Consider the following 57,671-nt stretch of genomic DNA (forward strand, 5'->3'; position numbering starts at 1 on the left):
TCCGGCCTACGGTTGGGCATCATTTGAGTCACTGTAGGTCAGATAAGATGCGCAAGCATCGCATCCGACATTATTGCGGCGCTGGAGTTTGGCAGCAGTGCCGGATGCGGCGCGAGCGCTTTGTCCGGCCTACGTTTTAATGCCAGCAAAAATGGTGAATCACCTGGGTGATCAACTCGCGGGTGGGTTTAATAAACCGTGTCTCCAGATATTCATCAGGCTGATGGGCTTGATTGATTGAACCTGGTCCTAACACCAGCGTCGGGCATAGCGTCTGAATAAACGGTGCTTCGGTACAGTAGTTCACCACTTCGGTCTGTGCGCCGAGCAATTTCTCAACCACTTCAACCAGTTGATGATTCGGCGGGCACTCATAACCAGGGATCGGCGGATGCAGCTCTTCGACCGTCAGACGACCCGGCCAGCGTTCGCTTACCGGTGCCAGCGCGTCGTTGAGCAAGCCGTTAAGTTCATTGAGCGTCATGCCTGGCAGCGGACGAATATCCATATGCAACTCACAGCAGGCGCAAATTCGGTTAGATGCGTCACCGCCGTGAATATGCCCGAGGTTGAGCGTGGGATACGGTACGGTAAACGCTTCATAGTGATAGCGTTCTTTAAGGTCGTCACGTAATTGTAAAATATGGCCGATGGCGTCATGCATCAGCTCGATGGCATTCACCCCGCGTGCCGGATCGCTGGAGTGCCCCGACTGACCCATAATGCGAATGGCGTTAGAAATATGGCCTTTATGTGCGCGTACCGGTTGCAGTGACGTCGGTTCGCCAATGATGGCGCAATCCGGGCGCAGGGCGGTGGTTTCGGCAAAATAACGCGCTCCGGCCATACTGGTTTCTTCATCGGCAGTCGCCAGAATGTAGAGCGGCTTTGCAAGCTTCGTGACGTCGACATCGCGTAGTGCATCAAGGATAAACGCAAAGAAGCCTTTCATGTCGGCGGTGCCCAGACCATAGAGCTTGCCGTCATGCTCAGTCAGCGTAAACGGATCGCGCGTCCAGCGCCCGTCATCAAACGGCACGGTATCGGTATGCCCCGCCAGCAACAAGCCGCCAGCGCCGTGTCCGCAACTTGCCAGCATATTAAATTTGTTGCGTGTTCCCGGCACGGGCTGCACTTCCACATTGAAGCCCAAATCTTTGAACCAACCCGCCAGCAGAGTGATTAAATCTGCATTGCTTTGATCGAGCGCTTCTTCCGTGGCGCTTATTGAAGGTGTGGCAATCAGAGCACGGTAGATCTCGATAAATGGCGGTAATTTGTTTTTCATTGTTGACACACCTCTGGTCATGATAGTATCAATATTCATGCATTAATTGTGAATAAAAATACAATAACGTTGAGCGTAATAAAACCCACCAGCCGTAAGGTGAATGTTTTACGTTTAGCCAGGCAAACAGACATAAGAAGGTGAATAGCCCCGATGTTGAATACGCTGATTGTGGGTGCCAGTGGTTACGCTGGCGCAGAGCTAGTGACCTATGTAAATCGCCATCCGCATATGAACATAACCGCTTTGACTGTTTCAGCGCAAAGCAATGATGCGGGAAAGTTAATCTCCGATTTGCATCCGCAGCTCAAAGGCATCGTTGATCTGCCGCTGCAGCCGATGTCGGATATCAGCGAGTTTAGCCCAGGGGTGGATGTGGTGTTTCTCGCCACTGCCCATGAAGTTAGCCACGATTTAGCACCGCAGTTTCTTGATGCAGGCTGTGTGGTATTCGACCTTTCCGGCGCATTCCGCGTTAACGACGCCGCCTTCTATGAAAAATATTACGGCTTTACCCATCAATACCCGGAACTGCTGGAGCAAGCCGCTTATGGTCTGGCGGAGTGGTGCGGCAATAAATTAAAAGAAGCGAATTTGATTGCGGTGCCGGGGTGTTACCCGACGGCAGCGCAGTTGGCGCTTAAACCGTTGATTGATGCCGATCTTCTAGATCTCAATCAGTGGCCGGTCATCAACGCCACCAGCGGTGTAAGCGGTGCAGGACGTAAGGCAGCGATTTCTAACAGCTTTTGTGAAGTCAGCCTGCAACCATACGGTGTCTTTACCCATCGCCATCAACCGGAGATCGCTACACACCTTGGTGCTGACGTGATCTTCACCCCGCATCTGGGCAATTTCCCGCGCGGCATTCTGGAAACGATTACCTGCCGTCTGAAACCGGGCGTGACCCAGGCGCAAGTAGCACAAGTGTTGCAACAGGCATATGCGCATAAACCGCTGGTACGGTTGTATGACAAAGGCGTTCCGGCGCTGAAAAACGTTGTCGGGCTACCGTTCTGCGATATCGGTTTTGCCGTTCAGGGCGAGCATCTGATTGTGGTGGCGACCGAAGACAACTTATTGAAAGGTGCGGCGGCACAGGCAATCCAGTGTGCCAATATTCGTTTCGGCTATGCGGAAACGCAGTCTCTTATTTAAGGGTGCAATGATGAATCCATTAATTATCAAACTGGGCGGCGTATTGCTGGATAGTGAAGAGGCGCTGGAACGGCTGTTTAGCGCACTGGTGAATTATCGCGAGTCTCATCAGCGTCCGTTGGTGATTGTTCACGGCGGCGGCTGCGTGGTGGATGAGTTGATGAAAGGGTTGAATCTGCCGGTGAAAAAGAAAAACGGCCTGCGCGTGACGCCTGCGGATCAGATAGACATTATCACTGGCGCACTGGCGGGAACGGCAAATAAAACCCTGCTGGCGTGGGCGAAGAAACATCAGATTGCTGCTGTGGGGCTGTTTCTCGGTGATGGCGACAGCGTCAAAGTGACCCAGCTCGATGAAGAGTTGGGCCATGTTGGACTGGCGCAGCCAGGTTCGCCTAAGCTTATCAACACGTTGCTGGAAAACGGTTATTTGCCGGTGGTCAGCTCTATTGGTGTGACGGACGAAGGGCAACTGATGAACGTCAATGCTGACCAGGCCGCGACGGCACTGGCGGCAACGCTGGGTGCGGATCTGATTTTGCTTTCTGATGTCAGTGGCATCCTCGACGGTAAAGGGCAACGAATTGCTGAGATGACCGCGGCGAAAGCAGAACAACTGATTGAGCAGGGCATTATTACTGACGGCATGATTGTGAAAGTGAATGCGGCGCTGGACGCTGCACGCACGCTGGGCCGCCCGGTGGACATCGCCTCCTGGCGTCATGCGGAACAGCTTCCGGCACTGTTTAACGGTATGCCGATGGGGACGCGGATTTTAGCTTAATTTTTGTTGGCCGGAGGCACAGCTTCCGGCATTGAATTTCAAAATAAGGAAACAGAGTTATGGCACTTTGGGGCGGGCGTTTTACTCAGGCAGCAGATCAACGGTTCAAACAATTTAATGACTCATTGCGCTTTGATTACCGTCTGGCGGAGCAGGATATTGTCGGCTCTGTAGCCTGGTCCAAAGCCCTGGTAACGGTAGGTGTGTTGACCGCAGAAGAGCAGGTGCAACTAGAAGAGGCGCTGAACGTGCTGCTGGAAGACGTTCGCGCCAGGCCACAACAAATCCTCGAAAGCGACGCCGAAGATATCCATAGCTGGGTGGAAGGTAAACTGATCGACAAAGTGGGTCAGTTAGGCAAAAAACTGCATACCGGGCGTAGCCGTAATGACCAGGTAGCTACTGACCTGAAATTGTGGTGCAAAGAGATGGTCAGCGAGTTGCTGGCGGCTAACCGCCAGTTGCAATCGGCGTTGGTGGAAACGGCGCAAAATAATCAGGACGCAGTGATGCCGGGTTATACCCACCTGCAACGCGCTCAACCGGTGACGTTCGCTCACTGGTGCCTGGCCTATGTTGAGATGCTGGCGCGTGATGAAAGCCGTTTGCAGGACGCGCTTAAGCGTCTGGATGTCAGCCCGTTAGGTTGTGGTGCGCTGGCGGGAACGGCCTATGACATTGACCGTGAACAACTGGCTGGCTGGCTGGGTTTTGCCTCGGCAACGCGTAACAGCCTGGACAGCGTTTCTGACCGTGATCACGTACTGGAACTGCTTTCTGCCGCCGCCATCGGCATGGTGCATCTGTCGCGTTTTGCCGAAGATCTCATTTTCTTTAACACCGGCGAAGCGGGTTTTGTCGAACTGTCTGATCGCGTGACTTCCGGTTCATCCTTAATGCCGCAGAAGAAAAACCCGGATGCGCTGGAGCTGATTCGTGGGAAATGTGGTCGTGTCCAGGGCGCATTAACCGGCATGATGATGACTCTGAAAGGGTTGCCGCTGGCCTATAACAAAGACATGCAGGAAGACAAAGAGGGCTTGTTCGACGCACTCGACACCTGGCTGGATTGCCTGCATATGGCGGCGCTGGTGCTGGATGGGATTCAGGTGAAACGCCCGCGTTGTCAGGAAGCGGCGCAACAGGGTTACGCTAACGCCACTGAACTGGCGGATTATCTGGTGGCAAAAGGCGTACCGTTCCGCGAGGCGCACCATATTGTGGGTGAAGCGGTGGTGGAAGCCATTCGTCAAGGCAAACCACTGGAAGAACTGCCGCTGGCTGAGTTGCAGAAATTCAGCAAGGTGATTGGAGAAGATGTGTATCCGATTCTGTCGTTGCAATCGTGCCTCGACAAACGTGCGGCAAAAGGCGGCGTCTCACCGCAGCAGGTGGCGCAGGCGATTGCTTTTGCAAAGGCGCGGTTGGTGTAACTTGTTTATATCGCTCCCCTGAAAACGGGGAGTTTGCCTTATCATGCCTACGTAGTGTTGCGCTTTGTAAGCCAGATAAGGCGTTTACGCCGCATCTGGCAGGAATTTATCATCATCCTGATGCCCCTGAGTTTTACGTCCAGCCACAGCCATTCTTCGTCACATTCCTTTTAATTCTTGCGTCTTCTTTACGTTTACTTTTCCTATAAAAATCATTTTCAAATACATCAAACAATACATATTTTAATTAATTGAATATAATTAATTTCTATTGCTGTGTTCATTTTTAAGATTAATGGAATTTGTTATGTGATTATTTAACGTGTTGTTTTAACGATGATGGTTAATATTGTAGACAATATTTGAGGATATTTCTGTTCCTCGGCGGAAAATTTTATTTTTAATGTGATCACGGTTGAATAATCACTTTTTCTTCCTTGTATGGTAGTAGGCATAAAATTAAGTTTAAAACGTCTATTTAAAACACAGGAGAGTGCAATAATGAAAATTATTGCTGCGGACGTTTTTGTCACTTGCCCCGGGCGTAATTTCGTTACGCTTAAAATAACCACTGAAAGCGGACTTTGTGGGCTGGGAGATGCCACATTAAATGGTCGTGAATTGTCGGTCGCTTCCTATCTGAAAGATCATCTTTGTCCACAATTAATAGGTCGCGATGCCAGCCGTATCGAAGATATCTGGCAATTCTTTTATAAAGGTGCTTACTGGCGGCGTGGCCCCGTCACGATGTCGGCAATCTCTGCCATTGATATGGCGTTATGGGATATCAAAGCTAAAGCAGCCAATATGCCGCTGTATCAACTGCTGGGTGGCGCTTCTCGCGAGGGCGTGATGGTCTATTGCCACACCACCGGGCGTACAATTGATGAAGTCCTTGAAGACTATGCAAAACACCAGCAAATGGGCTTTAAGGCGATTCGGGTGCAGTGCGGCGTGCCGGGTATGCAAACTACCTATGGCCTGGCGAAGGGAAAAGGGCTGGCTTACGAACCGGCAACCAAAGGCCAGTGGCCGGAAGAACAATTGTGGTCTTCAGAAAAGTATCTCGATTTTACGCCGAAGCTCTTTGAGGCCGTGCGCAACAAGTTCGGTTTTAATGAACATCTGTTGCATGACATGCACCATCGCCTTACCCCTATTGAAGCGGCGCGCTTTGGTAAGAGCATTGAAGATTACCGCCTGTTCTGGATGGAAGACCCGACACCTGCCGAGAATCAGGAGTGTTTCCGTTTGATTCGCCAGCATACCGTGACACCAATTGCGGTCGGAGAAGTCTTTAATAGTATCTGGGATTGTAAGCAGTTAATCGAAGAGCAGTTAATTGACTATATCCGCACGACGATTACCCATACTGGTGGAATTACCGGGATGCGACGGATTGCCGATTTTGCATCGCTTTATCAGGTGCGTACCGGTTCGCATGGCCCTTCTGATTTATCGCCCATTTGCCATGCGGCAGCGCTGCATTTTGATCTCTGGGTGCCTAACTTCGGTGTTCAGGAGTACATGGGTTATTCCGAACAAATGCTTGAGGTCTTCCCGCATAGCTGGCGCTTCGACGCGGGTTATATGCACCCAGGCGATGAACCAGGGCTGGGTATCTCCTTTGATGAGAAGCTGGCGGCGAAATATCCGTATGATCCGGCGTATCTCCCCGTTGCGCGTCTGGAAGACGGTACATTGTGGAATTGGTAGTGATTTAAGCGAAACCGTATATCTGTCGCTTAATTTATTTATTGAGTAATCAAATCTATTCAATTTTCTCAAGGAGTATAAAAATGGATGTTGATTTGCCAGGTAGTGTTGCGGGTAATAAACCGCAACGGATTCGCCGTATTCAGACGGTGGCGCTGGTTTTATTATTTATGGCGGGAATCGTTAATTTTCTCGATCGCTCATCATTGAGCGTGGCAGGCGAGGCGATTCGTGGCGAGTTAGGATTATCAGCCACAGAGTTTGGCGTTTTACTTTCTGCATTTTCTCTGTCTTATGGTTTTTCACAACTGCCTTCCGGTATTTTGTTAGATCGTTTTGGTCCACGAATTGTGTTAGGCGCAGGATTAATATTCTGGTCATTAATGCAGGCATTAACAGGAATGGTTAATTCCTTTAGCCACTTTATTATTATGCGTATTGGACTGGGTATTGGTGAAGCGCCGTTTATGCCTGCGGGGGTGAAATCTATCACCGACTGGTATGCGCAAAAAGAACGCGGCACGGCGCTGGGGATCCTTAACTCATCTACCGTTATCGGTCAGGCCATCGCGCCCCCTGTTCTTGTATTGATGCAACTGGCGTGGGGCTGGAGGACGATGTTTGTCATCATCGGCCTGGCGGGGATTCTGGTTGGGATTTGCTGGTACGCATGGTATCGCAACCGGGCGCAGTTTGTCCTGACCGATGAAGAACGAGCGTATCTCTCTGCACCGGTTAAGCCGCGTCCACAATTGCAATTTAGCGAGTGGCTGGCGCTGTTTAAACATCGGACAACCTGGGGGATGATTTTAGGTTTCGCTGGTGTCAACTATACCGGTTGGCTCTACATTGCGTGGTTACCCGGTTATTTGCAGGCTGCGCAAGGTTTCAGTCTGGCAAAAACCGGCTGGGTGGCGGCGATTCCTTTCCTTGCGGCGGCAGTCGGGATGTGGATCAACGGTATTGTTGTCGATAGACTGGCGAAAAAAGGCTACGACCTGGCGAAGACGCGTAAAACGGCCATTGTTTGCGGTTTGATGATGTCGGCATTAGGGACGTTGCTGGTGGTGCAATCTTCCTCGCCTGCGCAGGCGGTGGCGTTTATCTCAATGGCGCTGTTCTGCGTGCATTTCGCGGGAACATCGGCATGGGGACTGGTGCAGGTGATGGTGTCAGAAACAAAAGTGGCTTCCATCGCTGGTATTCAAAACTTTGGCAGTTTTGTCTTTGCTTCCTTTGCCCCGATCGTGACCGGCTGGGTAGTGGATACTACGCACTCGTTTAATCTGGCGCTGGTTATTGCGGCCTGCGTGACCTTCATCGGCGCGCTGTGTTACTTCTTTATCGTCAAAGATCGCATTGAATAAATATTGGGTCTGGCTCTCTTGTGGGAGCCGGGCGAAATAAAAAAAAGCGGATCCTGGAGATCCGCAAAAGTTCACGTTGGCTTTAGTTATTCGAGTTGAGAAACTCTCGAAACGGGCAGTGACTTCAAGGGTTAAAGAGGTGCCGCTCCGTTTCTGTGAGCAATTATCAGTCAGAATGCTTGATAGGGATAATCGTTCGTTGCTATGCTACCTATCGCCATGAACTATCGTGGCGATGGAGGATGGATAATGAATATTCGTGATCTTGAGTACCTGGTGGCATTGGCCGAACACCGCCATTTTCGCCGTGCGGCAGATTCCTGCCACGTCAGCCAGCCAACCCTGAGTGGGCAAATTCGTAAGCTGGAAGATGAGCTGGGCGTGATGTTGCTGGAGCGGACCAGCCGTAAAGTGTTATTCACCCAGGCGGGAATGCTGCTGGTGGATCAGGCGCGTACCGTGCTGCGTGAGGTGAAAGTCCTTAAAGAGATGGCAAGCCAGCAGGGCGAGACCATGTCCGGGCCGCTGCACATTGGTTTGATTCCAACGGTCGGGCCTTACCTGCTACCGCATATTATCCCGATGCTGCACCAGGCTTTTCCGAAGCTGGAAATGTATCTGCATGAAGCCCAGACCCATCAATTACTGGCGCAACTGGACAGCGGCAAACTCGACTGTGTGATCCTCGCACTGGTGAAGGAGAGCGAAGCATTCATTGAAGTGCCGTTGTTTGATGAGCCAATGCTGTTGGCAATCTATGAAGATCACCCGTGGGCTGATCGTGAATGTGTACCGATGGCCGATCTGGCCGGGGAAAAACTGCTGATGCTGGAAGATGGTCACTGTCTGCGCGATCAGGCAATGGGCTTCTGCTTTGAAGCGGGGGCGGATGAAGATACACACTTCCGCGCGACCAGTCTGGAGACGCTGCGTAACATGGTGGCGGCTGGTAGCGGTATCACTTTACTGCCTGCGCTGGCCGTGCCGCCGGAGCGTAAACGTGATGGCGTTGTTTATCTGCCGTGCATTAAGCCAGAACCACGCCGCACTGTTGGCCTGGTTTACCGTCCGGGTTCGCCGCTGCGCAGTCGCTATGAGCAACTGGCAGAGGCCATCCGTGCAAGAATGGATGGCCATTTCGGTAAAACGTTAAAACAGGCGATTTAAGCCGTTTAGCGCCGCGACCCGATAGGCTTCCGCCATAGTCGGGTAGTTAAAGGTGGTGTTGACGAAGTACTCAATCGTGTTGCCGCCACCTTTCTGTTCCATAATCGCCTGACCGATATGAATAATTTCGGCAGCGCGCTCACCAAAGCAGTGAATTCCCAGAATCTCTTTTGTTTCCCGATGGAACAAAATTTTCAACGTGCCCACGTTCATCCCGACAATTTGCGCACGAGCCAGATGTTTAAACTGGGCGCGGCCCACTTCATACGGCACTTTCATCGCGGTCAGTTGCTGTTCCGTTTTACCGACCGAGCTGATTTCCGGAATGGTGTAGATGCCGGTAGGGATATCTTCAATCAGATGCGCGGTGGCTTCGCCTTTCACCAGCGCCTGTGCGGCAATGCGTCCCTGGTCGTAGGCCGCCGACGCCAGGCTTGGATAACCAATCACGTCGCCCACCGCGTAAACGTGCGGCTGCGCGGTCTGGTACATGCTGTTGACCTTTAGCTGACCGCGGCTGTCAGTTTCCAGTCCAATGTTCTGTAACGCCAGTGAATCGGTATTACCGGTGCGACCGTTGGCATAGAGCAGGCAGTCTGCTTTCAGCTTTTTGCCTGACTTCAGGTGCATGATCACGCCGTCGTCACAGCCTTCGATCTTCTCGTACTCTTCGTTGTGACGGATCACCACGCCACTGTTCCAGAAGTGATAGGAGAGAGAATCTGACATCTCCTGATCCAGAAATGCCAGCAGGCGATCACGGGTGTTGATCAGATCGACTTTCACATCCATTCCACGGAAGATCGACGCATATTCGCAGCCGATCACCCCGGCACCGTAGATAAGTACATGGCGCGGTTCGTGATGCATGCTAAGAATCGAGTCGCTGTCGTAAATGCGCGGATGGGTAAAATCGACGTCTGCCGGATGATAAGGGCGAGAACCGCAGGCAATGACATATTTTTCTGCGGTCAGCGTTTCGACCGTGCCGTCAGGGCAATCCAGCGCCAACGTGTGCTCGTCAACAAAGCGAGCGTTCCCCTGCAATATTTCGCAGTGATTACGTTCGTAAAATCCCTGACGCATGCGCGTTTGTTGATTAATCACATTATCGGCATGGTTGAGGATATCGGCAAAAGAAGAGCGGAGCAGCCGTGAATGATCGCTATAAAGAGGGTTTTGATTAAATTCTATAATGCGGCTGACAGCGTGACGGAGGGCTTTCGACGGAATGGTGCCCCAGTGGGTGCAACCGCCGCCAACATTTTGATAACGCTCGATAACTGCGACGCGCGCACCTTGCTTAACCAGACCCATTGCAGCGCCTTCGCCGCCGGGGCCGGAACCTATTACTATGGCATCGTAATCGTAGGAATGTGACATGGTAGGGCTTACCTGTTCTTATACATAAAAGCAACAGAATGGTAACATTTTATCGCGGGTAAGCCAATTGATCCCCGTCATTTATCTGGTTATATCGTGAGCGGCCTTTGCTTTGTCTGCTCCTTCCCTGTCTCATTAATTCGCAATTAAACGCTTTTTCTTATGGCAGATAGTTTTATCTTGCTGAAAAGTGCCTTTTTGTTATTGTCTCCGTGAAATCATTTTATAAAACAAATAGATAAATATTTCATATTGATTGGTTATTTGTATTTATACCATCAATGCAATCCGTTAATTAGCCTGTTTATCAGTGAATAAAGGAATAGCCGATGATCGAACACTCTATTCGTGGGTTTGAGGAAGAACTGCGCGAGATCCGCCATCAGATCCATGAAAATCCGGAGCTGGGGTTAAAGGAGTTTAAAACCAGTGCGCTGGTGGCGGAAAAGTTACGCCTGTGGGGTTATGAAGTTGAACAAGGGCTGGCGACGACGGGCGTGGTCGCTACCTTAAAAGTCGGTGACGGAGAGAAAAGTATTGGCTTGCGTGCCGATATGGATGCGCTGCCAATTTATGAAAATAGCGGTAAGTCCTGGGCCAGTAAACATCCCGGTTTAATGCATGCCTGCGGGCATGACGGACATACCACAATATTGCTGGGTGCCGCGCGCTATCTTGCTGAAACCCGCCGCTTTAACGGCACGTTGCGCCTTATCTTCCAGCCAGCGGAAGAAATGATTAACGGCGGCGAGATCATGGTTAAAGAAGGACTTTTTGACCGTTTCCCCTGCGATGTCATTTTCGGCATGCATAACATGCCCGGTCTGCCAGTGGGTAAGTTTTATTTCCAGCCCGGAGCGCTGATGGCGTCAATGGATCAATTCTATATTACGGTTCGTGGTTGTGGCGGACACGGTGCGATCCCTCACAAAGCGATTGATCCGGTGCTGGTTGCCGCACATATCACCACCGCATTACAAAGCATTGTGTCGCGCAATGTCGATCCGCTGGAAGCCGCAGTCATTACCGTCGGCAGTATTGTTGCGGGTGAGGCCGCTAACGTCATTCCTGATAGTGCTGAGATGAAAATTAGCGTCCGCTCTCTTAGCCGTGAAACCCGGCAACTTCTGTTGGCCCGTATTCCCGCTCTGGCACAAGCCCAGGCTATCAGCTTTGGTGCTACGGCTGATGTGACGCATGTTAACGGTACTCCGGTGTTGGTCAACGATGAAGAGATGGCGCGCTTTGCCTGGCAGGTGGCGTGTAAAACGTTTGGTGAAGATCGGGCCGGGTTTGGCATCAAGCCTCTGATGGGCAGTGAAGATTTCTCTTTCATGCTGGAAGCCCAGCCGAAAGGTGCTTTTTTGCTGTTCGGTAATGGCGATGTCGGGGAAGGGGCATGCATGGTGCATAACCCAGGTTACGACTTCAACGATGCAAGTCTGGTTCCGGCAAGCAGCTACTGGGGCGCACTGGTGGAAGCCTGGCTGCAATAAATAAAACAACACACAACATCACTATCTGGCAAGGAACATGGAATGACGGCGATCGTAAATGAAACAGTGGACGTAAGGAAAAAGCCCAGCGGCAAACGGGTGATTTTTGCCTCGGCGTTTGGCAATGCGCTCGAATTTTTTGATTTTGGCGTTTACAACTTTTTTGTGGTCTATATCAGCACGCTTTTCTTTCCACCCAGTGCCGATCACAATGTCGCGCTGTTACTGGCATTTGCAACGTTTGGCGTGAGCTTTTTTATGCGCCCGCTTGGTGGGATTATCGTTGGTGCCTGGGCCGATCGTTTCGGGCGTAAACCGGCGATGGTGTTTACCATTGCCCTGATGAGTCTCGGTACGCTGATGATCGGCATTGCGCCAACATATGCGACGGCGGGATATTGGGGAACAGCGACGCTGGTGCTGGCGCGCCTGATTCAGGGCGTTGCGGCAGGCGGTGAAGTCGGTGCCTCAATGTCTTTGCTGGTTGAGTCAGCTCCGGCAAATCGTCGCGGCTTTTACAGTAGCTGGTCGCTGGCGACCCAGGGGCTGGCAACGACCTTTGGTGGTGTCGTCGCTTTGGGTTTGAGCGCATGGCTGCCGTTCGCCACAGGTTCAGAAACCGTAATGGCGGAGTGGGGCTGGCGTGTACCGTTTTTTATTGGTGTGCTGTTAGCGCCCATCGGTTGCTGGCTGCGCCTGAGTCTGGAAAACGATGTGCCTGAACCTGTGCACCATAAAAAAGCCGCAGCCACCGAAAGCGCGTTTTCTCTGCTCTTGCAACATAAAGCAACCATCGTTAATGGTGTTTTACTCGCTATTGGTAGTACGGTTGCAACCTATATCTCCCTCTTTTACTACGGCACCTGGGCTGCGAAGTATCTGGCGATGCCTCAACACTATTCTCATGCAGCGATGTTACTGGCGGGCGTTATTACGTTTGTGGGGGCGTTGTTGGTGGGGATGCTGTGTGATTCGGTCGGGCGTAAAAAGCTGATTTTAATCTCCCGGGTGATGGTGTTGATCTGTAGCTGGCCATCGTTCTGGCTGTTGGTGAATTATCCCAGTCCCGGCATGTTGCTGACGGTGGTTTTCGTGATGGTCAGCTTCACCACGCTTGGCGGTGTACCGGTAATGTTGCTGATTTCCGAACTGTTACCGAAACGGATTCGGGCATTGGGCTTCGCACTGGTTTATAGCATTGGCGTAGCAATCTTCGGCGGGTTTGCGCAATACTTTGCCACGCAATCCATTGTGTTACTGGATAGCCTGACGGCGCCAGCGTGGTATCTGGGCGGAGGTACGTTGTTGTCGATGCTGGCGTTGTTGTTTGTGAAAGAACCGGCTAAAGAGTTGCAGTAAATGTGTTTTATTGCGTTACCGTTCATTCACAACACTGGAGCAATCCAGTATGTTCATTCTCTGGTATAGTGCCAACAGTACTTTTGGCAAGGATTTAGACATCGTGATGGGCGTAAGAGCGCAACAAAAAGAAAAAACCCGCCGTTCTCTGGTGGAAGCCGCATTTAGCCAATTAAGTGCTGAACGTAGCTTCGCCAGCCTGAGTTTGCGTGAAGTGGCGCGTGAAGCGGGCATTGCTCCCACCTCTTTTTATCGGCATTTCCGCGACGTAGACGAACTTGGTCTGACCATGGTTGATGAGAGCGGTTTAATGCTGCGCCAACTCATGCGCCAGGCGCGTCAGCGTATTGCTAAAGGCGGGAGTGTGATCCGCACCTCGGTCTCCACATTTATGGAGTTCATCGGTAATAATCCGAACGCCTTCCGGTTATTATTGCGGGAACGCTCCGGCACCTCCGCTGCGTTCCGTGCCGCTGTTGCGCGTGAAATTCAGCACTTCATTGCGGAACTTGCGGACTATCTGGAACTCGAAAACCATATGCCTCGTGCGTTTACTGAAGCGCAAGCCGAAGCAATGGTGACGATTGTCTTCAGTGCGGGTGCCGAGGCGTTGGATGTCGGCGTCGAACAACGTCGGCAATTAGAAGAGCGACTGGTACTGCAACTGCGAATGATTTCGAAAGGGGCTTATTACTGGTATCGCCGTGAACAAGAAAAAACCGCAATTATTCCGGGAAATGTGAAGGACGAGTAATGAAACAAGCAAATCAAGATAGAGGTACGCTGCTGCTGGCGCTGGTTGCAGGCTTATCGATCAATGGTACTTTTGCGGCGCTGTTTAGCTCCATTGTGCCATTTTCTGTATTCCCGATTATTTCCCTGGTGCTGACGGTCTACTGCCTGCATCAACGTTATCTTAATCGCACTATGCCGGTAGGTTTGCCGGGTCTGGCTGCTGCCTGTTTTATTCTCGGTGTTCTGCTGTACAGCACGGTGGTTCGTGCGGAATATCCGGATATCGGTTCTAACTTCTTCCCGGCCGTGCTGTCCGTCATTATGGTGTTCTGGATTGGCGCGAAGATGCGTAACCGTAAGCAGGAAATTGCTGAGTAATCAGTATCATGCTGGATGCTGGCGCATCCAGCATGGGTTTTACTTAGCGGTTAGTAATACGCCGCACTCCATATGGTGCGTGTAGGGGAACTGATCAAACAGAGCCAGACGTTTAACCTTGTGCGTCTGGCTTAATGTTTCCAGATTCTTACATAACGTTTCCGGGTTGCAGGAGATATACAAAATACGCGGATACGCCTGCACCATTTTCTCGGTTTCACTGTCCAGACCGCTGCGCGGTGGGTCGACAAAAATGGTTTCGCACTGATAACTCTTCAGGTCGATACCTTGCAGACGGTTAAACTCACGCACGCCATTCATCGCTTGAGTAAACTCTTCCGCCGCCATACGAATAATTTGTACGTTATCTATATGGTTAGCAGCAATATTGTATTGCGCGGCAGCGACCGACGGCTTGGCGATTTCGGTGGCTAATACTCGATCAAAATTGCGCGCCAGAGCTAATGAAAAATTACCGTTGCCGCAGTACAACTCCAGTAAATCGCCTTTTGAGCCTTTGGTAACATCCAGCGCCCATTCCAGCATCTGAATATTCATCGCCGCGTTTGGCTGGGTGAAGCTGTTTTCTACCTGACGGTAGATCATCTCTTTCCCTGCGACCGGCAGACGCTCATCAATGTAATCCTGATCCAGCTCGATTTTTGTTTTCGTTGCCCGACCAATCAAATGCACATTCAGATTCTGCGCTCGCAGTGCATCGCGCAGGGCTTCTGCCTGCTGACGCCACTCGTCATCCAGTTTTTTATGGTACAGCAGAGAAACGACGGCCTGATTGCTCAATGTGGTGAGGTAATCAATCTGGAACAGCTTGTGGCGCAGAACGGGATTATTACGCACACCCGCAATCATCGCCGTCATCAACTGGTTGATCAGTTCACTGGCGGCGGGGAAGCTATCTACGCGGATGCGGCTTTTGGTCTGTTGATCGAAAATGATGTGGTACAGGTCATCGCCATCGTGCCAGATGCGGAATTCTGCTCGCATCCGATAATGACTGACCGGCGAGCGAAACACTTCCGGAACCAGGTCAGAAAACGGCGCCATCATACTTTGTAAACGTACCACTTTTTCGGCTAACTGCGCTTCATACTGTTCTGTTGGAAGGTGTTCGGGGGTCATGATGTATCCTGAAAATGAAATGTACGCGGCGATTGTAGGGATTGCTCATCAGATGTCCAGATCTTGATGAATTCCTATTTATGCGCGACGTCTGGACAGCAACTTGTTACAACCTGTAGCATCCACTCGCCGGTCCTGTGAGTTAATAGGGAATCCAGTGCGAATCTGGAGCTGACGCGCAGCGGTAAGGAAAGGTGCGATGATTGCGTAATGCGGACACTGCCATCCGGTGGGAAGTCATCATCTCTTTGTATCCTCAGATACCCCTCCAAGCCCGAAGACCTGCCGGCCAACGTCGCATCTGGTTCTCATCATCGCGTAATATTGATGAAACCTGCGGCATCCTTCTTCTATTGTGGATGCTTTACAATGATTAAAAAAGCTTCGCTGCTGACGGCGTGTTCCGTCACAGCCTTTTCCGCTTGGGCACAGGACACCAGCCCGGATACTCTCGTTGTTACTGCTAACCGTTTTGAACAGCCTCGCAGCACTGTGCTTGCTCCAACTACCGTTGTGACACGTCAGGATATTGACCGCTGGCAGTCGGCCTCGGTGAACGATGTTCTACGTCGTCTGCCGGGCGTGGATATCACCCAGAATGGCGGTTCAGGTCAGCTCTCTTCTATTTTTATTCGTGGTACAAACGCCAGCCATGTATTGGTGTTAATTGATGGCGTACGCCTGAATTTGGCGGGGGTCAGTGGTTCTGCCGACCTTAGCCAATTCCCTATTGCGCTTGTCCAGCGAGTTGAATATATCCGTGGACCGCGATCTGCCGTTTATGGTTCTGATGCAATAGGCGGAGTGGTGAATATCATCACCACGCGGGATGAATCCGGCACGGAAATTTCAGCGGGATGGGGAAGTAATGGTTATCAGAACTACGATGTTTCTACGCAGCAACAACTGGGGGATAAAACACGGGTAACTCTGTTGGCCGATTATGCCCATACCCATGGATTTGATGTTGTCGCCTATGGCAATACCGGAATGCAAGCACAACCAGATAACGATGGTTTTTTAAGTAAAACACTTTATGGTGCGCTGGAGCATAATTTTACTGACACCTGGAGCGGCTTTGTGCGCGGCTATGGCTATGATAATCGTACCAATTATGACGCGTATTATTCTCCCGGCTCACCGTTACTCGATACCCGTAAACTCTATAGCCAAAGTTGGGACACCGGGCTGCGCTATAACGGCGAGTTGATTAAATCACAACTGATTACCAGTTACAGCCACAGCAAAGATTACAACTACGATCCGCATTATGGTCGTTATGATTCGTCCGCGACGCTCGATGAGATGAAGCAGTACACCGTCCAGTGGGCAAACAACGTCACCGTTGGTCACGGTAATATCGGCGCGGGTGTTGACTGGCAGAAGCAAACTACGACGCCAGGCACTGGATATGTTGCAGATGGGTATGATCAACGTAATACGGGGATCTATCTGACCGGGGTACAACAAGTTGGCGATTTTACGTTTGAAGGTGCTGCACGCAGCGATGATAACTCACAGTTTGGTCGTCATGGCACCTGGCAAACCAGTGCTGGTTGGGAGTTCATTGAAGGCTATCGCTTTATCGCTTCTTATGGCACGTCGTACAAGGCACCTAATCTTGGGCAACTGTACGGTTTCTACGGTAATCCGGATCTGAACCCCGAGAAAAGCAAACAGTGGGAAGGTGCGTTTGAGGGTTTAACCGCCGGGGTGAACTGGCGTATCTCCGGGTATCGTAACGATATCAGTGACCTGATCGATTATGACGATCACATCCTGAAATACTACAACGAAGGGAAAGCGCGGATTAAAGGCGTCGAGGCGACCGCCAATTTTGATACCGGACCGCTGACACATACGGTGAGTTACGATTATGTCGACGCACGTAATGCGATTACCGACACGCCGTTATTACGTCGTGCTAAACAGCAGGTGAAATATCAGCTCGACTGGCAACTGTATGATTTTGATTGGGGTATTACTTACCAGTATTTAGGTACTCGCTATGATAAGGATTACTCATCTTATCCCTATCAAACTGTGAAAATGGGCGGTGTGAGCTTGTGGGATATTGCGGTTGCATATCCGGTCACCTCTCATCTGACTGTTCGTGGTAAAATAGCCAACCTGTTCGACAAAGATTACGAGACAGTCTATGGCTACCAAACTGCAGGACGGGAATACACCTTGTCTGGCAGCTACACCTTCTGAACCACGTTCCACCGTGCTGGTGTTTGACTCCGGCGTCGGTGGGCTGTCGGTCTATGACGAGATCCGGCGTCTCTTACCGGATCTCCATTACATTTATGCTTTTGATAACGTCGCTTTCCCGTATGGCGAAAAAAGCGAAGAGTTTATTGTTGAGCGCGTGGTGGAAATTGTCACTGCAGTGCAAGAACGTTATCCCCTTGCATTGGCGGTGGTGGCTTGCAACACCGCCAGTACCGTTTCACTTCCTGCATTACGCGAAAAGTTTGACTTCCCGGTTGTCGGCGTCGTTCCGGCGATTAAACCCGCAGCGCGTCTGACCGCTAATGGCATTGTTGGACTGCTGGCAACTCGCGGAACAGTTAAACGTTCTTATACCCATGAGTTGATCGCGCGTTTCGCCAATGAATGCCAGATAGAAATGCTCGGTTCGGCAGAGATGGTCGAGCTGGCTGAAGCGAAGCTGCATGGCAATGAAGTTTCTCTGGATGCACTAAAGCGTATCTTGCGCCCGTGGTTAAGAATGAAAGAGCCGCCAGATACTGTTGTTCTGGGATGTACCCACTTCCCTCTATTACAAGATGAACTGTTGCAGGTGCTGCCAGAGGGAACCCGGTTGGTGGATTCAGGCGCAGCGATTGCCCGCCGAACGGCCTGGTTACTGGAGCATGAAGCCCCTGATGCAAAATCAGTCGATGCGAATATTGCCTTTTGTATGGCAATGACGCCAGAAGCTGAACAGTTATTGTCCGTTTTACAGCGTTACGGCTTTAAAACGCTCGAAAAACTGACAGTTTCAGGCTGATTTGATTGAAACTTGCGCATTCGGAAAATTATTTTAAATTTCCTCTTGTCAGGCCGGAATAACTCCCTATAATGCGCCACCACTGACACGGAACAACGGCAAATAAGCCGCCGGGTCAGCGGGGTTCTCCTGAGAACTTCGACAGAGAAAAGCGAAAAAATGCTTGACTCTGTAGCGGGAAAGCGTATTATGCACACCCCGCGCCGCTGAGAAAAAGCGAAGCGGCACTGCTCTTTAACAATTTATCAGACAATCTGTGTGGGCACTCGAAGATACGGATTCTTAACGTCGCAAGACGCTAAATGAATACCAAGTCTCAAGAGTGAACACGTAATTCATTACGAAGTTTAATTCTTTGAGCGTCAAACTTTTAAATTGAAGAGTTTGATCATGGCTCAGATTGAACGCTGGCGGCAGGCCTAACACATGCAAGTCGAACGGTAACAGAAAGAAGCTTGCTTCTTTGCTGACGAGTGGCGGACGGGTGAGTAATGTCTGGGAAACTGCCCGATGGAGGGGGATAACTACTGGAAACGGTAGCTAATACCGCATAACGTCGCAAGACCAAAGAGGGGGACCTTCGGGCCTCTTGCCATCGGATGTGCCCAGATGGGATTAGCTAGTAGGCGGGGTAACGGCCCACCTAGGCGACGATCTCTAGCTGGTCTGAGAGGATGACCAGCCACACTGGAACTGAGACACGGTCCAGACTCCTACGGGAGGCAGCAGTGGGGAATATTGCACAATGGGCGCAAGCCTGATGCAGCCATGCCGCGTGTATGAAGAAGGCCTTCGGGTTGTAAAGTACTTTCAGCGGGGAGGAAGGGAGTAAAGTTAATACCTTTGCTCATTGACGTTACCCGCAGAAGAAGCACCGGCTAACTCCGTGCCAGCAGCCGCGGTAATACGGAGGGTGCAAGCGTTAATCGGAATTACTGGGCGTAAAGCGCACGCAGGCGGTTTGTTAAGTCAGATGTGAAATCCCCGGGCTCAACCTGGGAACTGCATCTGATACTGGCAAGCTTGAGTCTCGTAGAGGGGGGTAGAATTCCAGGTGTAGCGGTGAAATGCGTAGAGATCTGGAGGAATACCGGTGGCGAAGGCGGCCCCCTGGACGAAGACTGACGCTCAGGTGCGAAAGCGTGGGGAGCAAACAGGATTAGATACCCTGGTAGTCCACGCCGTAAACGATGTCGACTTGGAGGTTGTGCCCTTGAGGCGTGGCTTCCGGAGCTAACGCGTTAAGTCGACCGCCTGGGGAGTACGGCCGCAAGGTTAAAACTCAAATGAATTGACGGGGGCCCGCACAAGCGGTGGAGCATGTGGTTTAATTCGATGCAACGCGAAGAACCTTACCTGGTCTTGACATCCACAGAACATTCCAGAGATGGGATGGTGCCTTCGGGAACTGTGAGACAGGTGCTGCATGGCTGTCGTCAGCTCGTGTTGTGAAATGTTGGGTTAAGTCCCGCAACGAGCGCAACCCTTATCCTTTGTTGCCAGCGGTCCGGCCGGGAACTCAAAGGAGACTGCCAGTGATAAACTGGAGGAAGGTGGGGATGACGTCAAGTCATCATGGCCCTTACGACCAGGGCTACACACGTGCTACAATGGCGCATACAAAGAGAAGCGACCTCGCGAGAGCAAGCGGACCTCATAAAGTGCGTCGTAGTCCGGATTGGAGTCTGCAACTCGACTCCATGAAGTCGGAATCGCTAGTAATCGTGGATCAGAATGCCACGGTGAATACGTTCCCGGGCCTTGTACACACCGCCCGTCACACCATGGGAGTGGGTTGCAAAAGAAGTAGGTAGCTTAACCTTCGGGAGGGCGCTTACCACTTTGTGATTCATGACTGGGGTGAAGTCGTAACAAGGTAACCGTAGGGGAACCTGCGGTTGGATCACCTCCTTACCTTAAAGAAGCGTTCTTTGAAGTGCTCACACAGATTGTCTGATGAAAATGAGCAGTAAAACCTCTACAGGCTTGTAGCTCAGGTGGTTAGAGCGCACCCCTGATAAGGGTGAGGTCGGTGGTTCAAGTCCACTCAGGCCTACCAAATTTGCACCGCAAATTTGAAGAGGTTTTAACTACATGTTATGGGGCTATAGCTCAGCTGGGAGAGCGCCTGCTTTGCACGCAGGAGGTCTGCGGTTCGATCCCGCATAGCTCCACCATCTCTGTAGTGATTAAATAAAAAATACTTCAGAGTGTACCTGCAAAGGTTCACTGCGAAGTTTTGCTCTTTAAAAATCTGGATCAAGCTGAAAATTGAAACACTGAACAACGAAAGTTGTTCGTGAGTCTCTCAAATTTTCGCAACACGATGATGGTTCGTAAGAAACATCTTCGGGTTGTGAGGTTAAGCGACTAAGCGTACACGGTGGATGCCCTGGCAGTCAGAGGCGATGAAGGACGTGCTAATCTGCGATAAGCGTCGGTAAGGTGATATGAACCGTTATAACCGGCGATTTCCGAATGGGGAAACCCAGTGTGATCCGTCACACTATCATTAACTGAATCCATAGGTTAATGAGGCGAACCGGGGGAACTGAAACATCTAAGTACCCCGAGGAAAAGAAATCAACCGAGATTCCCCCAGTAGCGGCGAGCGAACGGGGAGGAGCCCAGAGCCTGAATCAGTATGTGTGTTAGTGGAAGCGTCTGGAAAGGCGTGCGATACAGGGTGACAGCCCCGTACACAAAAATGCACATGCTGTGAGCTCGATGAGTAGGGCGGGACACGTGGTATCCTGTCTGAATATGGGGGGACCATCCTCCAAGGCTAAATACTCCTGACTGACCGATAGTGAACCAGTACCGTGAGGGAAAGGCGAAAAGAACCCCGGCGAGGGGAGTGAAAAAGAACCTGAAACCGTGTACGTACAAGCAGTGGGAGCCTCTTTAATGGGGTGACTGCGTACCTTTTGTATAATGGGTCAGCGACTTATATTCTGTAGCAAGGTTAACCGAATAGGGGAGCCGAAGGGAAACCGAGTCTTAACTGGGCGTTAAGTTGCAGGGTATAGACCCGAAACCCGGTGATCTAGCCATGGGCAGGTTGAAGGTTGGGTAACACTAACTGGAGGACCGAACCGACTAATGTTGAAAAATTAGCGGATGACTTGTGGCTGGGGGTGAAAGGCCAATCAAACCGGGAGATAGCTGGTTCTCCCCGAAAGCTATTTAGGTAGCGCCTCGTGAATTCATCTCCGGGGGTAGAGCACTGTTTCGGCAAGGGGGTCATCCCGACTTACCAACCCGATGCAAACTGCGAATACCGGAGAATGTTATCACGGGAGACACACGGCGGGTGCTAACGTCCGTCGTGAAGAGGGAAACAACCCAGACCGCCAGCTAAGGTCCCAAAGTCATGGTTAAGTGGGAAACGATGTGGGAAGGCCCAGACAGCCAGGATGTTGGCTTAGAAGCAGCCATCATTTAAAGAAAGCGTAATAGCTCACTGGTCGAGTCGGCCTGCGCGGAAGATGTAACGGGGCTAAACCATGCACCGAAGCTGCGGCAGCGACACTATGTGTTGTTGGGTAGGGGAGCGTTCTGTAAGCCGTTGAAGGTGTGCTGTGAGGCATGCTGGAGGTATCAGAAGTGCGAATGCTGACATAAGTAACGATAAAGCGGGTGAAAAGCCCGCTCGCCGGAAGACCAAGGGTTCCTGTCCAACGTTAATCGGGGCAGGGTGAGTCGACCCCTAAGGCGAGGCCGAAAGGCGTAGTCGATGGGAAACAGGTTAATATTCCTGTACTTGGTGTTACTGCGAAGGGGGGACGGAGAAGGCTATGTTGGCCGGGCGACGGTTGTCCCGGTTTAAGCGTGTAGGCTGATTTTCCAGGCAAATCCGGAGAATCAAGGCTGAGGCGTGATGACGAGGCACTACGGTGCTGAAGCAACAAATGCCCTGCTTCCAGGAAAAGCCTCTAAGCATCAGGTAACATCAAATCGTACCCCAAACCGACACAGGTGGTCAGGTAGAGAATACCAAGGCGCTTGAGAGAACTCGGGTGAAGGAACTAGGCAAAATGGTGCCGTAACTTCGGGAGAAGGCACGCTGATATGTAGGTGAAGCGACTTGCTCGTGGAGCTGAAATCAGTCGAAGATACCAGCTGGCTGCAACTGTTTATTAAAAACACAGCACTGTGCAAACACGAAAGTGGACGTATACGGTGTGACGCCTGCCCGGTGCCGGAAGGTTAATTGATGGGGTCAGCCGCAAGGCGAAGCTCTTGATCGAAGCCCCGGTAAACGGCGGCCGTAACTATAACGGTCCTAAGGTAGCGAAATTCCTTGTCGGGTAAGTTCCGACCTGCACGAATGGCGTAATGATGGCCAGGCTGTCTCCACCCGAGACTCAGTGAAATTGAACTCGCTGTGAAGATGCAGTGTACCCGCGGCAAGACGGAAAGACCCCGTGAACCTTTACTATAGCTTGACACTGAACATTGAGCCTTGATGTGTAGGATAGGTGGGAGGCTTTGAAGTGTGGACGCCAGTCTGCATGGAGCCGACCTTGAAATACCACCCTTTAATGTTTGATGTTCTAACGTGGACCCGTGATCCGGGTTGCGGACAGTGTCTGGTGGGTAGTTTGACTGGGGCGGTCTCCTCCTAAAGAGTAACGGAGGAGCACGAAGGTTGGCTAATCCTGGTCGGACATCAGGAGGTTAGTGCAATGGCATAAGCCAGCTTGACTGCGAGCGTGACGGCGCGAGCAGGTGCGAAAGCAGGTCATAGTGATCCGGTGGTTCTGAATGGAAGGGCCATCGCTCAACGGATAAAAGGTACTCCGGGGATAACAGGCTGATACCGCCCAAGAGTTCATATCGACGGCGGTGTTTGGCACCTCGATGTCGGCTCATCACATCCTGGGGCTGAAGTAGGTCCCAAGGGTATGGCTGTTCGCCATTTAAAGTGGTACGCGAGCTGGGTTTAGAACGTCGTGAGACAGTTCGGTCCCTATCTGCCGTGGGCGCTGGAGAACTGAGGGGGGCTGCTCCTAGTACGAGAGGACCGGAGTGGACGCATCACTGGTGTTCGGGTTGTCATGCCAATGGCACTGCCCGGTAGCTAAATGCGGAAGAGATAAGTGCTGAAAGCATCTAAGCACGAAACTTGCCCCGAGATGAGTTCTCCCTGAGACTTTAAGTCTCCTGAAGGAACGTTGAAGACGACGACGTTGATAGGCCGGGTGTGTAAGCGCAGCGATGCGTTGAGCTAACCGGTACTAATGAACCGTGAGGCTTAACCTTACAACGCCGAAGATGTTTTGGCGGATGAGAGAAGATTTTCAGCCTGATACAGATTAGATTAGCCGGCGATAAGCGGGTTGATAAACAGAATTTGCCTGGCGGAGATAGCGCGGTGGTCCCACCTGACCCCATGCCGAACTCAGAAGTGAAACGCCGTAGCGCCGATGGTAGTGTGGGGTCTCCCCATGCGAGAGTAGGGAACTGCCAGGCATCAAATAAAGCGAAAGGCCATCCGTAAGGATGGCCTTTTTGCGCTGGTGAAAACTCTTCCTGTCGTTATATCTACAAGCCATCCCCCCGCAGATACGGTAAACTAGCCACGTTTTTGCATCAGGAAAGCAGCTATGAACCACTCCTTAAAACCCTGGAACACCTTCGGCATTGATCGCAATGCGAAGCACATTGTATGCGTGGAAGACGAAAAACAACTACTCAATGCCTGGCAGCATGCAACCGCAGAAGGACAGCCAGTTCTTATTCTGGGTGAAGGAAGTAACGTACTTTTCCTGGAAGATTACTGCGGAACGGTGATTATCAACCGGATCAAAGGTATTGAAATTAACGATACGCCTGATGCTTGGTATTTACATGTTGGGGCGGGAGAAAACTGGCATCATCTGGTGAAATACACTTTGCAGCAAGGTATGCCCGGTCTGGAAAATCTGGCATTAATTCCGGGCTGTGTCGGCTCATCGCCTATCCAGAATATTGGTGCTTATGGCGTAGAATTACAGCGAGTTTGCGATTATGTTGACTGCGTTGAACTGACGACAGGCAAGCAAGTGCGCTTAACAGCTAAAGAGTGTCGTTTTGGTTATCGTGACAGTATTTTTAAGCATGAATATCAGGATCGCTTCGCCATTGTAGCCGTAGGTCTGCGCCTGCCAAAAGAGTGGCAACCTGTACTGACCTATGGTGACTTAACTCGTCTGGAGCCTTCAACGGTGACACCACAGCAAGTATTTGATGCGGTGTGTCATATGAGAACTACAAAACTTCCCGATCCAAAAGTGAACGGTAATGCCGGTAGTTTCTTCAAAAATCCTGTTGTTTCAGTCGAAATGGCTAAAGCGTTACTGGCACAATTTCCAACGGCACCTAATTACCTCCAGGCGGATGGTTCAGTAAAACTGGCTGCTGGCTGGCTCATCGATCAGTGTCAGCTAAAAGGGGCACAGATTGGCGGGGCTGCGGTACATCGTCAACAGGCGCTAGTTCTTATTAATGAAGGCAATGCGAAAAGTGAAGACGTCGTACAACTGGCACATCACGTAAGGCAGAAAGTCGGTGAAAGATTTAACGTCTGGCTTGAACCCGAAGTCCGCTTTATTGGTGCATCAGGTGAAGTGAGCGCAGTGGAGACAATTTCATGAAGGATAATACTGTTCCACTGAAATTGATCGCCCTGTTAGCGAACGGCGAATTTCACTCCGGCGAGCAACTGGGTGAAACGTTGGGAATGAGTCGGGCGGCTATTAATAAACACATTCAGACACTGCGTGACTGGGGGGTTGATGTATTTACCGTTCCGGGCAAAGGATACAGCCTGCCTGAACCAATCCAGTTACTTAATGCCGAACAGATATTGAGTCACCTGGATGGTGGTAATGTTGCTGTGTTACCGGTGATTGATTCTACGAACCAGTACCTCCTTGACCGTATAGGAGAGCTTAAATCGGGCGATGCCTGTGTCGCAGAATATCAGCAAGCGGGTCGTGGTCGCCGTGGGCGGAAATGGTTTTCTCCTTTTGGCGCAAACTTATATTTATCAATGTTCTGGCGTCTGGAGCAAGGCCCTGCTGCGGCGATTGGTTTAAGCCTGGTTATCGGTATCGTGATGGCGGAAGTACTACGCACGCTGGGAGCTGATAAAGTTCGTGTTAAATGGCCAAACGACCTCTATCTGCAGGATCGCAAGCTGGCGGGTATTCTCGTTGAACTGACGGGCAAAACCGGCGATGCGGCACAAATTGTCATCGGTGCCGGGATCAACATGGCCATGCGTCGAGTCGAAGAGAGTGTCGTTAATCAGGGATGGATCACCTTGCAAGAAGCGGGGATCAATCTGGATCGTAATACTCTGGCAGCCACGCTTATACGTGAATTACGGGCGGCGCTGGAACTCTTCGAGCAAGAAGGACTTACTCCTTATTTGGCTCGTTGGGAAAAACTGGATAATTTTATTAATCGCCCAGTGAAACTTATCATTGGTGATAAAGAAATATTTGGGATTTCGCGCGGGATAGATAACCAAGGCGCATTATTGCTTGAACAGGATGGGATAATTAAACCCTGGATGGGCGGTGAAATATCGCTACGAAGCGCAGATAAATAAAAAAAGGGAGCAATAGCTCCCCCTTTAAATTATTTGCGTAGTCTGACTTCTTCTACCGCATGATTAGCACTTTTGGTCAGGATCAGGCTGGCACGTTCGCGAGTAGGAAGAATATTTTGCTTTAAGTTCAGCCAGTTGATTTCCTTCCAAAGCGTCAAGGCAGTATTGATCGCTTCTTCTTTTGTTAATTTAGCGTAGTTATGGAAATAGGAATCCGGATCTGTAAAAGCGCCTTCACGGAATTTCAGGAAGCGGTTGATATACCATGTCTGCAGTAAGTCTTCAGGAGCATCAACATATATCGAAAAATCGACAAAATCAGAAACAAAAACATGATGCGGATCGTGTGGGTAATCCATACCGCTCTGTAAGACATTTAATCCTTCAAGAATTAAAATATCAGGCTGCACGACAGTTTTATCGCCATCCGGGATCACATCATAAATAAGATGCGAGTAAACCGGTGCTGTAACGTTTGGCACTCCCGATTTTAGATCGGAAACAAACTTCACCAGACGATGCATATCGTACGACTCCGGGAAGCCTTTCTTCTTCATCAGACCACGTTCTTTAAGCACTTTGTTGGGATGAAGAAAACCATCGGTGGTGATCAGTTCAACACGACGGTGTTCCGGCCAACGGCTTAATAGAGCCTGTAATACACGGGCGGTCGTACTTTTCCCCACCGCAACGCTACCCGCGATGCTGATAATGTAAGGAATGCGTTGTCCGTTAGTACCAAGAAATTGTTCCAGAACTGCCTGACGGCGCAAGTTTGAGCTTATATAGAAGTTCAGCAAACGCGATAAAGGCAAATAGATCTCGGCAACTTCTTCTAACGAGAGATCCTCATTTATACCTTTGAGACGGGCGATCTCATCCTCCGATAACGTCATAGGTACGGAATCACGCAGAGCTGCCCACTGGTTGCGGTCAAACTGTAGGTAAGGCGTCATTAACGTTTGCTCTTTTATACTCATAAGCATGTTTCTGGCGATCATAGCTCTATCGGCAAAGCGATATTTGCCATGGCGCGTCACAGTTCTGTTGAATGGGTTAATGGGCAGGAGGGTAACACCAGATTGGGAGGAATAATAAGAAAAAATCTCTTTCGACAAGCTATCGTTGAAAAGCAATGTGACAGATATTCCATCTACTAAAAAGAATTGTGTTTTATCTTGAGTGCATTGTTAAACAGAATGATGCTGAAAAAGTATGCTAATCTGTCCCCTGTTTGACTGTTTCTTCATCGCGTTGTGCAAAATGTGACCAATAAAACAAATTATGCAATTTTTTAGTTGCATGAGCGCGCATGTCTCCATAGAATGCGCGCTACTTGATGCCGACTTAGCTCAGTAGGTAGAGCAACTGACTTGTAATCAGTAGGTCACCAGTTCGATTCCGGTAGTCGGCACCATCAAGTCCGGTGGGGTTCCCGAGCGGCCAAAGGGAGCAGACTGTAAATCTGCCGTCACAGACTTCGAAGGTTCGAATCCTTCCCCCACCACCAATTTCGGCCACGCGATGCGTAGCCCGAGACGATAAGTTCGCTTACCGGCTCGAATAAAGAGAGCTTCTCTCGATATTCAGTGCAGAATGAAAATCAGGTAGCCGAGTTCCAGGATGCGGGCATCGTATAATGGCTATTACCTCAGCCTTCCAAGCTGATGATGCGGGTTCGATTCCCGCTGCCCGCTCCAAGATGTGCTGATATAGCTCAGTTGGTAGAGCGCACCCTTGGTAAGGGTGAGGTCGGCAGTTCGAATCTGCCTATCAGCACCACTTCTTTTCTCCTCCCTGTTTTTTCCTTCTGTTTATTGCATTCAACAAGTCGGGCATGTTGCCTGGTTGATGTGGTGATATCACCGATTTATCCGTGTCTTAGAGGGACAATCGATGTCTAAAGAAAAGTTTGAACGTACAAAACCGCACGTTAACGTCGGTACTATCGGCCACGTTGACCATGGTAAAACAACGCTGACCGCTGCAATCACTACCGTACTGGCTAAAACCTACGGCGGTGCTGCTCGCGCATTCGATCAGATCGATAACGCGCCGGAAGAAAAAGCTCGTGGTATCACCATCAACACTTCTCACGTTGAATACGACACCCCGACCCGTCACTACGCACACGTAGACTGCCCGGGGCACGCCGACTATGTTAAAAACATGATCACTGGTGCTGCTCAGATGGACGGCGCGATCCTGGTTGTTGCTGCGACTGACGGCCCGATGCCGCAGACCCGTGAGCACATCCTGCTGGGTCGTCAGGTAGGCGTTCCGTACATCATCGTGTTCCTGAACAAATGCGACATGGTTGATGACGAAGAGCTGCTGGAACTGGTTGAAATGGAAGTTCGTGAACTTCTGTCTCAGTACGACTTCCCGGGCGACGACACTCCGATCGTTCGTGGTTCTGCACTGAAAGCGCTGGAAGGCGACGCAGAGTGGGAAGCGAAAATCCTGGAACTGGCTGGCTTCCTGGATTCTTACATTCCGGAACCAGAGCGTGCGATTGACAAGCCGTTCCTGCTGCCGATCGAAGACGTATTCTCCATCTCCGGTCGTGGTACTGTTGTTACCGGTCGTGTGGAACGCGGTATCATCAAAGTTGGCGAAGAAGTTGAAATCGTTGGTATCAAAGAGACTCAGAAGTCTACCTGTACTGGCGTTGAAATGTTCCGCAAACTGCTGGACGAAGGCCGTGCTGGTGAGAACGTAGGTGTTCTGCTGCGTGGTATCAAACGTGAAGAAATCGAACGTGGTCAGGTACTGGCTAAGCCGGGCACCATCAAGCCGCACACCAAGTTCGAATCTGAAGTGTACATTCTGTCCAAAGATGAAGGCGGCCGTCATACTCCGTTCTTCAAAGGCTACCGTCCGCAGTTCTACTTCCGTACTACTGACGTGACTGGTACTATCGAACTGCCGGAAGGCGTAGAGATGGTAATGCCGGGCGACAACATCAAAATGGTTGTTACCCTGATCCACCCGATCGCGATGGACGACGGTCTGCGTTTCGCAATCCGTGAAGGCGGCCGTACCGTTGGCGCGGGCGTTGTAGCTAAAGTTCTGAGCTAATTGCCGATAACATTTGACGCAATGCGCAATAAAAGGGCATCATTTGATGCCCTTTTTGCACGCTTTCGTACCAGAACCTGGCTCATCAGTGATTTTCTTTGTCATAATCATTGCTGAGACAGGCTCTGTTGAGGGCGTATAATCCGAAAAGCGAATACGCGTTTCGATTTGGTTTGCCTCGCGATCGCGGGGTGAAAATGTTTGTAGAATACTTCTGACAGGTTGGTTTATGAGTGCGAATACCGAAGCTCAAGGAAGCGGGCGCGGCCTGGAAGCGATGAAGTGGGTCGTTGTGGTGGCATTGCTCCTGGTGGCAATTGTCGGCAATTACCTTTATCGCGACATTATGCTGCCGCTGCGTGCGCTGGCCGTAGTAATTCTGATTGCTGCAGCGGGTGGTGTCGCGCTGTTAACGACAAAAGGTAAAGCAACCGTTGCTTTTGCCCGTGAAGCGCGTACCGAAGTCCGTAAGGTCATTTGGCCGACTCGCCAGGAAACATTGCACACCACGCTGATTGTGGCTGCGGTTACCGCAGTAATGTCACTGATCCTGTGGGGACTGGATGGTATTCTGGTTCGCCTGGTATCCTTTATCACTGGCCTGAGGTTCTGAGATGTCTGAAGCTCCTAAAAAGCGCTGGTACGTCGTTCAGGCGTTTTCCGGTTTTGAAGGCCGCGTAGCAACATCGCTGCGTGAGCATATCAAATTACACAACATGGAAGAGTTGTTTGGCGAAGTCATGGTCCCGACTGAAGAAGTCGTTGAGATCCGTGGCGGTCAGCGTCGCAAAAGCGAACGCAAATTCTTCCCTGGCTACGTCCTCGTTCAGATGGTGATGAACGATGCGAGCTGGCACCTGGTGCGCAGCGTACCGCGTGTGATGGGCTTCATCGGCGGTACTTCCGATCGTCCGGCGCCAATCAGCGATAAAGAAGTCGATGCGATTATGAACCGCCTGCAGCAGGTTGGTGATAAGCCGCGTCCGAAAACGCTGTTTGAACCAGGTGAAATGGTTCGTGTTAATGATGGTCCGTTCGCTGACTTCAACGGTGTCGTTGAAGAGGTTGATTACGAGAAGTCTCGTCTGAAAGTCTCTGTTTCTATCTTTGGTCGTGCGACCCCGGTAGAACTGGACTTCAGCCAGGTTGAAAAAGCCTAACACAGCGATCAAAAAAGCGGCGATTAAATCGTTGCACAAGGCGCGAGATTGGAATACAATTTCGCGCCTTTTGTTTTTATGGGCCTTGCCCGTAAAACGATTTTTTATATCACGGGGAGCCTCTCTGAGGCGCTATTACCCAACTTGAGGAATTTATAATGGCTAAGAAAGTACAAGCCTATGTCAAGCTGCAGGTTGCGGCTGGTATGGCTAACCCGAGTCCGCCAGTAGGTCCGGCTCTGGGTCAGCAGGGCGTAAACATCATGGAATTCTGCAAAGCGTTCAACGCAAAAACTGATTCCATCGAAAAAGGTCTGCCGATTCCGGTAGTTATCACCGTTTACGCTGACCGTTCTTTCACTTTCGTTACCAAGACTCCGCCGGCAGCAGTTCTGCTGAAAAAAGCGGCTGGTATCAAGTCTGGTTCCGGTAAGCCGAACAAAGACAAAGTGGGTAAAATTTCCCGCGCTCAGTTGCAGGAAATCGCGCAGACCAAAGCTGCCGACATGACCGGTGCCGACATTGAAGCGATGACTCGCTCCATCGAAGGTACTGCACGTTCCATGGGCCTGGTAGTGGAGGACTAAGAAATGGCTAAACTGACCAAGCGCATGCGTGTTATCCGCGAGAAAGTTGATGCGACCAAACAGTACGACATCAACGAAGCTATCGCTCTGCTGAAAGAGCTGGCGACTGCTAAATTCGTAGAAAGCGTGGACGTTGCTGTTAACCTCGGCATCGACGCTCGTAAATCTGACCAGAACGTACGTGGCGCAACTGTACTGCCGCACGGTACTGGCCGTTCCGTTCGCGTAGCCGTATTTACCCAGGGCGCAAATGCTGAAGCTGCTAAAGCTGCAGGCGCTGAGCTGGTAGGTATGGAAGATCTGGCTGATCAGATCAAGAAAGGCGAAATGAACTTTGACGTTGTTATTGCTTCTCCGGATGCAATGCGCGTTGTTGGCCAACTGGGCCAGGTTCTGGGTCCGCGCGGCCTGATGCCAAACCCGAAAGTGGGTACTGTAACGCCGAACGTAGCTGAAGCGGTTAAAAACGCTAAAGCTGGCCAGATCCGTTACCGTAACGACAAAAACGGCATCATCCACACCACCATCGGTAAAGTGGACTTTGACGCTGACAAACTGAAAGAAAACCTGGAAGCTCTGCTGGTTGCGCTGAAAAAAGCAAAACCTACTCAGGCGAAAGGCGTGTACATCAAGAAAGTTAGCATCTCCACCACCATGGGTGCAGGTGTTGCAGTTGACCAGGCTGGCCTGAGCGCTTCTGCAAACTAATGCCTTTACGTGGGCGGTGATTTTGTCTACAATCTTACCCCCACGTACGTTAACGAAAGTTAGCGGCTAAAAAGATTTGTTCGTTGGAGCCTGGCCTAATCCAGGCCTCCGTCGAAGACCGCAGGTGTTTCGTAAGAGACTTAATACCCTGCGTAGACGGTGACAGAACGCTAAGATTATTCTTTTATATTCTGGCTTGTTTCTGCTCACCGTAATTAAGACGCTCTCTCCGTTTGGAGGAGTGAAGTGAGTTCCAGAGATTTTCTCTGGCAAACATCCAGGAGCAAAGCTAATGGCTTTAAATCTTCAAGACAAACAAGCGATTGTTGCTGAAGTCAGCGAAGTAGCCAAAGGCGCGCTGTCTGCAGTAGTTGCGGATTCCCGTGGCGTAACTGTAGATAAAATGACTGAACTGCGTAAAGCAGGTCGCGAAGCTGGCGTATACATGCGTGTTGTTCGTAACACCCTGCTGCGTCGTGCTGTTGAAGGTACTCCGTTCGAGTGCCTGAAAGATGCGTTTGTTGGTCCGACCCTTATTGCATACTCTATGGAACACCCGGGCGCTGCTGCTCGTCTGTTCAAAGAGTTCGCGAAAGCGAATGCAAAATTTGAGGTCAAAGCCGCTGCCTTTGAAGGTGAGCTGATCCCGGCGTCTCAGATCGACCGCCTGGCAACTCTGCCGACCTACGAAGAAGCAATTGCACGCCTGATGGCAACCATGAAAGAAGCTTCGGCTGGCAAACTGGTTCGTACTCTGGCTGCTGTACGCGATGCGAAAGAAGCTGCTTAATCGCAGTTATCTGTTTAACGCATTCGCTTACGTATAAACTTATTCTGATATTCAGGAACAATTTAAATGTCTATCACTAAAGATCAAATCATTGAAGCAGTTGCAGCTATGTCTGTAATGGACGTTGTAGAACTGATCTCTGCAATGGAAGAAAAATTCGGTGTTTCCGCTGCTGCTGCTGTAGCTGTAGCTGCTGGCCCGGTTGAAGCTGCTGAAGAAAAAACTGAATTCGACGTAATTCTGAAAGCTGCTGGCGCTAACAAAGTTGCTGTTATCAAAGCAGTACGTGGCGCAACTGGCCTGGGTCTGAAAGAAGCTAAAGACCTGGTAGAATCTGCTCCGGCTGCTCTGAAAGAAGGCGTGAGCAAAGATGACGCTGAAGCACTGAAAAAAGCTCTGGAAGAAGCTGGCGCTGAAGTTGAAGTTAAATAAGCCAACCCTTCCGGTTGCAGCCTGAGGAATCAGGCTGATGGCTGGTGACTTTTTAGTCACCAGCCTTTTTGCGCTGTAAGGCGCCAGTAGCGTTTCACACTGTTTGACTACTGCTGTGCCTTTCAATGCTTGTTTCTATCGACGACTTAATATACTGCGACAGAGCGTCCGCTCTGTGTAAATCGCAATGAAATGGTTTAAGCGTGATAGCAACAGGCATTGCGGAAAGTATCCATTTTCCGGTCAACAAAATAGTGTTGCACAAACTGTCCGCTCAATGGACAGATGGGTCGACTTGTCAGCGAGCTGAGGAACCCTATGGTTTACTCCTATACCGAGAAAAAACGTATTCGTAAGGATTTTGGTAAACGTCCACAAGTTCTGGATGTGCCTTATCTCCTTTCTATCCAGCTTGACTCGTTTCAGAAATTTATCGAGCAAGATCCTGAAGGGCAGTATGGTCTGGAAGCTGCTTTCCGTTCCGTGTTCCCGATTCAGAGCTACAGCGGTAATTCCGAGCTGCAATACGTCAGCTACCGCCTTGGCGAACCGGTGTTTGACGTCCAGGAATGTCAAATCCGTGGCGTGACCTATTCCGCACCGCTGCGCGTTAAACTGCGTCTGGTGATCTATGAGCGCGAAGCGCCGGAAGGCACCGTAAAAGACATTAAAGAACAAGAAGTCTACATGGGCGAAATTCCGCTCATGACTGACAACGGTACTTTTGTTATCAATGGTACTGAGCGTGTTATCGTTTCCCAGTTGCACCGTAGTCCGGGCGTCTTCTTCGACTCCGACAAAGGTAAAACCCACTCTTCGGGTAAAGTACTGTATAACGCGCGTATTATTCCTTACCGTGGTTCCTGGCTGGACTTCGAATTCGATCCGAAGGACAACCTGTTCGTACGTATCGACCGTCGCCGTAAACTGCCTGCGACCATCATTCTGCGTGCCCTGAACTACACCACTGAACAGATCCTCGACCTGTTCTTCGAAAAAGTTATTTTCGAAATCCGTGATAACAAGCTGCAGATGGAACTGGTGCCGGAACGCCTGCGTGGTGAAACCGCATCTTTTGACATCGAAGCTAACGGTAAAGTGTACGTAGAAAAAGGCCGCCGTATTACTGCGCGCCACATTCGCCAACTGGAAAAAGACGACGTAAAACTGATCGAAGTCCCGGTTGAGTACATCGCAGGTAAAGTAGTTGCTAAAGACTATATTGATGAGTCTACCGGCGAGCTGATCTGCGCAGCGAACATGGAGCTGAGCCTGGATCTGCTGGCTAAGCTGAGCCAGTCTGGTCACAAGCGTATCGAAACGCTGTTCACCAACGATCTGGATCACGGCCCGTATATCTCTGAAACCTTACGTGTCGACCCAACTAATGACCGTCTGAGCGCACTGGTAGAAATCTACCGTATGATGCGTCCTGGCGAGCCGCCGACTCGTGAAGCCGCTGAAAGCCTGTTTGAGAACCTGTTCTTCTCCGAAGACCGCTATGACCTGTCTGCGGTTGGTCGTATGAAGTTCAACCGTTCTCTGCTGCGTGAAGAAATTGAAGGTTCTGGTATCCTGAGCAAAGACGACATCATTGATGTTATGAAAAAGCTCATTGATATCCGTAACGGTAAAGGCGAAGTCGATGATATCGACCACCTCGGCAACCGTCGTATCCGTTCTGTTGGCGAAATGGCTGAAAACCAGTTCCGCGTTGGCCTGGTACGTGTAGAGCGTGCGGTGAAAGAGCGTCTGTCTCTGGGCGATCTGGATACCCTGATGCCTCAGGACATGATCAACGCCAAGCCGATTTCTGCAGCAGTGAAAGAGTTCTTTGGTTCCAGTCAGTTGTCTCAGTTTATGGACCAGAACAACCCACTGTCTGAGATTACGCACAAACGTCGTATCTCCGCACTCGGCCCAGGCGGTCTGACCCGTGAACGCGCAGGCTTCGAGGTTCGAGACGTACACCCGACTCACTATGGTCGCGTATGTCCAATCGAAACCCCTGAAGGTCCGAACATCGGTCTGATCAACTCCCTGTCCGTGTACGCACAGACTAACGAATACGGCTTCCTTGAGACTCCGTATCGTAAAGTAACCGACGGTGTTGTAACTGACGAAATTCACTACCTGTCTGCTATAGAAGAAGGCAACTACGTTATCGCCCAGGCGAACTCCAACCTGGATGAAGAAGGCCACTTCGTAGAAGATCTGGTAACCTGCCGTAGCAAAGGCGAATCCAGCTTGTTCAGCCGCGACCAGGTTGACTACATGGACGTATCCACCCAGCAGGTGGTATCCGTCGGTGCGTCCCTGATCCCGTTCCTTGAACACGATGACGCCAACCGTGCATTGATGGGTGCGAACATGCAACGTCAGGCCGTTCCGACTCTGCGTGCTGATAAGCCGCTGGTTGGTACTGGTATGGAACGTGCTGTTGCCGTTGACTCCGGTGTAACTGCGGTTGCTAAACGTGGTGGTGTCGTTCAGTACGTGGATGCTTCCCGTATCGTTATCAAAGTTAACGAAGACGAGATGTACCCGGGCGAAGCAGGTATCGATATCTACAACCTGACCAAGTACACCCGTTCTAACCAGAACACCTGTATCAACCAGATGCCATGTGTTTCTCTGGGTGAGCCGGTAGAACGTGGCGACGTGCTGGCAGACGGTCCGTCCACCGATCTCGGTGAACTGGCGCTCGGTCAGAACATGCGCGTAGCGTTCATGCCGTGGAATGGTTACAACTTCGAAGACTCCATCCTCGTCTCCGAGCGTGTTGTTCAGGAAGACCGTTTCACCACCATCCACATCCAGGAGCTGGCGTGTGTGTCTCGTGACACCAAGCTGGGGCCAGAAGAGATCACCGCTGATATCCCGAACGTGGGTGAAGCTGCGCTCTCCAAACTGGATGAATCCGGTATCGTTTACATTGGTGCGGAAGTGACCGGTGGCGACATTCTGGTTGGTAAGGTAACGCCGAAAGGTGAAACCCAACTGACCCCAGAAGAGAAACTGTTGCGTGCGATCTTCGGTGAGAAAGCGTCTGACGTTAAAGACTCTTCTCTACGTGTACCAAACGGTGTATCCGGTACGGTTATCGACGTTCAGGTCTTTACTCGCGATGGCGTAGAAAAAGACAAACGTGCGTTGGAAATCGAAGAAATGCAGCTCAAACAGGCGAAGAAAGACCTGTCCGAAGAACTGCAGATCCTCGAAGCGGGTCTGTTCAGCCGTATCCGAGCTGTGCTGGTAGCCGGTGGTGTTGAAGCTGAGAAGCTCGACAAACTGCCGCGCGATCGCTGGCTGGAACTGGGCCTGACCGACGAAGAGAAACAAAATCAGCTAGAACAACTGGCTGAGCAGTATGACGAACTGAAACACGAGTTCGAGAAGAAACTCGAAGCGAAACGCCGCAAAATCACCCAGGGTGACGATCTGGCACCGGGCGTGCTGAAGATTGTTAAGGTATATCTGGCGGTTAAACGCCGTATCCAGCCTGGTGACAAGATGGCAGGTCGTCACGGTAACAAGGGTGTAATTTCTAAGATCAACCCGATCGAAGATATGCCTTACGATGAAAACGGTACGCCGGTAGACATCGTACTGAACCCGCTGGGCGTACCGTCTCGTATGAACATCGGTCAGATTCTGGAAACCCACCTGGGTATGGCTGCTAAAGGTATCGGTGACAAGATCAATGCCATGCTGAAACAGCAGCAGGAAGTCGCGAAACTGCGCGAGTTCATCCAGCGTGCCTACGATCTGGGCGCTGACGTTCGTCAGAAAGTTGACCTGAGTACCTTCAGCGATGAAGAAGTGATGCGCCTGGCTGAAAACCTGCGCAAAGGTATGCCGATCGCAACGCCGGTATTCGACGGTGCGAAAGAAGCGGAAATTAAAGAGCTTCTGAAACTTGGCGACCTGCCGACTTCTGGTCAGATCACCCTGTACGACGGCCGCACTGGTGAACAGTTCGAACGCCCGGTAACCGTAGGTTACATGTACATGCTGAAACTGAACCACCTGGTCGACGACAAGATGCACGCGCGTTCTACCGGTTCTTACAGCCTGGTTACTCAGCAGCCGCTGGGTGGTAAGGCACAGTTCGGTGGTCAGCGTTTCGGGGAGATGGAAGTGTGGGCGCTGGAAGCATACGGCGCGGCATACACCCTGCAGGAAATGCTCACCGTTAAGTCTGATGACGTGAACGGTCGTACCAAGATGTATAAGAACATCGTGGACGGCAACCATCAGATGGAACCGGGCATGCCAGAATCCTTCAACGTATTGTTGAAAGAGATTCGTTCGCTGGGTATCAACATCGAACTGGAAGACGAGTAATTCTCGCTCAAACAGGTCACTGCTGTCGGGGTAAAACCCGGCAGCGGATTGTGCTAACTCCGACGGGAGCAAATCCGTGAAAGATTTATTAAAGTTTCTGAAAGCGCAGACTAAAACCGAAGAGTTTGATGCGATCAAAATTGCTCTGGCTTCGCCAGACATGATCCGTTCATGGTCTTTCGGTGAAGTTAAAAAGCCGGAAACCATCAACTACCGTACGTTCAAACCAGAACGTGACGGCCTTTTCTGCGCCCGTATCTTTGGGCCGGTAAAAGATTACGAGTGCCTGTGCGGTAAGTACAAGCGCCTGAAACACCGCGGCGTCATCTGTGAGAAGTGCGGCGTTGAAGTGACCCAGACTAAAGTACGCCGTGAGCGTATGGGTCACATCGAGCTGGCTTCTCCGACTGCGCACATTTGGTTCCTGAAATCGCTGCCGTCCCGTATCGGTCTGCTGCTCGATATGCCGCTGCGTGATATCGAACGCGTACTGTACTTCGAATCCTATGTTGTTATCGAAGGCGGTATGACCAACCTGGAACGTCAACAGATCCTGACTGAAGAACAGTATCTGGATGCGCTGGAAGAGTTCGGTGATGAATTCGACGCGAAGATGGGTGCGGAAGCTATTCAGGCACTGCTGAAGAGCATGGATCTGGAGCAAGAGTGTGAAACTCTGCGTGAAGAGCTGAACGAAACCAACTCCGAAACCAAGCGTAAAAAACTGACCAAGCGTATCAAACTGCTGGAAGCATTCGTTCAGTCTGGTAACAAGCCAGAGTGGATGATCCTGACCGTTCTGCCGGTTCTGCCGCCAGATCTGCGTCCGCTGGTTCCGCTGGATGGTGGTCGTTTCGCGACTTCTGACCTGAACGATCTGTATCGTCGCGTCATTAACCGTAACAACCGTCTGAAACGTCTGCTGGATCTGGCAGCGCCGGACATCATCGTACGTAACGAAAAACGTATGCTGCAGGAAGCGGTTGATGCCCTGCTGGATAACGGTCGTCGCGGTCGTGCGATCACCGGTTCTAACAAGCGTCCTCTGAAATCTTTGGCCGACATGATCAAAGGTAAACAGGGTCGTTTCCGTCAGAACCTGCTCGGTAAACGTGTTGACTACTCCGGTCGTTCTGTAATCACCGTAGGTCCATACCTGCGTCTGCATCAGTGCGGTCTGCCGAAGAAAATGGCGCTGGAGCTGTTCAAACCGTTCATCTACGGCAAGCTGGAACTGCGTGGTCTTGCTACCACCATCAAAGCTGCTAAGAAAATGGTTGAACGTGAAGAAGCTGTCGTTTGGGATATCCTGGACGAAGTTATCCGCGAACACCCGGTACTGCTGAACCGTGCACCGACTCTGCACCGTCTGGGTATCCAGGCATTTGAGCCGGTACTGATCGAAGGTAAAGCTATCCAGCTACACCCGCTGGTTTGTGCGGCATATAACGCCGACTTCGATGGTGACCAGATGGCTGTTCACGTACCGCTGACGCTGGAAGCCCAGCTCGAAGCGCGTGCGCTGATGATGTCTACCAACAACATCCTGTCTCCGGCGAACGGCGAACCAATCATCGTTCCGTCTCAGGACGTTGTGCTGGGTCTGTACTACATGACCCGTGACTGTGTTAACGCCAAAGGCGAAGGCATGGTGCTGACTGGCCCGAAAGAAGCTGAGCGTATTTATCGCGCTGGCCTGGCCTCTCTGCATGCGCGCGTTAAAGTGCGTATCACCGAGTATGAAAAAGATGCTAACGGTGAATTAGTCGCGAAAACCAGCCTGAAAGACACGACCGTTGGCCGTGCCATTCTGTGGATGATTGTACCGAAAGGTCTGCCTTACTCCATCGTCAACCAGGCGCTGGGTAAAAAAGCAATCTCCAAAATGCTGAACACCTGCTACCGCATTCTCGGTCTGAAACCGACCGTTATTTTTGCGGACCAGATCATGTACACCGGCTTTGCATATGCAGCGCGTTCCGGTGCATCTGTTGGTATCGATGACATGGTCATCCCGGAGAAGAAACACGAAATCATCTCCGAGGCAGAAGCAGAAGTTGCTGAAATTCAGGAGCAGTTCCAGTCTGGTCTGGTAACTGCGGGCGAACGCTACAACAAAGTTATCGATATCTGGGCTGCGGCGAACGATCGTGTATCCAAAGCGATGATGGATAACCTGCAAACTGAAACCGTTATTAACCGTGACGGTCAGGAAGAGAAGCAGGTTTCCTTCAACAGCATCTACATGATGGCCGACTCCGGTGCGCGTGGTTCTGCGGCACAGATTCGTCAGCTTGCGGGTATGCGTGGTCTGATGGCGAAGCCGGATGGCTCCATCATCGAAACGCCAATCACCGCGAACTTCCGTGAAGGTCTGAACGTACTCCAGTACTTCATCTCCACCCACGGTGCTCGTAAAGGTCTGGCGGATACCGCACTGAAAACCGCGAACTCCGGTTACCTGACTCGTCGTCTGGTTGACGTCGCGCAGGACCTGGTGGTTACCGAAGATGATTGTGGTACTCATGAAGGTATCATGATGACCCCAGTTATCGAGGGTGGCGACGTTAAAGAGCCGCTGCGCGATCGCGTACTGGGTCGTGTAACTGCTGAAGACGTTCTGAAGCCGGGTACTGCTGACATCCTCGTTCCGCGCAACACACTGCTGCACGAACAGTGGTGTGACCTGCTGGAAGAGAACTCTGTCGACGCGGTTAAAGTTCGTTCTGTTGTATCTTGTGACACCGACTTTGGTGTATGTGCGCACTGCTACGGTCGTGACCTGGCGCGTGGCCACATCATCAATAAAGGTGAAGCTATCGGTGTTATCGCGGCACAGTCCATCGGTGAACCGGGTACACAGTTGACCATGCGTACGTTCCACATCGGTGGTGCGGCATCGCGTGCGGCTGCTGAATCCAGCATCCAGGTGAAAAACAAAGGTAGCATCAAACTCAGCAACGTGAAGTCGGTTGTGAACTCCAGCGGTAAACTGGTTATCACTTCCCGTAACACCGAACTGAAACTGATCGACGAATTTGGTCGTACCAAAGAAAGCTACAAAGTGCCTTACGGTGCGGTACTGGCGAAAGGCGATGGCGAACAGGTTGCTGGCGGCGAAACCGTTGCAAACTGGGATCCGCACACCATGCCAGTTATCACTGAAGTAAGTGGTTTTGTTCGCTTTACTGACATGATCGACGGCCAGACCATTACTCGTCAGACCGACGAATTGACCGGTCTGTCTTCGCTGGTTGTTCTGGATTCTGCAGAGCGTACCGCAGGTGGTAAAGATCTGCGTCCGGCACTGAAAATCGTTGATGCTCAGGGTAACGACGTTCTGATCCCTGGTACTGATATGCCTGCGCAGTACTTCCTGCCGGGTAAAGCGATTGTTCAACTGGAAGATGGCGTACAGATCAGCTCTGGTGACACTCTGGCGCGTATTCCGCAGGAATCTGGCGGTACTAAAGACATCACCGGTGGTCTGCCGCGCGTTGCAGACCTGTTTGAAGCTCGTCGTCCGAAAGAGCCGGCAATCCTGGCTGAAATCAGCGGTGTCGTTTCCTTCGGTAAAGAAACCAAAGGCAAACGTCGTCTGGTTATCACCCCGGTAGACGGCAGCGAACCGTACGAAGAGATGATTCCGAAATGGCGTCAGCTCAACGTGTTCGAAGGTGAACGTGTAGAACGTGGTGACGTTATTTCCGACGGTCCGGAAGCACCGCACGACATTCTGCGTCTGCGTGGTGTTCATGCTGTTACTCGTTACATCGTTAACGAAGTACAGGACGTATACCGTCTGCAGGGCGTTAAGATTAACGATAAACACATCGAAGTTATCGTTCGTCAGATGCTGCGTAAAGCCACCATCGTTAACGCAGGTAGCTCCGACTTCCTGGAAGGCGAACAGGTTGAATACTCTCGCGTCAAGATCGCAAACCGCGAACTGGAAGCGAACGGCAAAGTGGGGGCAACTTACTCCCGCGATCTGCTGGGTATCACCAAAGCGTCTCTGGCAACCGAGTCCTTCATCTCTGCAGCATCGTTCCAGGAAACTACACGTGTCCTGACCGAAGCCGCTGTTGCAGGTAAACGTGATGAACTGCGCGGTCTGAAAGAGAACGTTATCGTTGGTCGTCTGATCCCAGCCGGTACGGGTTATGCGTATCACCAGGATCGTATGCGCCGCCGTGCCGCAGGTGAGGCTCCGGCTGCACCGCAGGTGACTGCAGAAGACGCATCTGCCAGCCTGGCAGAACTGCTGAACGCAGGTCTGGGTGGTTCTGACAACGAGTAATCGTTAATCCACAAATAACTTAAAAACCCGCTTCGGCGGGTTTTTTTATTGGTTTAGTTCAGAATTCATATAGTTAACCAGAAATATTAAGAAAGGCAGGGCGAAACGAGGAAGAAGCTTTTCGCCCTGGACAACATTCCTGCTGACGGCACTACCATAAAAAAACGGAAGACTTTCAACAAGTTTCCGTTTTCCATCTTTCGTAACTGCTCGGAATAAATTTATGCTCTTACATTCAGTCTCAAAACCGTTGCGAGGCGCGTCCCAGATAGCTGTCCCAGTCTTTCCATACCGGCTGCAAGCCCTGGGCGGTCAACGCGGCGGCAACAACTTCTGGCCTGCGATCGTCGTGCGGTGAGAATTGTTCCAGTTCAGGGTGACCGTCGGCATAGCCACCTGGCTGCGTTTTCGAGAAGGCGCTGACGTTATTTATTGCCAGCGGAATAACGCGATCGCGAAACCACGGTGATTCCCGCGTGGAGAGTGAGAGTTCAATCTCCGGCGCAAACAGGCGGAAGGAGCAGATGGTTTGCACTAGCTGGCGTTCATCCATAATCGACGCTGGCTCAATGCCGCCAGTACATGGCCGCAACCGTGGGAAGGAGACAGAGTAGCGGCTTTGCCAGTAATGCTGTTGCAGCCACAGCAAATGCTCGGCAACCATGTAGCAGTCAACGCGCCAGTTGTCGGAAAGGCCGATTAGCGCGCCAAGGCCTATCTTATCAATCCCCGCACGACCCAGTCGGTCTGGTGTTTCCAGTCGCCAGAAGAAGTCCTGTTTTTTCCCTTTCAGATGATGGCGGGCATACGTCGCCTCGTGATATGTCTCCTGATAAACCATTACCCCATCCAGACCAAGTTGCTTTAACTCGGCGTATTCCGCTTCTGTCAGTGGTTGTACTTCCATCTGTAGCGAAGAGAACTGTTCACGCAGGATAGGAAGGTGGCGACGAAAGTAATCCATCCCTACTTTCGCCTGATGTTCACCGGTGACCAGCAACAGATGCTCAAAGCCCATTGCCTTAATAGCGGCGCTTTCCCTGGCGATGTCTGCTTCATCCAGCGTTTTGCGCTTGATGCGATTGCTCATGGAAAATCCACAATAGGTGCAGTCGTTAGCACAAAGATTAGAAAGATAGAGCGGGACGTAGAAGTTGACGGTATTGCCAAATCGTTGGCGTGTCAGACGTTGCGCCCGTTGGGCCAGTGGTTCCAGATAATCACTGGCGGCAGGTGAGAGCAATGCCATCATGTCGTCGCGGGTGAGTGACGGCGCATTTAGCGCCCGCTCTACGTCAGCGGCCGTTTTACTGTTGATGCGCAGACGGATGTCGTCCCAGTCCAGTTCTCGCCAGCGATTGCTGAAGGTTTTCATGCTGAAACCTCCAGAAATCCGGTCAGTGGGCTGGTGGCATGAGCAAAGCTACTTCGGCTGCCAGGCCCAGCCTGACGCGCCAGCAGGCCAGCTTCTACTGCCAGACGAAATGCTTTTGCCATGTTGATGGGATCGTCCGCGACGGCAATCGCTGTATTTACTAATACGGCGTCGGCCCCCATTTCCAGCGCCTGCGCGGCATGACTCGGAACGCCGATGCCCGCATCAACCACCACCGGAACCGTGGCTTGCTGGATAATAATCTCCAGCATGGCGCGGGTTTCCAGTCCCTGATTAGAGCCAATTGGTGCGCCGAGCGGCATTACCGCCGCGCAACCGACTTCTTCCAGACGTTTGCACAATACCGGATCGGCACTGCAGTAGGGCAGCACGACAAACCCCTGCTGCACCAGTGTTTCGGCAGCTTTCAGGGTTTCGATGGGATCGGGCAACAACCAGCGGGCGTCAGGGTGAATCTCCAACTTCAGCCAGTGTGTGCCTAACGCCTCACGTGCCAGGTGAGCAGCGAAAATGGCTTCTTCTGCTGTTTTCGCCCCGGAAGTATTCGGCAGCAGCGTCATACCCGCAGCGATAAGCGGATCGAGGATAGCGTCGTTGTGCTGGCGCAAGTCGACGCGTTTCATTGCCAGCGTCACCAGTTGACTGCCGGAAGCGCGGATCGCCTCCACCATCAGTTGCGAAGAGGCGAATTTCCCGGTGCCGGTAAACAGATGTGAATCAAACGTTTTGTCCGCAATACGTAACATCTCACCCCCCTGCAATAACCTGAAAAAGCAGGATCTGGTCGCCATCCTGCACGATATGTTGCGCCCATTGCTCGCGCGGGACGATTTGTTGATTAATCGCCAGCGCTGCGCCCGCTTGTTGTTGATTGAGTTGCTCCAGCAGCTCGTGAACAGTTTGTCCGGCGGCGAACTGCATCGGTTGATCGTTAAACAGGATCTGCATTGCATCCTCCACATACAGGGCATTCTGTGGCGCGGCGCAACGCCAGGCTGCGCCACTGGTTCGATTTACCGTCGAACAAACGGAGTTCTCCCGCAGGTGTCTCTATATCGCTTAATAACTTAATTGCTTCCAGTGCCTGCAAAGTACCCATAACCCCGACCACCGGGCCAACCACGCCCGCCGTGCGGCAGTTGCGTTCAGGCTCCAGGTTATCCGGCCACAGACAGCGATAACACCCCTGTTCCCAGGGCGGCGTCAGTACCATCAACTGACCACCAAAACCGACCGCGCTGGCGGTGATAAGCGGCGTGTTGAGTGCCACGCAGGCGGCGTTAATCTCCTGGCGAGTCGCCATATTGTCGGTACAGTCGAGCACCACATCGGCTTGTGCTACCGCATCTTTTAAGGCATGACCCGTTAGCCGTTGTTGTAATGCCATCAGTTGAATATCGGGATTCAATTGCGTCAGTCGCTGTTGGCAGACCTGCGATTTCGGGCGGTCGATATCTTCAGTGGTAAAGAGGATTTGCCGCTGCAGATTACTCAAATGCACATCGTCGTCATCTGCCAGCACCAGAGTTCCGATACCAGCGCCAGCCAGGTACAGCGCAGCAGGCGTACCCAGCCCGCCAAGGCCGATAATCAGCACCTGGCTGTCGAGCAGTTTTTGCTGGCCTTCAATGGCGATGTCATCGAGCAGGATTTGGCGGCTATAACGCATAAAATCACGGTCATTCATCGCCAACTCCTGCAATTTCCAACAACTGAGCTGTTGCCGCACGCCAGTCTGTCGCCTGGGTAATGGCACTGACGACGGCGATGCTACCGACACCCGTCGCCATCACCGCAGGTGCGCGCGCCAGACTGATACCGCCAATCGCCACGGTGGGATAATCAGCCAGGCGCTCAATGTGCCGAGCCAGTTGCGCCAGCCCCTGCGGCGCGGAAGGCATCTGTTTGGTTTGCGTGGGGAACACATGCCCCAGTGCGATATAAGAAGGGCGTGCTGCCAGCGCGACGTCGATTTCCATGTCATCATGGGTCGAAACGCCCAGCCGCAGGCCTGCCGCGCGGATAGCGGCGAGATCGGTGGATTGCAAATCTTCCTGCCCCAGATGGACACCATACGCCTGATGCCTGATCGCCAGTTGCCAGTAATCGTTGATAAACAGTCGTGCGTTATAGCGGTGACCCAGTTCAATTGCCGCTACGACATCAGCTTCCACCTCTTCATCGCGCTGATCTTTAATGCGTAGCTGGAGGGTGCGCACGCCCGCGTCCAGCATGCGTTCGATCCACTGCACACTGTCCACTACTGGATACAGCCCTAAACGAAAAGGTACACGAGGAAAATCAGGCTGATACATCATGCTTCCTCCTTACGCAGGTAGATTTCTCCGCCTCTGGCGCGGAAGTTCTCCGACATATCCGCCATTCCTACTTCAATGGTTTGCGCGGCGGCATAATCGCGCACTTCCTGGCTGATTTTCATCGAGCAGAATTTCGGTCCACACATCGAGCAGAAATGGGCGACCTTGCCAGACTCTTGCGGCAGGGTTTCATCGTGGTAAGCGCGGGCGGTAAACGGATCGAGGGCCAGATTAAACTGGTCTTCCCAGCGAAATTCGAAACGGGCTTTCGACATGGCGTTATCGCGAATTTGTGCGCCCGGATGCCCCTTTGCCAGGTCGGCGGCGTGGGCGGCAATCTTATAGGTGATAAGTCCCTGCTTAACGTCTTCTTTATTGGGCAGACCCAGGTGCTCTTTTGGCGTTACGTAGCAGAGCATCGCGCAGCCAAACCAGCCAATCATCGCTGCGCCAATCCCCGAAGTGAAATGGTCATAGCCCGGCGCAATGTCGGTAGTCAGCGGCCCGAGGGTATAGAACGGTGCTTCGTGGCAGTGCTCTAACTCCTCGGTCATATTGCGGCGAATCATTTGCATCGGCACATGCCCGGGGCCTTCAATCATCACCTGCACGTCATATTCCCAGGCGATTTTGGTCAGTTCGCCCAGCGTATGCAGCTCGGCAAACTGTGCTTCATCGTTAGCATCCTGAATCGAACCGGGACGCAGGCCATCGCCCAGCGACAGCGAAACGTCATAAGCGGCGCAGATTTCACAAATTTCGCGGAAGTGTTGATAGAGGAAGTTTTCCTGATGATGGGAGAGGCACCATTTCGCCATAATCGAACCGCCGCGCGACACAATACCGGTCAGACGTTTAGCGGTCATTGGCACGTAGCGCAGGAGAACGCCCGCATGAATCGTGAAGTAATCCACACCTTGCTCGGCCTGTTCCAGCAGCGTGTCTCGGAACGTTTCCCAGGTAAGATCTTCAGCGATCCCGTTAACCTTTTCCAGCGCCTGATAGATCGGCACAGTACCGATCGGCACCGGGCTGTTGCGCAAAATCCACTCGCGGGTTTCGTGAATATAGCGACCGGTAGAGAGATCCATCACAGTATCCGCTCCCCAGCGCGTGGACCACACCAGTTTTTCCACTTCTTCTTCAATGGAAGAGGTGACCGCTGAGTTGCCGATATTGGCATTCACTTTCACCAGAAAGTTGCGACCAATGATCATTGGCTCAGATTCCGGATGATTGATATTGGCGGGGATAATGGCGCGTCCGGCAGCGACTTCGTCACGGACAAACTCCGCGGTGATATTTTCCGGCAGGCGAGCACCAAAGCTCATACCCGGATGCTGGTGGCGCAAAACTTCGCTACGGATGCGCTCGCGCCCCATGTTCTCGCGAATGGCGATGAACTCCATCTCCGGCGTGATGATGCCCCGGCGGGCGTAGTGTAACTGCGTAACGCGATGGCCTGCTTTGGCGCGTTTTGGCGTTAATACGCCGCTAAAACGCAGTTCATCGAGGCCATCATCCGCCAGTCGCGCTTTAGTGTAATCGGAACTGCGAACGGTGAGTGCTTCAGTGTCGCCGCGTGCATCGATCCACGGCTGGCGCAGTTTTGCCAGCCCTTGCTGTACGTTAATCGCGATTTGCGGGTCGCCATACGGGCCGGAGGTATCGTAGACCGGAATCGCTTCATTTTCTTCGTACTGTGGCTGTTCTTTGCTACCGCCGATTAGCGTCGGGCTAAGCTGGATCTCACGCATCGGTACGCGCACGCCAGGATGTGTGCCGGTGATGTAAATCCGTTTTGAGTTGGGAAAGGCGGTGCCTTCCAGGGTATCGATAAAATGTTGGGCCTGGGCGCGTTGCTCGCGGCGGGTCAGTTTTGTTGCAGACATAGCTCATTCCAAAAGTTAAGGACGTGGCTTGTCAGACGACGGATGAAGCAAGAGATGATCGCCGCAAAGGCGATGCAATAGCAGATTAACTCTTGTTCCCTTCGCAGGTATTAGCCTGATCAGGTTCCGCGGATCCCGAATGAACGGTCTCAGCCAGTTAAGGCACTCCGACAAGAAATTAGCCCCGCAAACGGGGCGTTGAATGTAAATTACGCGTTAACAGCGCATAATTCAAGCAAGATGTTTGAGGCGGGCAGCGTCAAGCACCAGCAGAATTAGCTTATCTTCCAGCACAAAGCGTGCTTCCAGCGCTTCACCGATGTCAGATAAAACCTGTTGAAACTCAAGATAATTATCATGATCTATGGCGGTTTCCAGACTGGAATCGTAGTAATCCATAATCTGCTGCGTGTTGGCTTCCAGTTGCGGCCAAATCTTCGCGGCGCGAGCGAGCTGCCCGTTGCCTTCCAGTTTATGCAGAATGCGCTCATAAATACTGAAATGCCCGGCAGAAAGGTAATCGACCAGACTCTGGCAAAAATCATCAAGGGCTTTTTCGTTTAGCCTCATGTACGATTCTTTGCCAGGCTTAATGCCAACCAAATTGTAGTAAGCCACGAGCAGATGCTTACGTACATGTAGCCAGCGATCAACCAGTTTGTTACTTCCTCTGACGTGTTCCGTCAGGTTATCGAGCTGGTTAAGCATGATTGACTCCGCAAGTTTGTCTTCAAAAACTGCTCAGTGAGAATGTAAAAAACATGTTAAACATGCCAGTGAAGCAAAGGTAGTGCAAGAGCTATGGATCGTATAATTGAAAAATTAGATCACGGTTGGTGGATAGTCAGCCATGAGCAAAAATTATGGTTGCCGAAGGGAGAATTGCCATATGGCAAAGCGGCAAATTTTGATCTTGTGGGTCAGCGCGCACTGCAGATAGGCGAATGGCAAGGAGAACCTGTTTGGCTGGTACAACAGCAGCGTCGCCATGATATGGGCTCGGTGCGCCAGGTTATTGATCTGGACGTCGGGCTGTTTCAATTAGCCGGACGCGGCGTGCAACTGGCGGAGTTTTACCGTTCGCATAAATACTGCGGATATTGCGGGCATGAAATGTACCCAAGCAAAACCGAATGGGCGATGCTGTGCAGCCACTGCCGTGAGCGTTACTACCCACAAATCGCTCCCTGCATTATCGTTGCCATCCGTCGCGATGATTCGATCCTACTTGCCCAGCATACCCGGCATCGTAACGGTGTCCATACGGTACTCGCCGGATTTGTCGAAGTCGGAGAAACCCTCGAACAGGCGGTCGCGCGGGAAGTGATGGAAGAGAGTGGCATCAAAGTCAGGAATTTGCGTTATGTGACCTCTCAGCCGTGGCCGTTTCCTCAGTCGCTGATGACTGCGTTTATGGCGGAGTATGACAGTGGTGACATCGTGATTGATCCGAAAGAACTGCTGGAGGCGAACTGGTATCGCTACGACGATTTACCATTATTGCCACCACCGGGCACTGTGGCGCGCCGTCTGATAGAAGATACGGTGGCGATGTGTCGGGCAGAGTATGAGTGATGATACACTGACCGCCTGACGCACTAAGGAACAGCCAAAATGACCGAACTCAAAAACGATCGTTATCTGCGGGCGCTGCTGCGCCAGCCCGTTGATGTCACTCCAGTATGGATGATGCGCCAGGCGGGTCGCTACCTACCGGAATATAAAGCTACTCGCGCTCAGGCGGGCGATTTTATGTCGTTGTGCAAAAACGCCGAGCTGGCGTGTGAAGTCACCTTGCAGCCGCTACGTCGCTATCCGCTGGACGCGGCGATTCTGTTTTCCGATATTCTCACCGTTCCGGATGCAATGGGGTTAGGACTCTATTTTGAAGCCGGAGAAGGCCCGCGATTCACCTCGCCAGTCACCTGTAAAGCAGACGTCGATAAACTGCCGATTCCGGATCCGGAAGATGAACTGGGTTACGTGATGAACGCAGTACGTACCATTCGTCGCGAACTGAAAGGCGAAGTACCACTAATTGGTTTTTCCGGCAGCCCGTGGACGTTGGCGACCTACATGGTGGAAGGCGGTAGTAGCAAAGCTTTCACCGTGATCAAAAAAATGATGTATGCCGATCCGCAAACGCTGCATGCGCTACTCGATAAATTGGCGAAAAGCGTCACCCTGTACCTGAACGCGCAAATCAAAGCCGGTGCGCAAGCGGTGATGATTTTCGACACCTGGGGCGGCGTGCTCACCGGACGTGACTATCAACAGTTCTCGCTCTACTACATGCATAAAATTGTCGATGGGTTGCTGCGTGAAAACGATGGCCGCCGTGTGCCGGTAACACTGTTTACCAAAGGCGGTGGACAGTGGCTGGAAGCGATGGCGGAAACTGGTTGCGATGCGCTGGGTCTCGACTGGACAACGGATATCGCTGATGCGCGCCGCCGCGTGGGTAATAAAGTCGCGTTGCAGGGCAATATGGACCCATCGATGCTGTATGCGCCGCCAGCCCGCATTGAAGAAGAAGTGGCGACAATTCTTGCCGGTTTCGGTCATGGTGAAGGTCATGTCTTCAACCTTGGTCACGGCATTCACCAGGATGTACCGCCAGAACATGCCGGTGTCTTTGTGGAGGCAGTACATCGGTTGTCCGAACAGTACCACCGTTAAGGAGTGATTATGGATCTCGCGTCATTACGCGCTCAACAACTTGAACTGGCCTCTTCTGTGATCCGCGAGGATCGACTCGATAAAGATCCTCCGGATCTGATCGCCGGAGCCGATGTTGGGTTTGAGCAGGGCGGAGATGTGACGCGAGCGGCGATAGTGCTGCTGAAATATCCCACTCTTGAGCTGGTGGAGTATAAAGTGGCTCGCATCGCCACCACCATGCCTTACATTCCTGGTTTTCTTTCCTTCCGCGAATATCCTGCGCTGCTGGCAGCGTGGGAGATGCTGTCGCAAAAACCGGATTTAGTGTTTGTCGACGGTCATGGGATCTCGCATCCGCGTCGTCTTGGCGTCGCCAGTCATTTTGGCTTATTAGTCGATGTGCCAACCATTGGCGTGGCGAAAAAACGGCTATGTGGTAAATTCGAACCACTCTCCAGCGAACCGGGCGCGCTGTCGCCGTTGATGGACAAAGGCGAGCAACTGGCCTGGGTCTGGCGTAGCAAAGCGCGCTGTAATCCGCTGTTTATTGCTACTGGTCATCGGATCAGCGTGGATAGCGCGCTGGCGTGGGTACAACGCTGCATGAAAGGCTATCGTCTGCCAGAACCAACGCGCTGGGCGGATGCTGTGGCCTCGGAACGTCCGGCGTTCGTGCGCTATACAGCAAATCAGCCCTAATTCAGGTAAACTGCGGATAATTTCCGTATTTGAGAACTCAACATGTTACAAAACCCGATTCATCTGCGTCTGGAGCGCCTGGAAAGCTGGCAGCACGTTACTTTTATGGCCTGCTTATGCGAACGCATGTACCCCAATTACGCCATGTTCTGCCAGCAAACCGGCTTCGGTGATGGGCAGATTTACCGTCGCATTCTTGATCTCATCTGGGAAACGCTGACTGTCAAAGACGCAAAAGTGAATTTCGACAGTCAACTGGAGAAATTTGAGGAAGCTATCCCTTCAGCAGATGATTTCGATCTGTACGGTGTTTATCCGGCAATCGATGCCTGCGTGGCGTTAAGTGAACTGGTTCATTCGCGTTTGAGTGGCGAAACACTGGAACACGCTGTGGAAGTCAGTAAGACTTCCATCACCACCGTTGCGATGCTGGAAATGACCCAGGCTGGTCGCGAAATGAGCGATGAAGAGCTGAAAGAAAACCCGGCCGTTGAGCAAGAATGGGACATTCAGTGGGAAATATTCCGACTTTTAGCCGAGTGCGAAGAACGCGACATTGAGCTGATAAAGGGCCTTAGGGCAGACCTGCGTGAGGCGGGTGAGAGCAATATTGGTATAATTTTTCAGCAATAAGACCAGAAAACGTGAATTAACGCCTGATTTGTCGTACCTGGAGTCTTCCCTTTCGCCCCCCGTCTGGTCTACATTTGGGGGGCGAAAAAAAGTGGCTATCGGTGCGTGTATGCAGGAGAGTGCTATTCTGGCATTTCCGTCGCACTCGATGCTTAGCAAGCGATAAACACATTGTAAGGATAACTTATGAACAAGACTCAACTGATTGATGTAATTGCAGAGAAAGCAGAACTGTCCAAAACCCAGGCTAAAGCTGCTCTGGAGTCCACTCTGGCTGCAATTACTGAGTCTCTGAAAGAAGGCGATGCTGTACAACTGGTTGGTTTCGGAACCTTCAAAGTGAACCACCGCGCTGAGCGTACTGGCCGCAACCCGCAGACCGGTAAAGAAATCAAAATCGCCGCAGCTAACGTACCGGCATTTGTTTCTGGCAAGGCACTGAAAGACGCAGTTAAGTAAGATTGCGTGGCAGTGAACAGTTTTAACGAAGGGGTGGTTTCACCCCTTTTGTCTTTCTGGCGTCGCACATTGATGCTGGCAGGCGTGCTGTTTCTCTCTGCCTGTAGCCACAACTCTTCACTTCCCCCTTTTACCGCCAGTGGGTTTGCCGAAGACCAGGGTGCAGTGCGCATCTGGCGAAAAGACAGCGGCGATAATATCCATCTGCTTGCCGTGTTCAGTCCGTGGCGCAATGGCGATACCACTACCCGTGAATACCGCTGGCAGGGCGATAACCTCACGCTTATCAATATCAACGTTTACAGCAAACCGCCGGTGAATATCCGCGCACGCTTTGACGAGCGCGGTGACCTGAGCTTTATGCAACGTGAGTCCGACGGGCAAAAGCAGCAGCTTTCTAACGATCAAATCGATTTATACCGTTATCGTGCAGACCAGATCCGCCAGATTAGCGACGCCTTACGTCAGGGGAGAGTGGTACTGCGTCAGGGACGCTGGCATGCGATGGAACAGACTGTGACTACCTGCGAAGGGCAAACCATTAAGCCTGATTTAGATTCGCAGGCGATAGCGCATATCGAGCGCCGCCAGAGCCGCTCTTCTGTTGATGTGAGCGTGGCATGGCTGGAAGCGCCCGAGGGTTCACAATTACTGTTAGTGGCAAACTCTGACTTTTGTCGCTGGCAACCCAACGAGAAGACGTTCTGATTTACCAGTGGCCCATACCCATATGGCCGCCACCACCTCCGCAGCCACCGTAACCCATGCCCATTCCGACACCGCGTGGAATACCCGCTTCAGCCATCGCAATATCCCGTTTAACTCGCAATTCATCTAATGACTGACGTAAAGTCTCCATCTCTTTGGCGACTGCGTTAATTTTGCTGCTATCCGGTGGATTAGCGGCTAACAGGGCGTTGTATTCATAACGCTTCGTCACCAGTTGTTGTTGCAGCGCGCTGCTTTGGGCGTAAAAGTCATTATGGATTTTCTGCCACGCAGTTTGTTGTTCGCTGGTCAAAGGCGCTGCATTTTGCTGCCACATACCGTGTCCGCCGTGGGCAAATGCAGTTGTTGAGCCTATCGCCATTGCTGAAAACGCCATCATCACCAGGGCAATCTTCGTGTTCCGTTTCATGGTTAATCCTCCAGTGGTTGTCTTACTTTACGTATTGCATCTTTCGTGCCAACGATGAAACACCGATGTAACGGGCAATCTGGCGCGGTTAGCGAGTAAAAATGACCCGATTGTGGTGGGTAGCGAGTCATTTTTACTCATTGAAAGATAAGCGTTTGTGTTACAGCGCAGGGTAGGGGGCAATAAAAGATGGCATGATTTGTGCTGTCAAAAAGGGATGAACAGGCAAAGAAGAAGATGCGTTTTATGCAACGTTCTAAAGACACATTAGCCAAATGGTTAAGCGCGATCCTCCCCGTAGTCATTGTTGGGCTGGTGGGATTGTTTGCGGTGACGGTGATTCGCGATTATGGGCGGGCAAGCGAGGCTGACCGCCAGGCATTACTGGAAAAAGGTAATGTGCTCATTCGCGCTCTGGAGTCAGGAAGTCGCGTAGGGATGGGGATGCGAATGCACCATGTGCAGCAACAGGCACTTCTGGAAGAGATGGCAGGCCAGCCAGGGGTGTTGTGGTTTGCGGTCACCGATGCGCAGGGCATTATCATTCTTCACAGTGACCCAGAAATGGTCGGGCGTGCACTCTATTCGCCTGATGAAATGCGGCAGTTAAAGCCAGAGGAAAACTCCCGCTGGCGACTGCTTGAGGACGCGGAAAAAACGCCTGCGCTTGAGGTCTATCGTTTGTTTCAGCCCATGTCAGCCTCCTGGAGGCATGGGATGCATAATATGCCGCGCTGTAACGGCAAACCTGAGCCACAGGCAGATGCACAACAGGCTATTTTTATCGCTGTTGATGCCAGTGATCTGGTTGCAACCCAGATTGGGGAGAAGCGCAATACCCTGATTATTCTCTTTGCTCTGGCGACGGTATTGCTGGCGAGCGTGTTGTCATTCTTCTGGTATCGCCGTTACCTTCGCTCGCGCCAGTTATTGCAGGATGAAATGAAGCGCAAAGAGAAGCTGGTGGCGCTGGGGCATCTGGCGGCAGGCGTCGCCCACGAAATCCGTAACCCACTTTCATCGATTAAAGGACTGGCGAAATATTTTGCCGAGCGCACGCCCGCGGGGGGCGAAGCGCATCAACTGGCGCAGGTGATGGCGAAAGAAGCCGACCGTTTGAATCGCGTGGTGAGCGAACTGCTGGAACTGGTCAAGCCAACGCACCTTGCTTTGCAGGCGGTGGAGCTCAATACCCTGATTAACCATTCATTACAACTGGTGAGCCAGGACGCTCAGAGTCGTGAGATACAGTTGTGCTTTAACGCTAACAACGGGTTGCCGGAAATTCAGGCCGACCCGGACAGACTGACTCAGGTACTGTTAAATCTTTATCTCAATGCTATTCAGGCTATTGGTGAGCATGGCGTGATTAGTGTGACGGCAAGTGAAAGCGGCAATGGCGTGAAAATTAACGTTACCGACAGCGGTAAGGGAATTGCGGCAGATCAACTGGAGGCTATCTTCACCCCGTACTTCACCACCAAAGCCGAAGGCACCGGGCTGGGGCTGGCGGTTGTGCATAATATTGTTGAACAACACGGTGGTACAATTCAGGTCGCCAGCCAGGAGGGGAAAGGTGCAACATTCACCCTCTGGCTTCCGGTGAATATTAATCGTAAGGACCCACAAGGATGAAGCACGATAACATCGATATTCTGGTGGTGGATGATGACATTAGCCACTGCACCATCTTGCAGGCATTGCTACGTGGCTGGGGCTATAACGTCGCGCTGGCGAACAGCGGGCGACAGGCGCTGGAGCAGGTGCGGGAACAGGTTTTTGATCTTGTGCTTTGCGATGTGCGAATGGCGGAGATGGACGGCATCGCCACGCTGAAAGAGATTAAAGCGTTAAATCCGGCAATTCCGGTGCTGATTATGACCGCTTACTCCAGCGTCGAGACGGCGGTAGAAGCGCTGAAAACCGGGGCACTGGATTATCTCATCAAGCCGCTGGATTTCGATAACTTGCAGGCAACGCTGGAAAAGGCGCTTGCTCATACGCAGATTGTCGCTTCTGAAACGCCTACCGTGCTAGCCAGCCAGTTTGGGATGGTTGGGAAAAGCCCGGCGATGCAACACTTACTCAGTGAAATAGCCCTCGTCGCACCATCGGAAGCCACGGTGTTGATCCACGGCGATTCTGGCACCGGCAAAGAGTTGGTTGCCAGAGCAATTCACGCCAGTAGCGCACGTAGTGAAAAACCGCTGGTAACGCTCAACTGTGCGGCACTCAACGAATCCTTACTGGAGTCCGAATTGTTCGGTCATGAAAAAGGGGCGTTTACCGGTGCCGATAAACGGCGGGAAGGGCGCTTTGTTGAGGCGGACGGCGGCACGTTGTTTCTCGATGAAATTGGCGATATTTCTCCAATGATGCAGGTTCGTCTGCTGCGTGCCATTCAGGAGCGTGAAGTCCAGCGTGTTGGCAGCAACCAGACTATTTCTGTCGATGTCCGGCTGATTGCCGCGACCCATCGCGATCTTGCCGCAGAGGTGAATGCCGGGCGTTTTCGCCAGGATCTCTACTATCGACTGAACGTGGTGGCGATTGAAGTGCCGGCGCTACGTCAACGGCGGGAAGATATTCCTCTGTTGGCAGATCATTTTCTGCAGCGCTTTGCTGAACGTAATCGCAAGGCGGTAAAAGGCTTTACGCCGCAGGCGATGGATCTGCTAATTCACTACGACTGGCCGGGGAATATTCGTGAACTGGAAAACGCAGTGGAACGGGCGGTGGTGCTACTGACCGGGGAATATATTTCCGAACGCGAGCTGCCGCTGGCGATTGCCAGTACGTCGATTCCGCTGGTGCAAAGTCAGGATATTCAGCCGCTGGTGGAAGTGGAAAAGGAGGTGATTCTGGCGGCGCTGGAGAAAACGGGCGGCAACAAAACCGAAGCCGCCCGCCAGTTAGGGATCACGCGCAAAACGCTATTGGCAAAACTGTCGCGTTAGTTCTGCTCGCGTTCGATGGCGCGCCAGCCGATATCTTTCCGGCAGAAGCAATCATCCCAGTGGATATCGGTCATTAAGGCATAAGCGCGTTTCTGCGCTTCTGCCACGGTATGACCCAGCGCGGTGACGCACAGTACGCGCCCGCCGCTGGTGATCACCTGCTCGTCATCTGCCAGTTTCGTACCCGCATGGAACACTTTGCCGTCTTCCACTTCTTCCAGCGGCAGGCCGTGGATCACATCGCCGGTGCGGTAATCCCCTGGATATCCACCCGCAGCCATCACCACGCCGAGAGAAGCACGTTCATCCCACTCGGACGTTTTCTCGTCCAGCTTGCCTTCACAGGCCGCCAGGCAGAGTTCAACCAGATCGGACTTCATGCGCAGCATAATCGGCTGGGTTTCCGGATCGCCAAAGCGGCAGTTAAACTCGATAACCTTCGGATTACCCTGTTTGTCGATCATCAAACCCGCGTAGAGAAAACCGGTGTAGGTGTTGCCTTCCGCCGCCATGCCTTTTACGGTTGGCCAGATGATGCGTTCCATCGTGCGCTGATGAACTTCATCGGTCACCACTGGCGCAGGAGAGTAAGCACCCATCCCGCCGGTGTTCGGCCCGGTATCTTTATCGCCTACGCGTTTGTGATCCTGGCTGGTGGCCATTGGCAGCACATGTTCGCCGTCCACCATCACGATAAAGCTCGCTTCTTCGCCGTCGAGGAACTCTTCGATCACAATGCGATGACCCGCGTCGCCAAAAGCGTTACCCGCCAGCATATCGTGAACAGCCGCTTCAGCTTCTTCCAGTGTCATCGCCACGATAACACCTTTCCCGGCGGCCAGACCGTCCGCTTTGATAACGATCGGTGCGCCTTTCTCACGCAGATACGCTAATGCAGGTTCTACTTCGGTGAAGTTCTGGTATTCCGCCGTAGGGATCTTATGGCGGGCCAGGAAATCTTTAGTAAATGCTTTCGAGCCTTCCAGTTGTGCGGCACCTGCGGTTGGGCCGAAGATTTTCAGCCCAGCGGCGCGGAAGGTATCAACCACGCCTTTCACCAGCGGTGCTTCCGGGCCGACGATGGTTAGGTCGATCTTTTCGTTTTGCGCGAAATCCAGCAGCGCCGGGATATCGGTCACGCCGATAGCGACGTTTTGCAGCGCAGGTTCCAGCGCCGTTCCCGCATTACCTGGTGCGACAAATACGGTCTCAACCAGCGGCGATTGCGCCGCTTTCCAGGCCAGCGCGTGTTCGCGCCCGCCGTTACCAATCACTAATACTTTCATCTGTCGCTCCATTAATGGCGGAAGTGGCGCATGTCGGTGAAGAGCATCGCAATACCGTGCTCGTCGGCGGCAGCAATCACTTCGTCATCGCGGATAGAACCGCCAGGCTGGATTACGCAGGTCACGCCCGCAGCGGCGGCGGCATCAATACCGTCGCGGAACGGGAAGAACGCGTCAGAAGCCATCGAGGAACCTTTCACTTCCAGACCTTCATCGGCGGCTTTAATACCGGCGATTTTCGCGGAGTACACGCGGCTCATCTGGCCCGCGCCAATCCCGATGGTCATATTGTTTTTGGCATAGACGATGGCGTTGGATTTCACGAACTTCGCCACCTTCCAGCAGAACAGCGCATCACGTAGTTCCTGCTCGGTCGGCTGGCGTTTAGTCACCACGCGCAGTTCTTCTGCGCCAACCATGCCCAGATCGCGATCCTGAACCAGCAAACCGCCATTCACGCGTTTGAAATCGAGGCCCGGAACACGCTCGCCCCACTGACCACAGGTCAGGACGCGCACGTTCTGTTTGGCGGCGGTGATTTTCAGGGCTTCTTCGCTGGCGGACGGCGCAATGATCACTTCAACAAACTGACGGGAGATAATAGCCTGCGCGGTTTCAGCATCCAGCTCACGGTTAAAAGCGATAATGCCGCCGAATGCGGAGGTTGGGTCGGTTTTATACGCGCGATCGTAAGCATCAAGGATCGTGCTGCTGATGGCGACACCGCAGGGGTTAGCGTGCTTCACAATCACACAGGCTGGCTCCGCAAATTCTTTCACGCATTCCAGCGCCGCATCGGTATCAGCG

The 57,671-nt window shown here is 51.9% G+C and carries 45 protein-coding genes, 6 tRNA genes, 3 rRNA genes and 2 riboswitches (1 of these 56 running past the window's edge); of the genes, 40 read left to right on the forward strand and 14 right to left on the reverse strand.

Translation table 11 applies throughout. From position 1 onward, the window contains the following. Positions 1 to 136: 136 nt before the first annotated feature. Positions 137 to 1,288, reverse strand: coding sequence for an acetylornithine deacetylase (argE, locus tag A1WG_RS14590; protein WP_001517526.1), 1,152 nt, complete (start codon positions 1,286 to 1,288; stop codon positions 137 to 139). Between the two features lie 153 nt (positions 1,289 to 1,441). Between argE and argC the strand changes: the two genes are divergently transcribed. The 6 genes from argC to oxyR all read left to right on the forward strand — a co-directional run bounded on the left by argC (position 1,442) and on the right by oxyR (position 8,913). Continuing rightward, the gene (gene argC / locus A1WG_RS14585; RefSeq protein ID WP_000935354.1) at positions 1,442 to 2,446 is read left to right on the forward strand and encodes an N-acetyl-gamma-glutamyl-phosphate reductase; all 1,005 of its coding nucleotides are present in this window, start codon (positions 1,442 to 1,444) and stop codon (positions 2,444 to 2,446) included. Positions 2,447 to 2,453: 7 nt separating this feature from the next. Further along, positions 2,454 to 3,230: an acetylglutamate kinase gene (gene argB, locus A1WG_RS14580; protein ID WP_001362445.1), complete on the forward strand. Its 777-nt coding sequence runs from the start codon at positions 2,454 to 2,456 to the stop codon at positions 3,228 to 3,230. 59 nt (positions 3,231 to 3,289) lie between these two features. Next, the gene (gene argH / locus A1WG_RS14575; RefSeq protein WP_001240113.1) at positions 3,290 to 4,663 is read left to right on the forward strand and encodes an argininosuccinate lyase; all 1,374 of its coding nucleotides are present in this window, start codon (positions 3,290 to 3,292) and stop codon (positions 4,661 to 4,663) included. A 501-nt stretch (positions 4,664 to 5,164) separates the two neighbouring features. Further along, positions 5,165 to 6,379, forward strand: a complete 1,215-nt coding sequence (gene manD, locus A1WG_RS14570; protein WP_001517527.1) for a D-mannonate dehydratase ManD — start codon at positions 5,165 to 5,167, stop codon at positions 6,377 to 6,379. Positions 6,380 to 6,462: 83 nt separating this feature from the next. Beyond that, on the forward strand, positions 6,463 to 7,746 hold the full coding sequence (locus A1WG_RS14565) for an MFS transporter (protein WP_000382161.1): 1,284 nt from the start codon (positions 6,463 to 6,465) through the stop codon (positions 7,744 to 7,746). A gap of 249 nt (positions 7,747 to 7,995) precedes the next feature. Next, the gene (gene oxyR, locus A1WG_RS14560; RefSeq protein ID WP_001025929.1) at positions 7,996 to 8,913 is read left to right on the forward strand and encodes a DNA-binding transcriptional regulator OxyR; all 918 of its coding nucleotides are present in this window, start codon (positions 7,996 to 7,998) and stop codon (positions 8,911 to 8,913) included. Here the strand turns inward: oxyR and sthA are convergent. Next, a complete protein-coding gene (gene sthA / locus A1WG_RS14555) occupies positions 8,896 to 10,296 on the reverse strand; it encodes a Si-specific NAD(P)(+) transhydrogenase (protein WP_000019889.1) in 1,401 nt (466 codons plus the stop codon). The genes oxyR and sthA overlap by 18 nt on opposite strands. Before the next feature lie 329 nt (positions 10,297 to 10,625). On the opposite strand from sthA, the gene A1WG_RS14550 reads away from it, so the two are divergent. The 4 genes from A1WG_RS14550 to A1WG_RS14535 all read left to right on the forward strand — a co-directional run bounded on the left by A1WG_RS14550 (position 10,626) and on the right by A1WG_RS14535 (position 14,264). After that, entirely contained in the window at positions 10,626 to 11,792 is a 1,167-nt protein-coding gene (locus A1WG_RS14550; RefSeq protein ID WP_001517528.1) for a M20 aminoacylase family protein, read from the forward strand. Positions 11,793 to 11,834: 42 nt separating this feature from the next. Continuing rightward, the gene (locus A1WG_RS14545; protein WP_001517529.1) at positions 11,835 to 13,151 is read left to right on the forward strand and encodes a citrate-proton symporter; all 1,317 of its coding nucleotides are present in this window, start codon (positions 11,835 to 11,837) and stop codon (positions 13,149 to 13,151) included. 103 nt (positions 13,152 to 13,254) lie between these two features. After that, a complete protein-coding gene (gene fabR, locus A1WG_RS14540) occupies positions 13,255 to 13,905 on the forward strand; it encodes an HTH-type transcriptional repressor FabR (protein ID WP_001309117.1) in 651 nt (216 codons plus the stop codon). Further along, positions 13,905 to 14,264 (forward strand): YijD family membrane protein, encoded by a 360-nt coding sequence (locus tag A1WG_RS14535; RefSeq protein WP_000806410.1) that lies wholly within the window; start codon positions 13,905 to 13,907, stop codon positions 14,262 to 14,264. The genes fabR and A1WG_RS14535 overlap by 1 nt, the downstream gene beginning before the upstream one ends. 39 nt (positions 14,265 to 14,303) lie before the next feature. Here the strand turns inward: A1WG_RS14535 and trmA are convergent, their stop codons facing one another. Next, entirely contained in the window at positions 14,304 to 15,404 is a 1,101-nt protein-coding gene (trmA, locus tag A1WG_RS14530) for a tRNA (uridine(54)-C5)-methyltransferase TrmA (protein ID WP_001517530.1), read from the reverse strand. A gap of 113 nt (positions 15,405 to 15,517) precedes the next feature. Next, positions 15,518 to 15,709, forward strand: a riboswitch (cobalamin riboswitch). Positions 15,710 to 15,773: 64 nt separating this feature from the next. On the opposite strand from trmA, the gene btuB reads away from it, so the two are divergent. From btuB to birA, 9 genes are all read left to right on the forward strand, one after another. Beyond that, a complete protein-coding gene (gene btuB / locus A1WG_RS14525) occupies positions 15,774 to 17,618 on the forward strand; it encodes a TonB-dependent vitamin B12 receptor BtuB (RefSeq protein ID WP_001517531.1) in 1,845 nt (614 codons plus the stop codon). After that, entirely contained in the window at positions 17,563 to 18,420 is an 858-nt protein-coding gene (murI, locus tag A1WG_RS14520) for a glutamate racemase (RefSeq protein WP_016242550.1), read from the forward strand. Before btuB ends, murI begins: the two co-directional genes overlap by 56 nt. Positions 18,421 to 18,792: 372 nt before the next feature. Continuing rightward, positions 18,793 to 20,334, forward strand: a 16S ribosomal RNA gene (locus A1WG_RS14515). A gap of 68 nt (positions 20,335 to 20,402) precedes the next feature. Beyond that, positions 20,403 to 20,479 (forward strand) — tRNA-Ile (locus A1WG_RS14510). 42 nt (positions 20,480 to 20,521) lie between these two features. Beyond that, positions 20,522 to 20,597: transfer RNA gene (locus tag A1WG_RS14505), tRNA-Ala, on the forward strand. A gap of 183 nt (positions 20,598 to 20,780) precedes the next feature. Continuing rightward, positions 20,781 to 23,685, forward strand: a 23S ribosomal RNA gene (locus tag A1WG_RS14500). A gap of 94 nt (positions 23,686 to 23,779) precedes the next feature. Beyond that, positions 23,780 to 23,895 (forward strand): 5S ribosomal RNA (rrf, locus tag A1WG_RS14495). The 16S, 23S and 5S rRNA genes sit together here with 2 tRNA genes alongside, the layout of an rRNA operon. 134 nt (positions 23,896 to 24,029) lie before the next feature. Next, the gene (gene murB / locus A1WG_RS14490; protein WP_001016702.1) at positions 24,030 to 25,058 is read left to right on the forward strand and encodes a UDP-N-acetylmuramate dehydrogenase; all 1,029 of its coding nucleotides are present in this window, start codon (positions 24,030 to 24,032) and stop codon (positions 25,056 to 25,058) included. Continuing rightward, on the forward strand, positions 25,055 to 26,020 hold the full coding sequence (birA, locus tag A1WG_RS14485) for a bifunctional biotin--[acetyl-CoA-carboxylase] ligase/biotin operon repressor BirA (protein WP_000654622.1): 966 nt from the start codon (positions 25,055 to 25,057) through the stop codon (positions 26,018 to 26,020). The genes murB and birA overlap by 4 nt, the downstream gene beginning before the upstream one ends. A 29-nt stretch (positions 26,021 to 26,049) precedes the next feature. Here the strand turns inward: birA and coaA are convergent, their stop codons facing one another. Further along, positions 26,050 to 27,000, reverse strand: a complete 951-nt coding sequence (gene coaA, locus A1WG_RS14480; RefSeq protein WP_000023077.1) for a type I pantothenate kinase — start codon at positions 26,998 to 27,000, stop codon at positions 26,050 to 26,052. Positions 27,001 to 27,361: 361 nt separating this feature from the next. Between coaA and A1WG_RS14475 the strand changes: the two genes are divergently transcribed. The 13 genes from A1WG_RS14475 to rpoC all read left to right on the forward strand — a co-directional run bounded on the left by A1WG_RS14475 (position 27,362) and on the right by rpoC (position 41,425). Then, positions 27,362 to 27,437: transfer RNA gene (locus tag A1WG_RS14475), tRNA-Thr, on the forward strand. Between the two features lie 8 nt (positions 27,438 to 27,445). Further along, positions 27,446 to 27,530: transfer RNA gene (locus tag A1WG_RS14470), tRNA-Tyr, on the forward strand. Between the two features lie 115 nt (positions 27,531 to 27,645). Then, positions 27,646 to 27,720, forward strand: a tRNA-Gly gene (locus A1WG_RS14465). 6 nt (positions 27,721 to 27,726) lie between these two features. Further along, positions 27,727 to 27,802: transfer RNA gene (locus A1WG_RS14460), tRNA-Thr, on the forward strand. A gap of 114 nt (positions 27,803 to 27,916) precedes the next feature. Next, the gene (gene tuf / locus A1WG_RS14455) at positions 27,917 to 29,101 is read left to right on the forward strand and encodes an elongation factor Tu (protein WP_000031784.1); all 1,185 of its coding nucleotides are present in this window, start codon (positions 27,917 to 27,919) and stop codon (positions 29,099 to 29,101) included. Between the two features lie 229 nt (positions 29,102 to 29,330). Beyond that, positions 29,331 to 29,714 carry a preprotein translocase subunit SecE gene (secE, locus tag A1WG_RS14450; protein WP_001275702.1) on the forward strand — a complete coding sequence of 128 codons (384 nt, stop codon included), beginning with the start codon at positions 29,331 to 29,333 and terminating at the stop codon, positions 29,712 to 29,714. 1 nt (position 29,715) lies between these two features. Beyond that, entirely contained in the window at positions 29,716 to 30,261 is a 546-nt protein-coding gene (nusG, locus tag A1WG_RS14445; protein WP_001287521.1) for a transcription termination/antitermination protein NusG, read from the forward strand. 158 nt (positions 30,262 to 30,419) lie between these two features. Beyond that, positions 30,420 to 30,848 carry a 50S ribosomal protein L11 gene (gene rplK / locus A1WG_RS14440; protein WP_001085926.1) on the forward strand — a complete coding sequence of 143 codons (429 nt, stop codon included), beginning with the start codon at positions 30,420 to 30,422 and terminating at the stop codon, positions 30,846 to 30,848. Between the two features lie 3 nt (positions 30,849 to 30,851). After that, entirely contained in the window at positions 30,852 to 31,556 is a 705-nt protein-coding gene (rplA, locus tag A1WG_RS14435) for a 50S ribosomal protein L1 (protein WP_001096679.1), read from the forward strand. A 292-nt stretch (positions 31,557 to 31,848) separates the two neighbouring features. Beyond that, positions 31,849 to 32,346, forward strand: coding sequence for a 50S ribosomal protein L10 (rplJ, locus tag A1WG_RS14430; RefSeq protein WP_001207201.1), 498 nt, complete (start codon positions 31,849 to 31,851; stop codon positions 32,344 to 32,346). 66 nt (positions 32,347 to 32,412) lie between these two features. After that, complete coding sequence (gene rplL, locus A1WG_RS14425; RefSeq protein ID WP_000028878.1) at positions 32,413 to 32,778, forward strand: 50S ribosomal protein L7/L12; 366 nt, start codon at positions 32,413 to 32,415, stop codon at positions 32,776 to 32,778. Between the two features lie 318 nt (positions 32,779 to 33,096). After that, complete coding sequence (gene rpoB, locus A1WG_RS14420; protein WP_001314338.1) at positions 33,097 to 37,125, forward strand: DNA-directed RNA polymerase subunit beta; 4,029 nt, start codon at positions 33,097 to 33,099, stop codon at positions 37,123 to 37,125. 76 nt (positions 37,126 to 37,201) lie between these two features. Further along, the gene (gene rpoC, locus A1WG_RS14415) at positions 37,202 to 41,425 is read left to right on the forward strand and encodes a DNA-directed RNA polymerase subunit beta' (protein WP_000653962.1); all 4,224 of its coding nucleotides are present in this window, start codon (positions 37,202 to 37,204) and stop codon (positions 41,423 to 41,425) included. Positions 41,426 to 41,666: 241 nt separating this feature from the next. Here the strand turns inward: rpoC and thiH are convergent, their stop codons facing one another. The 7 genes from thiH to A1WG_RS14380 form a co-directional block, all read right to left on the reverse strand. Beyond that, complete coding sequence (thiH, locus tag A1WG_RS14410) at positions 41,667 to 42,800, reverse strand: 2-iminoacetate synthase ThiH (protein ID WP_001517534.1); 1,134 nt, start codon at positions 42,798 to 42,800, stop codon at positions 41,667 to 41,669. Next, on the reverse strand, positions 42,797 to 43,567 hold the full coding sequence (gene thiG / locus A1WG_RS14405; protein ID WP_001517535.1) for a thiazole synthase: 771 nt from the start codon (positions 43,565 to 43,567) through the stop codon (positions 42,797 to 42,799). Before thiG ends, thiH begins: the two co-directional genes overlap by 4 nt. Before the next feature lies 1 nt (position 43,568). Beyond that, positions 43,569 to 43,769 (reverse strand): sulfur carrier protein ThiS, encoded by a 201-nt coding sequence (gene thiS, locus A1WG_RS14400; RefSeq protein WP_001166252.1) that lies wholly within the window; start codon positions 43,767 to 43,769, stop codon positions 43,569 to 43,571. Further along, entirely contained in the window at positions 43,753 to 44,508 is a 756-nt protein-coding gene (thiF, locus tag A1WG_RS14395) for a thiazole biosynthesis adenylyltransferase ThiF (protein ID WP_001517536.1), read from the reverse strand. The genes thiS and thiF overlap by 17 nt, the downstream gene beginning before the upstream one ends. Beyond that, positions 44,501 to 45,136, reverse strand: a complete 636-nt coding sequence (gene thiE / locus A1WG_RS14390) for a thiamine phosphate synthase (protein WP_024191932.1) — start codon at positions 45,134 to 45,136, stop codon at positions 44,501 to 44,503. Before thiE ends, thiF begins: the two co-directional genes overlap by 8 nt. Next, a complete protein-coding gene (thiC, locus tag A1WG_RS14385; RefSeq protein ID WP_001517538.1) occupies positions 45,136 to 47,031 on the reverse strand; it encodes a phosphomethylpyrimidine synthase ThiC in 1,896 nt (631 codons plus the stop codon). Before thiC ends, thiE begins: the two co-directional genes overlap by 1 nt. Positions 47,032 to 47,110: 79 nt before the next feature. Next, positions 47,111 to 47,211, reverse strand: a riboswitch (TPP riboswitch). 51 nt (positions 47,212 to 47,262) lie between these two features. Then, positions 47,263 to 47,739: an Rsd/AlgQ family anti-sigma factor gene (locus A1WG_RS14380; RefSeq protein WP_000934291.1), complete on the reverse strand. Its 477-nt coding sequence runs from the start codon at positions 47,737 to 47,739 to the stop codon at positions 47,263 to 47,265. A 93-nt stretch (positions 47,740 to 47,832) separates the two neighbouring features. Between A1WG_RS14380 and nudC the strand changes: the two genes are divergently transcribed. From nudC to A1WG_RS14350, 6 genes are all read left to right on the forward strand, one after another. Beyond that, positions 47,833 to 48,606, forward strand: a complete 774-nt coding sequence (nudC, locus tag A1WG_RS14375) for an NAD(+) diphosphatase (protein ID WP_000373924.1) — start codon at positions 47,833 to 47,835, stop codon at positions 48,604 to 48,606. A gap of 39 nt (positions 48,607 to 48,645) precedes the next feature. Next, on the forward strand, positions 48,646 to 49,710 hold the full coding sequence (gene hemE / locus A1WG_RS14370) for a uroporphyrinogen decarboxylase (protein WP_001517539.1): 1,065 nt from the start codon (positions 48,646 to 48,648) through the stop codon (positions 49,708 to 49,710). A 9-nt stretch (positions 49,711 to 49,719) separates the two neighbouring features. Then, positions 49,720 to 50,391 (forward strand): deoxyribonuclease V, encoded by a 672-nt coding sequence (gene nfi / locus A1WG_RS14365; RefSeq protein ID WP_000362400.1) that lies wholly within the window; start codon positions 49,720 to 49,722, stop codon positions 50,389 to 50,391. Positions 50,392 to 50,433: 42 nt separating this feature from the next. Next, positions 50,434 to 51,024: a YjaG family protein gene (locus A1WG_RS14360; RefSeq protein ID WP_000940106.1), complete on the forward strand. Its 591-nt coding sequence runs from the start codon at positions 50,434 to 50,436 to the stop codon at positions 51,022 to 51,024. Between the two features lie 186 nt (positions 51,025 to 51,210). Beyond that, the gene (gene hupA / locus A1WG_RS14355; protein WP_001044513.1) at positions 51,211 to 51,483 is read left to right on the forward strand and encodes a nucleoid-associated protein HU-alpha; all 273 of its coding nucleotides are present in this window, start codon (positions 51,211 to 51,213) and stop codon (positions 51,481 to 51,483) included. A gap of 12 nt (positions 51,484 to 51,495) precedes the next feature. Continuing rightward, positions 51,496 to 52,191, forward strand: coding sequence for a DUF1481 domain-containing protein (locus tag A1WG_RS14350; RefSeq protein ID WP_010375907.1), 696 nt, complete (start codon positions 51,496 to 51,498; stop codon positions 52,189 to 52,191). Between the two features lies 1 nt (position 52,192). On the opposite strand, the gene zraP is transcribed toward A1WG_RS14350, so the two are convergent. Next, complete coding sequence (zraP, locus tag A1WG_RS14345) at positions 52,193 to 52,621, reverse strand: zinc resistance sensor/chaperone ZraP (RefSeq protein ID WP_000828219.1); 429 nt, start codon at positions 52,619 to 52,621, stop codon at positions 52,193 to 52,195. A 237-nt stretch (positions 52,622 to 52,858) separates the two neighbouring features. Here zraP and zraS point away from each other — a divergent pair, with 237 nt between their 5' ends. Next, entirely contained in the window at positions 52,859 to 54,256 is a 1,398-nt protein-coding gene (gene zraS, locus A1WG_RS14340; RefSeq protein WP_001211947.1) for a two-component system sensor histidine kinase ZraS, read from the forward strand. Continuing rightward, entirely contained in the window at positions 54,253 to 55,578 is a 1,326-nt protein-coding gene (gene zraR, locus A1WG_RS14335) for a sigma-54-dependent response regulator transcription factor ZraR (protein WP_000679878.1), read from the forward strand. The genes zraS and zraR overlap by 4 nt, the downstream gene beginning before the upstream one ends. Here the strand turns inward: zraR and purD are convergent. Together purD and purH are read right to left on the reverse strand one after the other, a co-directional pair. Continuing rightward, entirely contained in the window at positions 55,575 to 56,864 is a 1,290-nt protein-coding gene (purD, locus tag A1WG_RS14330) for a phosphoribosylamine--glycine ligase (protein ID WP_001517541.1), read from the reverse strand. The two genes, zraR and purD, sit on opposite strands and share 4 nt — an antisense overlap. An 11-nt stretch (positions 56,865 to 56,875) precedes the next feature. Next, positions 56,876 to 57,671 carry the 3' portion of a bifunctional phosphoribosylaminoimidazolecarboxamide formyltransferase/IMP cyclohydrolase gene (purH, locus tag A1WG_RS14325; RefSeq protein WP_001187579.1) on the reverse strand. It continues 794 nt past the right edge of the window, so 796 of the gene's 1,590 nt are visible here — the last part of the coding sequence; its start codon lies off the right edge, out of view; the stop codon is at positions 56,876 to 56,878.

Origin of the sequence: Escherichia sp. KTE96 (genome assembly GCF_000408525.1) — a bacterium.
GTDB lineage: Bacteria > Pseudomonadota > Gammaproteobacteria > Enterobacterales > Enterobacteriaceae > Escherichia > Escherichia marmotae.

What these genes read in the sequence shown, in the direction of transcription:
- argE (WP_001517526.1), bottom strand. Translation starts at nt 1,288, where the DNA reads ATGAAAAACAAATTACCGCCATTTATCGAGATCTACCGTGCTCTGATT.
- argC (WP_000935354.1), top strand. Translation starts at nt 1,442, where the DNA reads ATGTTGAATACGCTGATTGTGGGTGCCAGTGGTTACGCTGGCGCAGAG.
- argB (WP_001362445.1), top strand. Translation starts at nt 2,454, where the DNA reads ATGATGAATCCATTAATTATCAAACTGGGCGGCGTATTGCTGGATAGT.
- argH (WP_001240113.1), top strand. Translation starts at nt 3,290, where the DNA reads ATGGCACTTTGGGGCGGGCGTTTTACTCAGGCAGCAGATCAACGGTTC.
- manD (WP_001517527.1), top strand. Translation starts at nt 5,165, where the DNA reads ATGAAAATTATTGCTGCGGACGTTTTTGTCACTTGCCCCGGGCGTAAT.
- A1WG_RS14565 (WP_000382161.1), top strand. Translation starts at nt 6,463, where the DNA reads ATGGATGTTGATTTGCCAGGTAGTGTTGCGGGTAATAAACCGCAACGG.
- oxyR (WP_001025929.1), top strand. Translation starts at nt 7,996, where the DNA reads ATGAATATTCGTGATCTTGAGTACCTGGTGGCATTGGCCGAACACCGC.
- sthA (WP_000019889.1), bottom strand. Translation starts at nt 10,296, where the DNA reads ATGTCACATTCCTACGATTACGATGCCATAGTAATAGGTTCCGGCCCC.
- A1WG_RS14550 (WP_001517528.1), top strand. Translation starts at nt 10,626, where the DNA reads ATGATCGAACACTCTATTCGTGGGTTTGAGGAAGAACTGCGCGAGATC.
- A1WG_RS14545 (WP_001517529.1), top strand. Translation starts at nt 11,835, where the DNA reads ATGACGGCGATCGTAAATGAAACAGTGGACGTAAGGAAAAAGCCCAGC.
- A1WG_RS14535 (WP_000806410.1), top strand. Translation starts at nt 13,905, where the DNA reads ATGAAACAAGCAAATCAAGATAGAGGTACGCTGCTGCTGGCGCTGGTT.
- trmA (WP_001517530.1), bottom strand. Translation starts at nt 15,404, where the DNA reads ATGACCCCCGAACACCTTCCAACAGAACAGTATGAAGCGCAGTTAGCC.
- btuB (WP_001517531.1), top strand. Translation starts at nt 15,774, where the DNA reads ATGATTAAAAAAGCTTCGCTGCTGACGGCGTGTTCCGTCACAGCCTTT.
- murI (WP_016242550.1), top strand. Translation starts at nt 17,563, where the DNA reads ATGGCTACCAAACTGCAGGACGGGAATACACCTTGTCTGGCAGCTACA.
- murB (WP_001016702.1), top strand. Translation starts at nt 24,030, where the DNA reads ATGAACCACTCCTTAAAACCCTGGAACACCTTCGGCATTGATCGCAAT.
- birA (WP_000654622.1), top strand. Translation starts at nt 25,055, where the DNA reads ATGAAGGATAATACTGTTCCACTGAAATTGATCGCCCTGTTAGCGAAC.
- coaA (WP_000023077.1), bottom strand. Translation starts at nt 27,000, where the DNA reads ATGAGTATAAAAGAGCAAACGTTAATGACGCCTTACCTACAGTTTGAC.
- tuf (WP_000031784.1), top strand. Translation starts at nt 27,917, where the DNA reads ATGTCTAAAGAAAAGTTTGAACGTACAAAACCGCACGTTAACGTCGGT.
- secE (WP_001275702.1), top strand. Translation starts at nt 29,331, where the DNA reads ATGAGTGCGAATACCGAAGCTCAAGGAAGCGGGCGCGGCCTGGAAGCG.
- nusG (WP_001287521.1), top strand. Translation starts at nt 29,716, where the DNA reads ATGTCTGAAGCTCCTAAAAAGCGCTGGTACGTCGTTCAGGCGTTTTCC.
- rplK (WP_001085926.1), top strand. Translation starts at nt 30,420, where the DNA reads ATGGCTAAGAAAGTACAAGCCTATGTCAAGCTGCAGGTTGCGGCTGGT.
- rplA (WP_001096679.1), top strand. Translation starts at nt 30,852, where the DNA reads ATGGCTAAACTGACCAAGCGCATGCGTGTTATCCGCGAGAAAGTTGAT.
- rplJ (WP_001207201.1), top strand. Translation starts at nt 31,849, where the DNA reads ATGGCTTTAAATCTTCAAGACAAACAAGCGATTGTTGCTGAAGTCAGC.
- rplL (WP_000028878.1), top strand. Translation starts at nt 32,413, where the DNA reads ATGTCTATCACTAAAGATCAAATCATTGAAGCAGTTGCAGCTATGTCT.
- rpoB (WP_001314338.1), top strand. Translation starts at nt 33,097, where the DNA reads ATGGTTTACTCCTATACCGAGAAAAAACGTATTCGTAAGGATTTTGGT.
- thiH (WP_001517534.1), bottom strand. Translation starts at nt 42,800, where the DNA reads ATGAAAACCTTCAGCAATCGCTGGCGAGAACTGGACTGGGACGACATC.
- thiG (WP_001517535.1), bottom strand. Translation starts at nt 43,567, where the DNA reads ATGTTACGTATTGCGGACAAAACGTTTGATTCACATCTGTTTACCGGC.
- thiS (WP_001166252.1), bottom strand. Translation starts at nt 43,769, where the DNA reads ATGCAGATCCTGTTTAACGATCAACCGATGCAGTTCGCCGCCGGACAA.
- thiF (WP_001517536.1), bottom strand. Translation starts at nt 44,508, where the DNA reads ATGAATGACCGTGATTTTATGCGTTATAGCCGCCAAATCCTGCTCGAT.
- thiE (WP_024191932.1), bottom strand. Translation starts at nt 45,136, where the DNA reads ATGTATCAGCCTGATTTTCCTCGTGTACCTTTTCGTTTAGGGCTGTAT.
- thiC (WP_001517538.1), bottom strand. Translation starts at nt 47,031, where the DNA reads ATGTCTGCAACAAAACTGACCCGCCGCGAGCAACGCGCCCAGGCCCAA.
- A1WG_RS14380 (WP_000934291.1), bottom strand. Translation starts at nt 47,739, where the DNA reads ATGCTTAACCAGCTCGATAACCTGACGGAACACGTCAGAGGAAGTAAC.
- nudC (WP_000373924.1), top strand. Translation starts at nt 47,833, where the DNA reads ATGGATCGTATAATTGAAAAATTAGATCACGGTTGGTGGATAGTCAGC.
- hemE (WP_001517539.1), top strand. Translation starts at nt 48,646, where the DNA reads ATGACCGAACTCAAAAACGATCGTTATCTGCGGGCGCTGCTGCGCCAG.
- nfi (WP_000362400.1), top strand. Translation starts at nt 49,720, where the DNA reads ATGGATCTCGCGTCATTACGCGCTCAACAACTTGAACTGGCCTCTTCT.
- A1WG_RS14360 (WP_000940106.1), top strand. Translation starts at nt 50,434, where the DNA reads ATGTTACAAAACCCGATTCATCTGCGTCTGGAGCGCCTGGAAAGCTGG.
- hupA (WP_001044513.1), top strand. Translation starts at nt 51,211, where the DNA reads ATGAACAAGACTCAACTGATTGATGTAATTGCAGAGAAAGCAGAACTG.
- zraP (WP_000828219.1), bottom strand. Translation starts at nt 52,621, where the DNA reads ATGAAACGGAACACGAAGATTGCCCTGGTGATGATGGCGTTTTCAGCA.
- zraS (WP_001211947.1), top strand. Translation starts at nt 52,859, where the DNA reads ATGCGTTTTATGCAACGTTCTAAAGACACATTAGCCAAATGGTTAAGC.
- zraR (WP_000679878.1), top strand. Translation starts at nt 54,253, where the DNA reads ATGAAGCACGATAACATCGATATTCTGGTGGTGGATGATGACATTAGC.
- purD (WP_001517541.1), bottom strand. Translation starts at nt 56,864, where the DNA reads ATGAAAGTATTAGTGATTGGTAACGGCGGGCGCGAACACGCGCTGGCC.